We start from the raw sequence: 57671 nt of genomic DNA, 5'->3' as shown, positions 1-57671 counted from the left end.
TTAGTAAACGTGTAAGACCCGAACTGTTGGGCAGATCTTTAATTTGATTGAAGATTTCCGACTTGTTTACATCCCAAAAATTTAATCCAAATTTAGCTTCGTCAAGCATTCTCTGAATGTTTTTCATTTCAGGGAGATTTGCGAAGTGGTTGCCAAAAATGGATCGGTTGAATTGCACGTAAGTAGATTCACAAAGCTCATGATTATCAGCTTCGAAAAAGGACGCATCGGAGAACCAGGCATGAGGAATATCTCCACCTACCAGAACCAAGTCACCTTCCTTAAATGTACTCCTATTGTTCCCAATTACGCGAATGCCGGATCCTTTGGTAATTAATAACAACTCATATTCAGGATGATAATGCCAAGTGCGTTCAAACCATTTATTGCTGTATTTGCCAACAACAAAAGATTCACCATTTCTTTTTTCGACTCTCTCAACTTTGGGGATCATTCGCTTGTTAATTGTATTCGTATTTCAAATGACAAGATAAGTGAAATCATTCTTCTCACCATGGTATTTTTGCTCAATTCGTGGTGTTAGGCAAATATAGCTAAATACAAGTCAACAAAGAGAAAGAAAACCATGTTAATATTCTTTTAATTTGTAGTAAATGAAACTGTTAAACCCAAAATACTAAACATCATGACAAAAAGAGAAGTTGTAAAAATGGTTCTTGACGGGAAAAAGCCACCGTATGTACCCTGGTCTTTTAAATTCACTGTTGAACCGAAAGAGATTCTTCAGGATTATTATAAAGAGGAAGATTTAGATATCCCTTTGGGAAACCACATTCTTAATTTAGGAAGTGATATTGGTTTTTTCGATGAGGTTGCACCTAATATGTTTAAGGACGTTTTTAACGTAGTTTGGGATCGTTCGGTTGATAAAGATATTGGAATGCCGGTTGAGGTTTTGATTAAAGAACCAAGCATGGAAGGTGTTTATTTTCCTAATCCGCATGATCCTCGATTTTATTCCAATATCGAACCTGAAATTGCAAAGAAACCAGATTTGTTTCGTGTATTCCAAATCGGATTTTCATTATACGAAAGAGCCTGGACTATGCGTGGAATGGAAAACCTGTTGATGGATTTCATGCTTTACCCTGATTTTGTTCACGAACTAATGGAGAAAATTGGTGATTACAACATAGCTCAAATTGATAAGGCATTGGAATACGATATTGATGCCGTTTATTTTGGTGATGATTGGGGCCAACAGGAAGGCCTAATCATGGGAATTGATACTTGGAAGGAATTCTTATATCCTCAAATACAGCGAATGTATAAAAGAGTTCGCGATGCAGGAAAATATGTAATGATTCATAGCTGCGGCGATGTAGATGAGTTGTTCCCATTATTGGTAGAAGCAGGATTAAATAGTTTCAATCCTTTTCAACCCGAAGTAATGGATTTGTATGAAATATTACCGATGTACAAAGGTCGATTGGCATTTCACGGAGGTTTATCTATGCAAAAAACGCTTCCTTTTGGAACTGTTGAAGATGTACTAAGAGAATCGAAGGGATTGATTGAACTTGGTAAAGATGGTGGTTATATTTTTTCACCCTCACACTCTGTGGAAAGTGATACCAGCTTAGAAAAAATATTAGCCTTTATTGATGTAGCACAAAATCAACCAACTTTTAAAGAAAATTAATCATGGAAGAATTATATATCAAACTAGCACATGCCGTTGAATTCGGTAAAATCAATAAAGTGTCTCCTTATCCTCCTAATTTAAAAGGGGAAGATGGAGCAGATGAAATAACAATTCAATTGCTTGAAAAAGGAGCTGCGGCTGGCGATATTTTAAGCAAGGCTTTGGTGTTAGGAATGGAAAAGATAGGCATCAAGTTTAGAGATAATAAAGTTTTTGTACCACAAGTGCTGATGTCTGCAAAAGCCATGGAGGGCGCTATGAAACACCTTAAGCCATTTTTTTCATCGGGTGCGGCTAAACGCAAAGGTGTTTTCGTAATTGGAACCGTCGAAGGAGATCTTCACAATATTGGAAAGAATTTGGTTTCCATGATGATAGAAGGAAATGGATACGAAGTAATTGACTTGGGTACTGATGTGAAAGCGGAAAGCTTTATTGAAGCTGCAGATAAATATCCAGGTAGTGTGATTGGTTTGTCTTCATTATTGACTACAACGATGCCAAATATGGAGAAAATAGTTAAGGCAATTAAGGCAAATAACGAAAACAGAAGGGTTTGTATCGGTGGAGCTCCTGTTAATCAAGAGTTTTGCGATAAAATTGGAGCCGACAGTTACAGTCAAGGTCCTCAGGGAGTTGTTGAATACTTAAACAGTATTGCTTCCTAAATAAGGGAACAAGATTTACATGAAGGTGATTGGGATGTTCTCAGTCACCTTTATTTATATCCTGAAAATTTGTTTCCTGAACCCAAATAAAAAATCTTTACTTTTGGCATCTCATGAAAGAGTTAGAGATTGTGACAAAAAGAAAGATTGAATTATTAGCGCCAGGAGGAGATGTTGATTCCATAAAAGCCGCAATACTTGCAGGAGCGAATGCGGTATATTGCGGTTTGGATCAGTTTAACGCTAGAAATCGAGCTGCCAATATCAGTTTTGAGAATCTGCAGGGCATTCTGCATTTAGCTCACAGCTACAATTGCGAAGTTTTTCTTACGCTCAATATCATTATAATAGAACGTGAAATTCCTGCCTTAATTAGCTTACTCAACAAATTGGTGAATACCAGTATCGATGGTGTAATTGTGCAGGATTTGGGAATGCTTTATTTGCTAAGAAAGTATTTTAAATCACTCAATGTTCATGCTTCAACTCAGCTGACCAATCACAACTCGGGTCAGATAAAATTCCTAAGCAAATTATCTTCTACCCGCGTAAATTTATCCCGCGAGCTAAATATCCACGAAATACAGCATTTAACTTCAGTAGCACATGAGAATAATGTCTTGACCGAAGTGTTTGTGCATGGTTCCAATTGCATTTCCTTTTCAGGAATATGCTATATTAGTTCGGTCTTGAGCGGAAACTCCGGCAACAGAGGACGTTGCAGTCAGCCTTGCCGCGATCAGTACATTACAACTGCAGCAGGTAAAAATTACCCTCTTAATTTAAAAGACAACTCAGCCTTTTTCGATCTAAAGGAATTGTACGAAGCTGGTGTTGATTCACTTAAAATTGAAGGAAGAATTAAGAAGTATGCTTACGTGTACACGGTGGTTGATGCCTGGAGAAAGCAATTGGATACTTTTCACAATCAGAATAAGATTGGAGAAGATAACAGCCATTTGTACAAGGTTTTCAATCGCGATTTTTCGGATACTCTGCTGAAAGGCGAGATTAGCAAAAACATGTTCATCGATAATCCTCGTGATCATTCCATAAAGCATCTTTCGGAAATTAATTCCTACGCTTCCGCTGATGAGGTAGAGGCTGGGCAGTTAAAATTATATCAGGAAAAGGAAGAGATTAAAGCTTTGGTTGAGGCTAAGATCAATCAGCTAAGTGCGAAAAAAGTGCCCTTGCAAATTCACCTTTCCGGAGAATGTGGTACTCCATTAAAAGTATCGGTGACAACACCCGAGAGAACATTTGTTGTGCATTCAGAATGTGATTTGCTGGCAAAAGGAACTCAGCCTTTGGATTATGAAATGGTTCTGAAAAGATTCAAGGCTTTCAACGATACCGAATATTTCATTGAGGAAATGAGTCTGGAGGAGATAAAGGCGGATGTTTACATTTCTTTTAAAGAGCTAACATCGCTAAAGAAAAGAATTCTTTACCTTTTAAATGGATCGAAAGAATCGCTTGAGCCAGTTCAAGTTCCTGCTATTACCAATTTGGGGCTAGAGGCCGATAAACCGAGTCTTTCGGTGTTGATTTCTTCTGAGGAAGATATTTATCTTACTGATGAAACTAAGGCCGATATCTATTTTCAATTGCCGAATTGTTTCAAAGACAAATGTTCTGATTTTACAGATTTATTTACCCGATACAAAAAGTTAATTCCTTACTTTCCTTCGGTGATTATTGGGGAAGATTACTCAATAGCTGTAGAATTTCTGAAACAGCTAAAACCAAAATTGATTGTTACAAACAATACAGGAATTGCCTACGAGGCTTATCAGTTGGGAATTGATTGGATCGCTGGTCCGCACTTAAATATTGTGAATTCGTACAGTCTACTGGCTTTAAAAGAGGCTTTGAATTGCTCTGGCGCGTTTATTTCTAATGAGTTGAACCGGAATCAGATAAAAGGGATTAAAAAACCGACGAATTTTAAATTGCATTACAGCATTTATCATCCCATCGTACTCATGACCAGCAGGCAATGTTTATTTCATCAGGTAACTGGTTGTGAGAAAAATAGAGTGGATGATACATGCATTCAGGCCTGTGAGAAATCTTCATCCATTATCAATCTAAAAAAGGAATCCTTTATGATTGAAAAATCAAAAGGAAACTATCATACCATCTACAATCAAAACAATTTCCTGAATACAGAAATTCTGAACGATTTGCCAGCTGTTTTTTCCTCTTTCATGATTGATTTACGAGATGTGAAAACTGAAACCAAGCTAGCCAGTTCGAAATCGGAACTTATTCAACTTTTTGAAAACCGATTGGAAGAGACTGCCAATTCTGAAACGATATTGAAAAAAGTCATTCAATCTACCACCAACAAGCAATACAAAAAGGGAATTTAGTTGTATGCTTAAAAGGAAAGAGTGATCTTTGCACGATCAAAAAAAATAATGTTTTAATTGCCTTAATCAGTAACATCCCGTATTCGAAATAATAATAATGATGGAAGAGAATCAGAAACCACAACATAAAGTCAAGCTAAGATTTCAACCAACGGGTTGTACTATTCTTCACGAAGATCAGGATATTATTGTTGTGGAAAAGGTTAGTGGATTGCTCACAATGGGAAGTGATAGCGAACGCACGAAAACGGCTTATCAGCATTTAACTCATTACGTAAAAAAAGGCAATCCAAAATCAAGAAACCGGGTATTTATCGTTCATCGTCTTGATAAAGATACTTCGGGCGTATTGGTGTTTGCAAAAACAGAAGCGGCAAAAGTATTCTTGCAAACCGAGTGGCAAAGTTTCAGTAAAAAATACATTGCTGTTGTAGAGGGAACATTGGCCGAAAAAGAAGGCATTATAGAATCGTACCTCACCGAGAACAGTATCCACAGGGTATTTTCGGTTCAAAATCCCAATAAGGGCAAGTTTGCTAAAACAGGTTATAAGGTTTTAAGGGAATCGAAACACTATAGCATGCTCGAAATAAATCTATTCACAGGTCGTAAAAACCAGATTCGTGTCCATTTCGCCGAACATGGAAATCCAGTTGCTGGTGATCGAATATATGGAATAAAAGGAAAGGGCGTAAAACGTCTGGCTCTTCATTCAGCATCACTTACTATACAGCATCCTTTTACAAAAAAAGAGATGACATTTGAAACAGGTATTCCTGGTTTCTTTAAACAACTATTGAAATAATACGCAAAAAAGCGAGTAAAACCCTTCGCTAAGTGCGGCGAAGGCTAAAACAGATCGGAATGCTTGCCAGCGATTTTGGCCATTGCTCGCCCGATTCGGAAATTGCTTGCCCGACTTCGCCGAATGCTCGCCCGATTTCGCCGAGCCTTATTCCGAGTTCGCCGAACCCTCGCCCGATTCACCGGATGCCCGCCCGATTTCGCCGAGCCTTATTCCGAGTTCGTCGAACCCTCGCCCGATTCGCCGGATGCCCGCCCGATTTCGCCGAATGTTCGGCGTAAAAAAATGATCTCCCATCGCTATTTTTCGCAGTTGCAGCAATTTCTTACTAGCAGAGCCGAACTTTTTCATTATTCCCTAAGCAAAGCTATAAGATAACAAACAGAGGATACAATGATTCTGTAAATTAATTTGTTTTGCCAACAAAGGAAGCATTTTCAGATTCCTGTTTTTGCTGATTTGGAAGAATGCAGCGCGACGCTAATTGGATGTTGGTTGAAAGAAAATGCAAAGTCTACACACATTAATTACCCTGATAATGCCCGAAGTGTGATTGATTATTTAATGACTCACTTTACTGCAAGTACATAAGTTTTTAAAAGTCAGAAGTAATAGTGGGTGTTGGTTTCATGGGCTTTTTATTGTATTTTTCCCAAAATAGGGTATGATCTAAAATTACAATATGTCCGAATTCATAAATAACAATCAAGCACGAGTTGATTCTTTGTACGACTTCTGCTTTCAGCTGATAAAAGGAGCGAAGGGTACTGACTTAATCAAAAAACACCAGTCTGCCATTGATCAATTGACACCAAACGATATTGTTTTGGTTGTTCACAGATTGGTTGAGGCCAATGTTCCAATGGAAGATCTTAAGCTTGGTATCAATAAAGCCTTAAACGTGTTTCACAAGGCAATTCAAAATCATCCGAAAGCGCAAGTGAGTCCAAAGCATTTTCTGGGCATTATGATGCAGGAAAATGATGAGTTGGATACTCGATTGAAAGAGATTAAGCCTTTAGCCAAAAGCATTAACAGCTTAAAAGATGGAAAAGAATTGGCTGCCGAAATGTCTTTATTAAAATCTAAGATTCAGGCATTAAGTGAGATGGATAAGCATTATCAGCGCAAAGAGAACATTTTCTTTCCTTATTTTGAAAATCAGTTTCCAGAATACAAATGCTTGGGTGTAATGTGGTCTATTCATGATGATATCCGCAGGGTTCAAAAGCAATTGGTTACTGAATTACAATCCAGTTTTATCGACCTAAAACTCATTAATAAATTGTTGGGCGATTTGTTCTTCTTCATGTATGCAATTATTTCCAGAGAGGAGTACTTGTTATTTCCGGTAGCTGTGAATGCTGTTTCCGATGAATTGTGGGATGAGATGAATAAACAGAGCTATGAAATCGGGTTTAGTTTTATTGAGACACCAGAGATTGTTAAAACGAATAAAAAATCAGTAAAGAAGGAGAGTGATATGAAAGGTGAAGAATTGGATATGGATCAATTAGGAGACACGGTACTTAATTTCGAAACTGGTTTAATGACTTTGAAGCAAGCAATGATGTTGTTCAATCATTTGCCCGTAGATATTACGATGATCGATGAAAATGATCGGGTTTGTTTCTTTTCCAATCCTAAAGAACGCTTTTTTCCTCGTTCGAAGGCAATTATTGGTCGAACCGTTCAAAACTGTCATCCACCGGAGAGTGTTCATGTGGTTGTCGATTTAGTAAACGCATTTAAAAGTGGCGAAAAAGACAGCGAATCATTTTGGATTCAAATGAAAGGACGCTTTATACTCATTCAATATTTCGCTTTGCGCGATGAGGATAATGCCTACAAGGGCTGCATCGAGGTTGGTCAGGATATTACCGATATCCGTAAACTCGATGGTGAAAAACGTTTGATGGATTAGTACTATTTGATTATACAAGAAAGCCTGCAAATTCAATCGAATTGCAGGCTTTTATTGTATTTTTAAGTTAGAACTTTACAGTCTACTCATAAATTTAACCGGGTCGATGATGTATCGAAGATGAAACGCACTTCCTATTTTTCCATCTTCGTCTGAGGCTTCAATTTCGAAACTTAGCTTTTTACCATCTACTTTTACTAATTTTGCGGTACAAGTTACAAGAGTACCAACTTTATTAGCCTTGCTGTGTTTGGTGTCAATTTGTATGCCAACACTGTCTGTGCCTTTTTCCATTTCCGGAGCAATACAGGCAAGCGCCGTATTTTCCATGAATGCCACCATTGCTGGAGTGGCAAATACTTCTAATTTACCAGAACCATGGTGTATTGCTGTGTCCAATTTGGTCACAGTCATTGTTTGTGTTACAGTTAATCCTTCTGCTAAAGCCATATAGATGTATGTTTGTATCGTAATTTATTATTAGAACTCTGATGTGAAGTGGAATTCTAGTTTCGGGTAATTGTTTTGTGCCATTTGCAGCATGTAACTTGAATCAGCAAGGAAAACATCTCTGCCATGCTTATCTTTTGCGATGAACTGGAATTTAGCCTTTTTAAATTCTGTTAGCTGTTCTTCATCATTTGACTTAATCCAGCATGCTTTGTGCAGATTAATATGTTCCCATCTACAGGAAGCACTATATTCGTGAAGTAAACGATACTCAATAACTTCAAACTGCAGAGCACCAACAGTTCCAATTACTTTTCTTCCGTTAAACTGGGATGTAAATAGCTGAGCAACCCCTTCATCCATTAATTGGTCAACCCCTTTTGCCAATTGCTTCGATTTCATCGGATCGGCATTCTCAATGTATTTAAACAGCTCAGGAGAGAAGCTTGGAATTCCTTTGAAGTTAATTTTTTCACCTTCAGTTAAAGTATCACCAATTTTAAAGTTTCCTGTATCGTGCAAACCAACAATATCACCAGGATAGGCTTCCTCAATAATTGATTTTTTCTCGGCCATAAATGCTGTAGGACTCGAAAATTTTAGTTTTTTGCCATTTCGCACATGTAAATAGGCTGTATTTCTTCTAAATACACCCGATACAATTTTCACAAAAGCAATTCTATCACGGTGGTTTGGATCCATGTTAGCATGAATCTTAAAAATAAATCCTGAGAATTTTTCTTCTGTTGGTTCAATCACTCGTTCAACAGTCTGGCAAGGACGGGGAGAAGGTGCAATCTGAATAAAAGCATCCAAAAGCTCACGAACACCAAAGTTATTTAAGGCTGATCCGAAGAAAACAGGAGCAATTTTTGCATCTAGATATTCCTGAAGATCCAGCTCAGGATAAACACCTGAAACGAGCTCAATTTCTTCTCTAAGTATTTCGGCATCATCACCTATGTATTCTTCCAATTTAGGATTGGAGAGATCGTCAAATTCAATAGTTTCCTGAATAGTTTGAGTTGCAGGAGTAAACAAGCTCAAGTTTTTCTGATAGATATTGTAAACACCTTTAAAATCAGGGCCCATATTAATTGGCCAGCTTAATGGGTTTACACTAATTTGTAATTCTGTTTCAATTTCATCCAGCAAATCAAATGCGTCTTTACCGCTTCGGTCCATTTTGTTAATGAAAACAATAACCGGAGTCTTTCGCATTCTACAAACCTGCATCAGTTTTCTGGTTTGTGCCTCAACCCCTTTCGCAACATCAATAACGATAATTACACTATCGCATGCTGTAAGTGTACGAAATGTATCTTCCGCAAAATCCTGGTGACCTGGTGTATCAAGGATATTTATTTTATGACCTTTGTATTCAAATCCCATAACGGAAGTTGCAACAGAAATTCCTCTCTGTCTTTCAATTTCCATGAAATCGGAAGTAGCCGTTTTCTTTATTTTATTAGATTTTACAGCACCTGCAACATGAATAGCACCACCAAACAAAAGTAATTTTTCAGTTAGTGTTGTTTTTCCCGCATCCGGATGAGAAATAATCCCAAATGTTCTTCGTCTTTTTATCTCTTCTTTAAACCCCATCGATAGTATTTTCTTTTAAAATAAAGCATGCAAAAGTAATCATTTTTTACTGATTATATGTGGTTAATTATTGATTAAATCGTTTGGGCTTTGACCTGATTTAAGGGATTGACATCTGATTTACTGCCTTCGTACATGCTACTCGCAGCGCTAACGATTGCTTGATATAATTTGATTTGGCCTGCATTTTTTCACGTTTCTTTTTGTAGATTTACACTTCAAAATTGCGAATAAGGAAAAATTATGAAGCGAATAGGATTACTTTCGGATACTCATGGATGGCTTGACCCGGTTGTGGTAAAGCATCTTAAGGAATGCGATGAAATATGGCATGCCGGAGATATTGGAGGAATTGAAATTGCTGATAAATTATCTGAAATTGCTCCGCTTAGAGCAGTTCATGGAAATATAGACGACCATGATGTTCGTATTGTTTACCCTAAGCACCAGCGTTTTCATTGTGAGGATGTTGATGTTTGGATCACACACATAGGAGGTTATCCCAAACATTACGATCGAAATGTCAAACCTGAAATTTTTGAGGATGCTCCACAATTATTTATTTCAGGGCATTCTCATATTCTTAAGGTTATTTTCGATAAAGAATTAAATCTGTTGCATATAAATCCAGGCGCTTCGGGGATTTCTGGTTTCCACAAAGTGCAGACAATGGTTAAATTTACAATTGAAGCAAAGGAAATAAAAGATCTTCAAGTGGTGGAATTTGGAAGTAAGGGCAAGTAGCGGTTAACTATCTGTCAAACTTTACAATATCTGAAAAAGTCTATTTTATCGAGGGGAAATTTATTGGATTAGGATGATAGTTATGCGCTTTTTTTAAGCCATCTGAAAGGTTATAAAGATTTTTAGCCCTAGCTTTTTAATATACTAAGTTTTTGTTATATTTAGATATTTAAATTTAATTATACTTAACAGATTGTTTTTTTTGCTGAAAGCCTTCTAAGCAACTGTAAGTCAGAAGTTCGGCATTTAATTAATACCTGATGTAAAATGCATAAAAAGATCGCTAAATCCGATACTATTTAATTCCTTCTACGTTTTCTTTCAGATTATAACTAGGTGCCAAATAATATATATATAAATCAAAAAATTTATCAAACTATGCTATTTGATTTTAAATTGATAAAATCTGTTTACGAACAAATGCCTGAAAGGGTGAAAACTGCTCGGAAGAATTTAGGCAAACCACTCACCTTGAGCGAGAAAATTTTATACTCACATTTATCTGCTGAGGAAAAAGGGAATAAGTTTACACGAGGAGAGGATTATGTGAATTTTGCTCCCGATAGGGTAGCCATGCAGGATGCAACAGCGCAAATGGCACTTTTGCAATTTATGAATGCAGGGAAAACTAAAGTTGCTGTTCCGTCAACGGTTCATTGTGATCATCTAATTCAAGCATCTATAGGTGCCGATAAGGATTTGGCTGATGCAAAACAACAAAATAACGAAGTATACGATTTCTTGGAATCAGTATCTCAGAAATATGGAATTGGCTTTTGGAAGCCAGGTGCTGGTATTATTCATCAGGTTGTACTGGAAAATTATGCCTTTCCCGGTGGAATGATGATTGGAACTGATTCGCATACTGTAAATGCAGGTGGATTAGGAATGGTTGCAATTGGAGTTGGCGGTGCCGATGCTGTTGATGTGATGGCAGGAATGCCTTGGGAATTGAAAATGCCTAAACTGATAGGAGTAAAGTTAACCGGGAAATTAAGTGGTTGGGTTTCTCCTAAAGATGTAATATTAAACGTTGCAGGAATACTTACCGTAAAAGGGGGTACCGGAGCTATTGTTGAATATTTTGGGGAAGGTGCCGATTCAATTTCATGTACAGGTAAAGGAACTATTTGTAATATGGGAGCTGAAATAGGGGCAACAACTTCTATTTTTGCTTACGATCGAAATATGAGTAATTATTTGCGTCTTACAGGTCGCGAAGATGTTGCTGACCTTGCAGATGTTGTAATGGGAGATTTACGTGCTGATGAAGAAGTGTACAAAAATCCGGAGATGTATTACGATCAGGTAATTGAAATTAACTTATCGGAAATGCAGCCTTATATCAACGGCCCTTTTACTCCCGATTTAGCTCATAAATTAGAGGACTTTGGAAAAGCTGTTAAAGAAAACAATTATCCTCAAAAATTAGAGGTTGGTTTGATTGGCTCTTGTACTAATTCTTCTTACGAAGATCTTTCGAGAGCAGCTTCTTTGGCCAAACAGGCAAAGGATAAGAATTTGAAGGTTAAAGCAGAATTTGTGGTTACGCCAGGTTCCGAATTGGTGAGATATACAACCGAACGAGATGGTATTTTAAAGGAGTTTGAAGACATTGGAGGAGTCATCATGGCTAACGCTTGCGGACCTTGTATCGGACAGTGGAAACGTCATGCGGAGGATCCAACTCGGAGGAATTCTATTATTACTTCCTTTAATAGAAATTTTGCCAAACGTAACGATGGAAACCCTAACACACATGGTTTTGTGGCATCACCAGAGATAGTAACAGCTTTGGCTATAGCCGGTGATCTTTGTTTTAATCCGATGACCGATACTTTGATTAATGAAGATGGTGTTGAAGTGAGATTAGATGAACCAACAGGTTTAGAATTTCCTCCAAATGGATTTGATATGAAGGATTCCGGTTACTTGGATCCTGGAACAGATGGAGGTTCACTTATTATAAATGTGAATGAGAGTTCGGAACGTTTGCAATTGCTTGCTCCATTTCAGGCCTGGGATGGTAAAAATATGAATGGCTTGAAATTATTGATTAAGGCAAAAGGAAAATGTACAACCGATCATATTTCTATGGCAGGTCCATGGTTAAGATATAGGGGACATTTGGATAATATATCTAATAATATGCTGATTGGTGCAGTTAATTATTTCAATGAGGAAACCAATTCAGTATTTAATCCGGTAAACGGCAAATACGAAGAAGTTCCGGTTACCGCACGAGATTTAAAAGCCAGCGGATTGGGCTCAATTGTGGTTGGAGATGAAAATTACGGGGAAGGATCATCAAGAGAACATGCAGCCATGGAACCAAGACATTTAGGTGTTAAGGTAGTAATTGTTCGTTCTTTCGCAAGAATTCACGAAACGAACCTTAAAAAGCAAGGTGTTTTGGGATTGACATTTGCAAACAAAGCTGATTACGATAAAATTCAGGAGAAGGATAAATTTGATGTGATCGGATTAGCAAATTTTACCCCTGGAAAAGCATTGGAATTAATTATTACGCACGAGGATGGTTCAAAAGATACTATCGTGGCGAATCATACTTATAACGATGTTCAAATTGAGTGGTTTAAAGCAGGCAGTGCTTTGAATTTAATCAGAATACAAAATGCAAAATAGACATTACACATTTCCTAACGTGAAATCAATCTCCCCGGTTGGTTTCCAAACCTAAAGTTTAGACCAGATGAAAAAGACACTAAAGCAAACTTTGTTCAAAAAAATTAAGGAACATAGACCTAGGACAAAAAGATTATTGGAAGAATACGGGGATGTCGTTGTTGATCAGGTTACCATATCCCAAATAATTGGAGGAATGAGGGGACTCAAATCTTTGGTTACGGACATTTCTTATCTTGATCCGGAAGAGGGAATTCGTTACAGAGGATTTACATTGGAAGAAGTAATTGAAGGCTTACCGAAACCTAAGGGAGCAGACATGCCTTACGTGGAGGGATTGTTTTATTTACTACTTACCGGAGATTTTCCGAATCAGGAAGAGGTAATGCAAGTTGTGGATGAATTTAGCAAGCGTCGAATTGTGCCTCGATATGTTTATGAGGTAATTGATTCATTTCCTTGCTGTAGTCATCCAATGACCATTTTCTCAACGGCTATTCTTACTCTGAGTAGAGAATCTGTTTTTAACAGACAGTATCATGCCGGATTAAATAAAAAGGAGTATTGGGATGCGACCTATGAGGATTCATTAAATTTGCTTGCTAAACTTCCGGAAATCGCGTCTTATATTTATAATAAATTGTATCGTCAGGGACCAAGAATTCAATCCAATCCGAATTTGGATATGGGAGCAAATTTTGCCCACATGATGGGCGTTGCTAAGCCTTACGATGATGTTTCCCGTTTGCATTTTATCATTCATAGTGATCATGAAAGTGGTAATGTGAGTGCGCATACAGGTCACTTGGTCGCGAGTTCGTTATCTGATATTTACCTTTCTATTTCGGCAATGATTAATGGTTTGGCGGGACCATTGCACGGTCTTGCTAATCAGGAAGTTCTGAGATGGTTGCATGAGGTAATGGATAAAATGGACAATCGTATTCCTACTAAAGAGGAGATGACACAGTTTGTTTGGGATACATTAAATTCAGGGCAGGTAATTCCTGGTTTTGGTCATGCTGTATTGCGCAAGACCGATCCAAGATATATGCTTCAGCGTGAATTTAGCTTGAAACATTTGCCTGAGGATCCAATTTTTAAGTATGCAGACATGCTTTATCAAGTGGTACCCGATATTCTTATGGAACATGGAAAAGCAAAGAATCCTTGGCCAAATGTTGATGCGCAATCAGGTGTGATTCAATGGCACTATGGGGTTACGGAATATGATTTTTATACGGTTCTTTTTGGTATTGGACGTTCAATAGGTATCTGTGCCAATGTAATTTGGGACAGAGCTTTGGGATATCCTTTGGAAAGGCCAAAGTCTATTACTACTGATATGCTGGAGAAAATAGCCGGCATTAAGAAAATGGTGGAAACTGAAGAGAAAACCACTTTATAATAAGACTGAGCTGATTTCTGAAGGGGAATCAGTTTTTTTTTGTGCAAAAAAAAACTGTAAAAAAGCTGGTGAAGGCTTTTTTACAGTTTGCGCAAAAACTAACAATATGGAAAACATTCCAATGAATTCTAACTATTTTGTAAAAGAAGATAGAAACACTTCAAATCCTACTACACAATTCTAACCCTAACCTAAACCCATAGGATTTGAAGTGTTCTATAAGCAGAAGCAAATGCTGCTATTCTCGTCTCATTTAACAATTTGGTTTACTCTCCTCATTGTTATATCCCTTTCACCTTACAAAAATGCATGTTTTTATATTGGCAAGAGTCATTGAATTTACCCAAAGTGCAGGAATAAAATACTCAAATGTAATGGGTAATTTGCGCCATCTAATAGCCGAGTGTGTAGTAAGCATCTGGGCTTTAGTTGAAAGGAATAAAAAAAGCCAATCGGTATGATTGGCTTTTTTCTGGTTTATTTTTCTGAGGTGATAAGTAATCCTCGAATTTCTAATTCTAATTTTTCAAGATCATTACCAACCTGACTTTTCATGTTTTTAAATTTACCGGTTATATTATTCGATAAATCTTTATAATAATCAACTCCCGTTAGTAGGTTTTGTTTGTATTTTTCCAAGGATCTTAATTGTTTCGCTACAGGGTTGTGAAGCTCATCAATCTGTTCCTTTAAATAGTCAATGTACATATTCATTTCTTTTATGAACATGTGAGGCCTATCAGTTCTAACAATCAGATTGGTTCGATTGTAGATGTGGTCAACCATTTCTTTTAATTTGACTCTTTTCGAAAAATAGGCCAAGTTTGGTCCAGGACAAATTGAAACTCCATCACCATCGGATTTTGTATCGATCTGATTAACTAAAAACGAAGAGGCCGACAATCCTTTACACAAACAGGTTTTTTCAAGAAGTAAACTAATTTCTTTTTCATATTCCTGTTTTTGTAGATTTTTCTTTTTCAAATCAGTCAGTTTCAATTTCTGATATTGAATGGAAGCAGTACAGATCGGCTTTTCAGTAAATTCAGTATTACATATCATGTATTTTTTGGAACATGGGCTCCCTGGCTTGTTCTCTGCAAAATTCTTAAGAACATTTATGTCTCTTGTATTTCCGAGAAGATTATTGTAACGAACACCTAGTGGTGAAGCATGACTTAGTACTAAATCCTTTTCTTTAGCTTCCTCAAGTAGGTGTAAAGTACCTTCATCAACATTACAAACTTCAGGAACCAAAAGAAATGGAGTTCCCCAACCAATAGAATCCAGATTATAGTGGGTCATAAGGAATTCTTGTTCTTTAGCTGTTCCTACTCCGCCTTGTGCCGTAACTTTAATATTTAGATCGGTTTTAGGACAGACTCTTTCTTTTCCTTTTAAAGCTTGAAATAAAATCTCGTTGAGAGTTTTTGTTAATTCGTCTCTGTTTGTCTTGAATTCTTCTAGAATTGGCCCCATTAAAAAGCCTTCGGTTGCAAAGGCATGGCCTCCACAATTAAGACCGGATTCAATACGAAACTCAGAAATCCAGATTCCTTTTTTAGCAAGGTATTTACCTTGTATCAAAGCCGATCGATAATCGCTAACTTTCAGTACAATTTTCTTCTTTATGTATCCTGTTTCGTCAGGATAAAAGTCTTCAAATTGGTCTAAATAGCCATATAAGCGTGGGTTCATTCCCGCAGATAAAACCATGGAACTATCCAGGTTACTCATGGCAAATCCGCGAAGAGCTGCATGTGCATCGTTATATTCCGCAGGTAATTGCTCACCTTCATAAAAGTTATCTTTGTCTAACTTGGTCATGATGTTTACATCAATCGCCCCAAGAGGAAGATGATTCGATAACCATTCTTTCGCTTCTTTAACGTAAGAATTGCCTTCAAATTTCTCTTTAAATTCTTTTTTTACTTCCGAAAAATCGGGAAGCATATCAAGATATTCCTCAAGATCTTCTTTCTTTTCTTGTACGGATGTTTTAAGATTCTCAAATTTCTCTTTTACGATCTCATCTATCAAATTAAGGTAAGAGGTGATTCTTTCTGCACGAAAATCTTTAGTCTTCTCCGAAATTGGTAAAAATGGCAAGCTGAGTTTATTGCAATACAATTCTCTCATTTTCTCAAGTAGGGTATCATCAACAATTGAAACAACAGATGAGATTCCTAAATGAGCCACTTTTACAGGAGTATCCACCGTAAATCCAGTTCCCATAACAGGGATATGGAAACTATGTCCTAAAATTTTACTCATGTAATTGAATATTGATTTTTATGATTTTGGATAAGTTTTATCGCCAAAACAAAGGTGTTTAGCTGTAAAAATACCATGCGCAAGTTAGCTTTTTTGTCAATGACATCAAAGCTATTTTACGTATTTCTATTTGCTATTCAGGGAAAACCCCAGAAACGTGAATAAGGAAAAAACCGCAGTTAAAATAGCTGATATTGTTCTTTGGAGGGAGTAAAATCAACGTTCTCAATTTTCAGTAGTTTGGCCTTATTGGTAAGTCCTCCGGCATAACCTGTAAGTTTCCCATTTTTCCCAATAACTCTGTGACAAGGAATAATAATAGGAATTGGGTTTTTAGAATTAGCCATGCCAATAGCTCTGCAGGCAGAAGGTTTATTTATGCGTATGGCAATATCCAAATAAGAACATGTTTCTCCATATGGAATTTCTAAAAGTTGTTTCCAAATTTGTTGTTGAAAAGCAGTACCATCGGGTGAGAGTTTCACATCAAATGTAGTGCGTTCCTTATTAAAATAGGCAACTAATTGATCGGAAACAGGCTTTAATTTACTTGGATCTTTAATCCAATCAGCTTTGATTTTTTCTAATTGATTCTCATCTTCAAACAAAATCTGTTTTAGTCCGATATTATTTGCAACAAGTAATAACTTGCCAATAGGTGAAGGGAGAATATCATAGTAAAGCATAGCAGGAATTTTAGATAAACGAAGCCGTCCAAGTCTTTGTTAATGTAATGATTTTATTACAAATTCCAGAGATTCACCGGAATATGAATTCCGGTAAACTAAATTGGTTTATTGAGCCAGCAGACCCTTTATTACTACCGAAGAGCAGAAACATCCAAACAAGGGTGGCATATAGGAAATGGTTCCAACATTCGATCTTTTATTTCGGCTATCGGAAAGAACCATGGCATCTTTTGATACATCTTCTGGCGAAAATACAACTTGCACACCCTCACGAACACCCAATTGATGTAATTTTTTTCGAAGCATTCTTGCCAACTTGCAGTTGTAGGATTTTGAAATATCAGTAATTTGAATTTTAGAGGGATCAACTTTTCCTCCAGCTCCCATAGCACTTACTATATTAAGCTTGTTTTTTAAACTATGAAAAATAAGAAAAATTTTAGGTGCTAAAGTGTCGATTGCATCCACAACATAGTCGTATTTTTTCTCTTCCAGTACCTCAATCATTCTCTCATTGTGAAGGTATTCGTTAATGATGTTGAGTTTCAAATTTGGATTGATATCTAAAAGGCGATCACCCATTACTTTCGCTTTGTCTTTTCCCAGATTGCTGATGCTTGCTGGCAACTGACGATTTATGTTTGTGATTTCAATATTATCGCCATCAACAATGGTCATTTCTCCAACTCCTGCGCGACATATTTGTTCTGCAGCATAAGCTCCAACACCACCTAGTCCTACAACCAGCACATGTGAATTTCTCAGCTTATCCATTTTCTCATTCCCAAGAAGCAGTTCTGTCCTGCTTAGCCATTCTGTACTCATATTCTATTAAAACAAGTTGTGAAATTTGAAAATAGTTCTTCTTTTAGATCCTCTAAATTAAGGCCTTTTACTAGGCTTGCCTTTTTATATAACTCTTCAATTTTTATATCACTATCATCAGTTTCCAAAAATAGTTTATTCATTGGAAGGCTTCGGAAAACAGTTTGTAACTTCTCATCCGTAAGTAATGCCTTTCCAAATGAGAGATAGCATCCTAATGCAATTAAATCTTCTGCAATTTGAATATTTTTTCTGAAGTCGTGAACAATCCAAGGAAGTTTGATGGATTTTTTTTTGCGGATGCTAATTAATTCTGAAAAGCATTTTACGCAATGAATGATTACCGGCTTATTATATTTCTCAGCTATCTGCAATTGTTTTTGAAAAACATCTTCCTGAATAGAAAGCGGAGTTTCTATCATTCGATCAAGTCCAGTTTCGCCTATGGCTATAACATTGGAATCAGAAGCTGAAATTTCCAATTCATGAATGGCCGAAGGTACATCAGTCAAATTGCTATCCCATGGATGGATCCCCACAGAATAGAACACAGCTTCCCGATTTGTTATTTGTTCTCCCGGATTAATTGAAAGGACAATACAAACATTCGAGTAATCATTCAAGTGATGAGTATGTATGTTGATATAAGGTAGCACAGGCAAATTCAGTATTTTGTGGCAAAAGTACAAATATTGCTGATTGACACAAATTTTCATTTCAAAGAATATATATCGATTTTATAATGATTTAATTGCTTGTGTTTTGAGGTGTAATAAGAGCGTTTTGTGTAATTTAGAATGAAAAACACATGGTAAGCCTTGCAAAAGCAGAGATTCTTCCTTAGCTTGCAAGTAATAAGAGAATGTTCTTTGCATAAAAGATAATAGCATACCGCATTAATTATCGATTGTTAAACTCAACATTTTTAAGATACCGAGAAAGCTTAAAGCTTGTTAAAGCAGGCCCCAACCTTCGGGTTGTTTCGGCACAGGGGAAACTTGATCAGGCTGGCACTCAAATCCTGTCATTTAGGAGTTTAAAATCCAATTAATTAGTGCGGTTTTTTTGTGTCTTTTTTTTTACCATTTATTTTGGTAAATATAAGTGGTAACTGGTTCGTTTTCAGGGTTTTTGGATGCTACTTATTCGGGTGTCTCCAATTTTTGAATTTTTTTTCTGTTTTATGTGATATTTGGTTCCTGTTTCCGGAATATCTAATTTCTGAATGTCCGAAGCTAAATCAGTCGAATTACTATTCCATGGATGGATCCCAATAGAATAAACACAGTTACCCCATTTGTTATTTGTTCTCCCGGATTAATTGAAAGGACAAAACATACATTCGAGTAATCATTCTAGTGATGAGTATGTATGATGATATTAGGTAGCACAGACAAATTCAGTTTTTTTGGAAGAAATGCAAATATTGCTGATTGACACAAATTTTCCTTTCAAAGAATAAATATTGACTGTATAACGATTTAATTTCTTGTGATTTGGGATAGGATAGGAGTGTATTTGTTTAATTTAGAATGAAAAATACATCGTAAGCCTTGCAAAAATAGAGATTCTTCCTTAGCTTGCAAGTAATAAGTAGAACGTTCTTTGCATAAAATATAATAGCATACCGCATTAATTATCGATTGTTAAACTCAACATTCATAGTATACCGAGAAAGCTACAAGCTTGTTAAAGCAGGCCCCAACCTTCGGGTTGTTTCGGCACAGGGGAAACTTGATCAGGCTGGCACTCAAATCCTGTCATTTAGGAGTTTAAAATCCAATTAATTAGTGCGGTTTTTTTATGCCTTTTTTTTAGCATCTACTTAGATAGATGCAAGTGTTAACTGCTTCGTTTTAAGGTCTTTCGGATGATGCTCGTTCAGGTGTATCTAATTTTTGAATTTTCTTTCTGTTTTATGTGATATTTGGTGCCAGTTTCCGAAATATCTAATTCAATCACATTCCAGCAAATTAACTTTACCAATATTCTTTCCGCTTTGTTGCGACTAATTCGTGCAATTCTACAAAATTGATTCATACTAATTTCTTCTTTGTCATTCAGATAATTCATTAGTACAGTCTCTGTTTCGGTGTATTCCAAATAAGTGCCGGTTGGTTTTGACTTTCTTTTCCAAACTTCAAGAAGTATTTTATTAGCCAAGAGGTTTTCATCATCTTTGCGAAGGTAAGCCAACCATTTGCCTTTTTTGTTTTCTGCATAATGAGGCATTTTCCTAGAACGATGAATTGTTATTTCCAAGACATTTTTTCCGTTAAGCTGCCATACCTTACTCTCGAAAGGAATTTTGGGACGACAGTAAATTTCAGCTGCCGCTTTTATCATATGGAATTCTTCTTCGACTTTTGCTCCGGTAATTTTTCCGTTGTCCTTCACGCCAATAAGCAATTTGCCACCATCTGTATTGGCAAAAGCAGATAGTGACTTGGCAATTTTTCGGGAATCAGTAATACAGAATTTAAAATCCTGTTGCTGATGCTCTCCTTCACGAATTAGTTTTTCTATATAGTGAACCATAGCTAAAATCCTTAAATAGGGTTCGAACCTGAGTTAATTCTATTCAAAAATGATTTTCATTTCGCAACGTTGGCAATGAAATTCTAGTTTGTAACGATTTTTATTATCGACCAAATATAAAGGTTGATTTGCTTTTTTATCTGTACTAAACTCTTTGTTACACATACCAAATTCATGACGTAAACAATGCTTGGTAGTCATTAGTGTTTTCCCTTTATAATCGGATTGCAGCTCAAAACCTTTTTCAATTTTTTCAACACCACACTTGTGATAAAAATCTTCGGCCTTACAGTTGACCACATTGCCCATGTAATTTAGGTTTTTTGTGTGGTATTTAGGATGCGAGATTAAAGCCTGTGTTTTGGGTTGCTGAAAGGCGGCAACTCTATTTTCGGTTAGAGAATCAAGAACCTTTCGGCGCAACTCATTAAGTACTTTAGCCTGAACAAAGGGAGCCTCGGTAAAATTGGTTTCAATGGTATGGATCGAGTAGATAGAATCTCCTGATTTCGACAACTGGGTTTTAAAATTTGTAATTGCCATTTCGGTATTGCGAGCCAATTCAAATTCTTCCTTAAGCTGAACAGAAGCACTTATCCCATCTTCATCAGTAGCAATTAAGGTGAGGATGTTTTCCTTAAATTCTAAAAGTAGTTCTGTTGAAATTCTACGGGTTGAGTTATCTTTTTTAAGTGTTTTTGCAAATTCATGATCGTTATTGCGATACAAAACAGCGCCTGCAACCAACATATTCATTTCATTTGGGAAAATCAGTTTGCCTTTTACACCGTTTACCTGAATACCTTTTAGCAGCTTGTTGCGATTAAAAAAGCAAAGACCATCGCCGTTGTGAATTTCAAATTTGGTGTCAATTATAAAATGATCATTTCGAACAGCTACAATCTTGCCAATTTCTTTTCCTAATGATTTTGGCGTATGGAAATTTGCGATTTCAGGAATTCGGCCTGAAAAAAAGTAGTTGGTAAACCCTCGGTTAAAAGTTTTCTCTAAATCCGGTTCAAAGTTTGGTTTTACTGTTCCTGATGATGCTTTTCTGAATTCTTTTTTCTTCTCAAACACATCATCTAATTCCTTCCTGTAATAACTGGTTACATTTTTCAGGTAGGAGCTGTCTTTTAAGCGCCCTTCAATTTTTAGCGAACAGATTCCACTTTCGACCAATTCTTTCATATGGCCTGAAAGATTCAAGTCTTTTAAAGAAAGCAAGTGTTTGTCTTTCGCAATTACTTTTCCTTCTCCGTCAACCAAATCGTATTTCATGCGGCAGGCCTGACTACATTCTCCGCGGTTCGCAGACCGACCACCAATTGCATGGGAAAAATAACACTGGCCACTTAATGAAACACATAATGCGCCATGAATAAAATATTCAAGTTCTACCGAGGTGTTTTTTCTAATCTCCTTAATTTGATCAAGGGAAAGTTCTCTTGCGAGAATAATTCTTTTGAATCCGACTTGTTCCAGAAATTTGATACGCTCCAGATCGTAATTATGAGTTTGTGTGCTGGCATGAAGTTCAATAGGAGGAAGGTTCATTTCTAAAATACCCATATCCTGAACAATTAATGCATCGGCACCAAGTTTGTATAGTTGATGAATCAGCTCTTCAGCTTCTTTTAATTCATTATCATATAAAATGGTATTCATTGTAATGAATACTTTCGCCCAGTATTTATGAGCGTATTTAATTAACTCGCCAATATCTTCGAGCGTATTACTTGCAGCAGAGCGGGCACCAAATTTAGGTGCACCAATATAGATAGCATCAGCTCCGTAATTTATTGCAGCCATTCCGGTTTCCAGATTTTTGGCTGGAGCTAATAGTTCAACTTGTTTCATGTGTCTAAAATTGTTCAAAGATGTCACATGGAACTCGCCAAATAGTTATTCTCGTGTGTGAGAACTTTTTCTTATGGCTCGTTTCATCTGTTTATAATTTTGATTTAGTTATTAGATGGTCCCGAAAGCTTTCGGGATTACCGTGATTAAATAATCATGGACGTTTCATTCTTTTCAAATTTTTAGCGAAGATACGAAGCAATGTTGAGATCAATAGAAATTCAGCTTGATTGTTTTCTTGCTCAGCGAAAAACCGCAACTATAAATTTATTTATACTTATCTCTAATATTTCTTTTTTTAGAAATCGAAATCTTATTTATATCTTGACTAAATAAAAATAACAAAAAAGAAGATGAATAAAAATACATTATTGACTCCTTTTGCGATTGGCAAAATTGAATTGGAAAATAGAATGGTGATGGCTCCAATGACCAGAAACAGAGCTGGAGAAGGAAATGTTCCTACAAAGCTAATGGCAGAGTACTATCGACAAAGGGCAGGAGCAGGATTAATTATTACAGAGGGCAGTCAAATTTCACCTCAGGGAATGGGTTATCCGGCAACGCCAGGAATTTATAGTGAAGAACAAGTGGAAGGTTGGAAACAAGTTATAGAGGCAGTTCATGCTAAAGGAGGAAAGATTTTCATTCAGCTTTGGCATGTTGGTCGAATTTCGCATCCCGATTTTCACAATGGAGGATTGCCTGTTGCGCCTTCGGCAATTCGTCCGGCAGGGCAAGCATTTACTTATGAGGGTTTGAAAGATTTTGTTACGCCCAGAGCTCTGGAAACAGAAGAAATAAAATCCATTGTTGAGGATTATAAAATTGCAGCAAAAAATGCAAAGAAAGCTGGTTTTGATGGCGTTGAAATTCATGCTGCAAATGGTTATTTGATTGATCAGTTTTTAGAAGATAAAACAAATCATAGAACAGATAAATATGGTGGATCTGTAGAGAATCGTGCCCGCTTACTGTTTGAAGTTTTAGAGGCTACGCTTCAGGTTTGGGATGCTTCGGAGGTTGGTATTCGTCTTTCGCCTAGTGGCTTATTTAATGATATGGGAGATTCGGAGCCAACATCAATCTTTAATTATGTGATTGAGAAGCTGAATGCTTACAATCTTTCCTTTTTGCATTTGATTGAACCTCTAATGCCGCTTGATGATCACCCGCAATTGATGAAAGATGTGGCTGATTATTACGGGAAGCAATACAAGGGTGTTCGAATGGTGAATGGAGGATTTACCAAAGATACTGGTCATGATGCAATTACTTCGAAAAAGGCAGAGCTGGTTTCATTCGGAGTACCCTATTTGGCCAATCCCGATTTAGAAAAACGATTTGAACAAGGAGCTGAATTGAATGCAGCCAATAAGGAAACTTTTTATGGAGGGAATGAAGTTGGGTATACAGATTATCCTACTCTTTCAGAACAGCTAAAAGAACTGTGATTTGTAAATACTGCAAAAAAGACAGCATAAGAAAATGGCTCTCAACTATTACGATGAGAGCCATTTTCCTTTATTCTGTGATATCAATGGTGTAAGTGGCACTAAATGTTTGTTCAGGATCGAGTGATTGAATCATCTCCTTTTCGGAAAATTCCCGGCTTGAATCATAGCTGTCGGCGATTCCAATCCAAGGTTCGATGCAAACATAGGGTGCATTTGGTTTTGCCCAAAGCCCAAGATATGGGAAATCATCAAGGCTAACTTTTAGTGAGAAATTTGAATTCTTACTTTTTAATTGTACAAATGAGGATTTTAGATTCTTAAAAATCAGAGCATCCTTTGCGAATAAATCCGGTGTTAGTTCAATTCGATCATTTTCATCTAAAATCAATTTCCCTTCCTGACCAATAAGTCCATTGTCAACAATCATCCAGGTGTGAGCAGTTTCTTTTTGCTCAAATTCAAGATAGTAATCCGTGTATTTTTCGCCTTTTTTCAAAGGACATGCGAAAGCCGGATGTGCACCCAGACAAAAGAATAGTTTGTTTGGGTCGGTATTGATTACATCGATTTTCACATGTAACTTTTTGCCATCCAGAATATAATGAATGTAGTATTCAAATTCGAATGGGTAGACTTTACGTGTGTTTTCGTTCGATTTTAATACAAAACAAAGCTCATTTTCCGATTTGCTGTGCAATTGAATATCTTCATTGTTGCGAATAAATCCATGTTTGGGCATTGGATACTCTTTGCCTTCATGAATAAATCCATCATCTTTTAAGCAACCAATAACGGGGAATAGGTTGGGAGCGTGGCTTCCCCAAATTTCCGGATCAGCTTGCCATAGATATTCCTGATTTGTAGTTAGAGATTTGATGCTGCAAAGTTCAGCTCCCTTTTCAAGAACTTCAATTCGAAAGAATTCGTTTTGTATGCTATATTTCATCGGTGTAAGATTTATTTTTTCGCTGTTTGTAAACCGCATTAAATTTAAGGATTAATGGGCTATTTAGTCGTAAAACAGATTGGCTTTTTAGTAATTTAATGGAAAACCCAAACACCGGCGCGACAAGCTTCCATCGTCTGCTGAAAGCTGTAAATGCCGTATTCTTAATAAAAAAAAGGATTTCGAAAACCGAAATCCTTTATTCTATGCAATTATATCATTTCAATGTCTTCTTTTTTCAGCCAACCTTCGTTTCCATCACTAAGCTGAATGTTTCTCCATTCCTGCAGTTCACCAATTACCTTAACCTTTGTGCCTTCGTGCAGGAGGAACAATTCGGTGCCGCTTTTATCAGGCGAACCTTTTATGGTTACACTTGGGCTAACAATAATGGCATGCACCCGAATATTGATTTCATCCGTTTTCTGCGAAGCAAAAGAATATGTTAGTATTGAAATGCCAAAAGCAAAAAATGCCAGAAAGAAACCTAGTTTTTTAAGTCCGGACTTATTGCTGTACAGATAAAAGCAGGCAAAAGTAAGCGTCAGTAAGAAAAACAGAATAGAGAAGTAGGACCACATATCGGCCGAAAAACTATTTCTAAATCCAGAGAACCATCTTTCAATAAAAATTTCAGGCAAAACTTCAAACTTATCTAAAACGTGTTTACGAGCTAAGTCTAAATTGTATTGAATATCCTTATCGTCAGGAGAGTAAAGTAGTGCTCGTTCGAAATTTAAAATTGCTGACGAGATTTCGCCTGTTTTATAGTAAGCATTCCCCAGATTAAAATAAATTTCGGGAGCTTCTAAATGCGTATCCAACACAAATTCGTAGGCTTGAATTGCTTTCTCGTATTCGCCTTTTTTATACATTTCGTTGGCCTCAGAAATTGGGTTGACTTGAGCCCAAACCTGAGTGCTTAGAAATATGGCGAGTATAAATTGTAATGCTTTTTTCATCTGTTTATAATTTTCATGCCGTTGTCAGATGGCACTTAGCTTGATTAAATTACCATGCTCATGTATGAGTTACTAATTATTTAATCATGGAGGTTTCATGTTTATTTGATAGTACACAACCGACTAATCTATTTGATATTTTTCTCCAATTTGGTGATTGTATCCATACTTTTCTGATACAATTCATCCATTTCCGATGATCCGGCCGATGGAGAATACCTTGCAAATTCGCAGGTGTCCAGAATGCTTATAAATTCATCTTTAAGTTCTAATTCAATATCTTTACTAAGCAGAATTTCACTAATATTTTCTTTGTTCAGATTCTCCAATGGTAAATTCAGCTTATCCGATGTATATCCCCAAATTGCTTTTAGAATTTCATCGTAAAACTGATCCTTTTGTTTCGCTTTTAAACTTGCCGAGGCTGCTTTTAACCTTTTCATCGCTACACGATTGGCACGTTTATTTTTTAATTTTGCAGTATCGGCGTTTTCTTTTATTCGTTTTCTGTTGAATACAAAGGCCAAAACAAACAGGAAGAAAGGAATGATATACGCCAAATAGAAATTTGTGGTTCCAAAGAAAACCTCACCTTTTAATTGAGGGGTGAAATCATTGGTTTTAATATAGCGGATATCTTTTCCCAGAAATTTCACTTTCTCTTTAGAGAAGGAGCTAATGATAGTTCCCGAATTATCTCCTTCGCCTTTAGCTACTTTAATGGTGAATTTTTTAGTAGAACGTGTTCTGAATATTTCAGCTTTCGGATCGAAGAAGCTGAAATCAACCGACGGAATTTCATATTCACCGCCATGACGTGGAATAATCAGATATTCAAAAGTGGTTGAGCCACTCATACCCGCTTCGGTACTCTTTAAGTTCTGAGAAGTTTTAGGATCATAAACTTCAAAATCGGGAGGGAAATTAAATTCCAATGGTTTAATCAGTTTCAGATTTCCGTTCCCAGCTACTTTTACCCGCATGGTAATTGCATCATTTGCGGTAACTGAGTCTTTATCGATAGTCGTGGTCAAATCAAAGTTCCCAACCGCACCAGCAAACTTGAAGGTTTTTTTGATGGGAAGTCTTTCACTTTAATGGTTATAGGCTTGCTTTTTCGGGGAACTCTAACGTCTTGATAATTATCAAAGAAATCATCAAAGAAGCCACTTCTTTTGTTTGCTCCTCGCTGACGAATCAGCACCTCTAATTCAAAAGGGTCGATTGTAATTTCGCCGGTGTGCTGAGGGAAAAGAATTAATTTACGAATGATTCCTGTATTGTAAATGGTCCCGTTAATATTTTCTCTTCCAAAGATATTTGTCCCGGAGTGGGTACTTCCTGACTTAAAAATCCATTAAAGGATGGGAATTTGGAATCCCCAAATCCAGCAATGGTAAGTCGTGTGTATACTTTAATACTAGCAACAATGTGTTCACCCATGTAAACACTTTTTCGGTCTAAATCTACTTTAACAAATAAATTATTTTCTGTGATTTTATCGTCGGAGGCCGTATTGTTCGATTGGCTTGATTGAGTGTCCTGCCGTGTTTTATTTACCTCGACCACTTCAATAGTGAGCGAATTTGATGTTTTTGTCTCACCATCTATAGTAATAGTTGCAGGAGTGATGTCAAATTTTCCTTCCTCTTCGGCCAAAAGAACATAAGTGTATGAGTAGGAGGAGTTAGAGCTAACTTTTCCATTAATTATTTGTGTACTCATGCTGCTTGATGTTGAAGGGCCCATAAGCACCCTAAATCCATTAAGAGCTGGAATTTTAATGTTTTTGCCCTTGCTGTTTACGGAATAAGTTAAACGAAATTGTTCACCAAGTTCCACCACATTTGGGGCCGAAGCAGTAAATTTAATTTCATCGGCAAATACCGATGTTGCAATTAAAATAACTGTTAATAAAGAGAGAAATATTTTCTTCATCTGTATATATATGTGTGTGTCAGATGTTATAAACGCGATTAATTTGTTCGGTAATTCTTCCGCAAATTTACTGATTAATCAATTAGGAATAATCAATTTGGGAAGATCTATTACCAATCCTTTTTGATTTTGGTTCTTTTTGTTTTTTGAGCAGCAGCTTTTGCTTTTTGCACCTTTTCCTGAACCTTCTTTTCATCATTTTCAAGAGCTTCCAACAAGCGGTTGGCATCCTGTTTAGAGATCTTATTCTGTTGCTCTTCAGGATCACCTTTCTTTTTATCCTGATCTTCAGGTTTGTTTTTCTGATCTTCCTGATCCTTTTTATCTTGATCTTTGTTTTGATCTTTCTGATCCTTCTTGTCCTGATCTTTTTTATCTTGGTCTTTCTTATCCTGATCCTTATTTTTGTCTTTATTTTGATCCTGTTTCTTTTTCTCCTCTTCCTCTTTCTGTTTCATTCGTTTGGCATATTCCAAGTTGTACTTGGTTTCTTTGGAATTAGGGGAGTGCCGAAGCGATTCCTTATAAGCTTCAATACTTTCGTCGATTTTCCGGTTCATCAGAAGAGTATTACCAATGTTGTGGTAGATTTCCCCCAATTTTTTAGGATCCTGCTCCGTTACTGTTAAAGCCTGATATTGTTTCAAGGCTTCATCGTATTTCTTTTGCTTGTATAGGGCATCACCCAAGTTAAAACCAGCCTCATAAGAATTGATTTTTTTATTGAGTGCCTTTCGATATTCTACTTCAGAGTTTTCATATTCATTTCCTTCAAACAGGCCATTTCCCTTGCGGATAAATTTCCTTTCCTTTTGTGCTAATGCGTCAAAACTTAAGAGGCAAAGCAAACTAATGAATACTGCTATATATTTGTTCATAATAATCAGAATTGAGTTCTATTTCGATGGTTTAAACAAATTGATATCCTTCAAATGGCGGTTTTTACGTTCCAGAACTAAAAATTCAAGGAAAAGTAACAGCAATCCGATAGCAATAAACAATTGGAATTTTTCGTCGTAGGCAGCATATACTCTCTGCTCTAGTTCTGTTTTGTTCATTTTATTAATTTCAGTAAAAAGAGCATTTAAACCGGTAGTCGTATTGTTGGCTATCACCGGTTTTCCGCCTCCGGCTGTTGCAATTTGTTCAACCATTTGCTGATCCAATCTTGAAATTACAATATTACCTTTCTCATCTCTTTTGAAATCGCGAGAGCCGGGACTCACAGGAATCGGAGCACCTTCCGGCAATCCCATGGCAATGGTGTGTACTATAATCCCTTGGTCTAATGCAGCTTTTGCAGCAGCGATTGCGTCATCCTCATGGTTTTCACCATCAGTTATTACAATAATTGCCTTGCTTGCTTCACTATCAGGAGTAAAACTCTTCACAGACAAATTTATTGCCGCTCCAATTGCAGTTCCTTGTATGGGAACAATATCTGTACTAATGGAGGACAAGAACATTTTTGCTGAAGCATAATCTGTTGTAATCGGTAATTGGGTATATGCCTCGCCGGCAAAAATGACCAAGCCGATTTTGTCATTATTCAATTTGTCAACCATTTTGGAAACAGCTCGTTTTGCCCGTTCCAATCTGTTGGGTTGAATGTCCTGTGCCATCATCGAATTGGATACATCTAATGCGATGATAATTTCGACTCCTTTTCTTTTAATGGTTTGGAGTTTTGAACCAAATTGGGGTCCGGCAAGACCAAAAATGATAAAACTTAATGCCAGCAAAAGAATCCCAAACTTTAAAAACGGTCGGGTAAATGAAGCGTAAGGCATTAGTTGCGAGATGATATTCATCTCACCAAACTCAGCAAGAGCTTTCTTTTTTCTTGAATAACTAATCCAATATAAAATTCCAAGAATTGGAAGAATTAGAAATAAATATAGAAGATCCGGATGATCAAGACGAAATTGATTCATTGTTCAATGATTTTCTGTGTTCAGTTAATAACAATTACGGAATGTTTCGCAATATCGAATTACGCAAAGCAATTTCAAGAAGTAAAAACAGAGCGGCGAACAGAGCGAAAATTAAATACTCCTCACTTTTTGTACTGTATTGTTTCACCTCAATTTTACTTTTCTCCAACTTGTCAATCTGTTCGTAAATTGCTTTTAGTTTATTATTGTCGGTTGCCCTGAAGTATTGACCACCAGTCATATCGGCAATTTGCCTCAATACTTCTTCGTCAATTTTAACAGGCATGTTCCTCATACTAATGCCAAAGGCAGTTTGAATGGGATAGGGAGCCATTCCCATAGTTCCAATACCAACTGTATACACTCTTATACCAAAGGTCTTTGCTAGTTCAGCAGCGGTAATGGGAGCAATCTCTCCTTGATTATTTACACCATCAGTTAAGAGAATAACTACTTTCGATTTCGATTTGCTGTCCTTTAAACGATTCACCGCATTGGCTAATCCAAGGCCAATTGCAGTACCATCTTCAATCATTCCACTCTGAATGTCTTTGAACAGGTTAATTAAAACTGCATGATCGGTTGTTAAAGGACATTGAGTAAAACTCTCGCCACTAAAAATCACCAATCCTATTTTATCATCCTCCCGTCCGGTAATAAAATTAACAGCAACCTCTTTAGCTGCTTCCAATCTGTTTGGTTCAAAATCGCGGGCAAGCATACTACTCGAAATGTCCAGAGACATCACAATGTCTATTCCTTCTGTAGTAACATTCTCCCAGCTATTACTGGATTGCGGGCGGGCAATAGCAAACACTAAAAATACAATTGCTAAAACGCGAAATACAAATAAAGCATGTCGCAAATAGTATTTGTAGGTTTTCGCGCTTGAATGAAAGCCTTTTAATGTTGATACCTGAATACTTGCATGAGCATTTTTGTCCTTTAAAATGTACCACGCAATAAGTGGTATCAAAAGGATCAGCAAGTAAAAATATTCAGGATTTGCAAATTGTATAGAACTCATACTTTGTATTTTCAAAGTTTACTTTTCTTCCTTTTTTGTCTCTTCCAATGCAATCGATTCTTTTTCCTTTTTTTCGGAAACTTCCTCTACAATGGTTGTCTCAATAATTTTGTAAGCATACTTTAAGCTTAATTCATTTTCGTCCTGAAGTGGTGCGTGCTTTGCAAATTTGGCCAAATCGGCACGTTCAAGAACGTCCCTTAGTTTAGCGTGCCATTCTGAATTTACTTCAACCGAATTTACTGCTTTTAATATTTCATCAGTGGTTGATTCCAGTGTTGAAAGATGGAAACGTTCATCTAAATAATTTCGAATGGTATCCGTCAGGTCAGAATGAAACTCTTTCACCTTTCCGGTCTCCCAAAGCTTTTGTTGCCTGATCTCATCCAACTTTCGCAAGGCAATAACATGAGCCGGTTCGCTTGGTTTTGCTTTTACGAACAGTGGCTGGTTTTTCTTCCGCTTGCGCAGATATAAAAGCAATAATACAATCAATGCCGCAACTATCAATCCACCAAACACCCAGGGAGCAATTTCCGCAAATGCAATGGGTGTATTTATTGGCATTATGATGTCGAAATTAGCTTTGCTAGTGTCAATGTCAAATGTCTTTACGCCTAGTAACATTGTATCGGTTCGAATAATATTCATCAGATTTTCATCATGAATCTTGAATTCAAAAGGATTCATTTTATGTACTCCATCATCAAAAGAAGTAATCAAAAAGTTTTTATTCACTTTAATGATTCCATTCTCCAGCGGGAGGGTATCCTGAGGAGATTGTTTAATAATCTCAACTCCAGAACCAATACTGTCCGTAAATACAGGGAACTCTATCCTAAGACCTTTGGGTTGTTCTACTGAAAGCAAAAGATTTATTTGATCACCAATTACAATTACATTGGTATCGAGTTGTGCGCTGTAGTTAATTCCTTTTTCTTCCTCTTGAGCGTATGAAGAGAAGGAGGAAAAAGCAGCTCCCAACACAATAGCAAAAGCAACAAGCACTTTTGCAAAAAGTTTATTTGGGATATCAATTTTATTTGTCATAGTCGTCCGCTTCTTAAAATTTAGTGTCCTCTTCGTTTAAATAAGGCAATTAAAGATCTCACGTAATCCTGATCCGTACGGATATTGGCCACATCGACCCCTGATTTTTTGAATGTTTCGATAAGCAAATTGTCTTTATCTCTCCACCATTTGGCGTAATTATCTCTTACCTTTTTATTCGAAGTATCTACCCAACTGTATTCTTCAGTTTCAGCATCTTTAATTTTAATCAAGCCAATGGAAGGAATTTCCTGTTCTCGTTTATCGAAAATTTTAAGAGCCACTATATCATGCTTTTTGTTCGCAATCGTTAAGGCATTTTCAAAATCATCATCAATAAAATCGGAAATCACGAAAGTGGTGCATCGTTTTTTAATCACCTGAGTCATATATCGCAAAGCATTGGCAATATCAGTATTTCGATGTTCAGGTTTAAAATCGATTAATTCACGAATAATTCGCAGAATATGCGATTTCCCTTTTTTGGGGGGAATAAACTTTTCAATTTTATCGGAAAAGAACAACATCCCAATTTTATCGTTGTTTTGAATGGCTGAAAAGGCCAGTACTGCGGCAATTTCTGTAATCTGATTTTTCTTTAGTTTAGAGACGGTCCCAAATTCACGGGACCCACTCACATCAATCATCAGCATTACGGTCAGTTCACGTTCTTCTTCGAAAAGTTTAACGTAAGGCTGATTGTAACGGGCTGTTACATTCCAGTCAATATTTCTAATATCATCACCATATTGATATTCCCGAACTTCGCTAAAAGTCATACCGCGTCCCTTGAACGCAGAATGATACTCCCCGGCAAAAATGTTTCGGGACAGACCTCTGGTTTTGATCTCGATTTGTCTAACGCGCTTTAATAATTCACTAGTATCCATTTTGTAGAAATGAGATTTTAGATTTGAGATATGAGAAGGAGATCAAAAGTAAGACTACCCTCATTCACACATTTACTCATTCACGATTTAAGGAACTTCAATGGTATTCAAGATTTCACTAATAATGTTCTCGCTAGTGATGTTATTCGCCTCAGCTTCGTATGTCAATCCAATTCTGTGACGCAATACGTCATGACAAACTGCACGGATATCTTCAGGAATTACATAACCTCTGCGCTTAATAAAAGCATAGGCTTTAGCTGCTGATGCCAAACTAATACTGGCACGGGGCGATCCACCAAAGGCGATCATATCTTTGAATTGTTCCAATCCGTAATCGGCAGGAAAACGGGTTGCAAAAATGATGTCTACAATATATTTTTCAATCTTTTCATCCATGTAAACATCTTTCACAACGTCGCGTGCTTTATTGATGTCTTCCGGGTTTAAGATTTTACTTGCTTTTGGAAATGCCTTCAAAAGATTCTGACGCATAATAAGTTGCTCTTCGTCTTTTTTAGGGTAATTAATTACCACTTTAAGCATAAAACGGTCAACCTGTGCTTCTGGCAAAGGATAGGTTCCTTCTTGTTCAATTGGATTTTGAGTTGCCATTACCAGGAATGGCTCTTCCAATTTATAAGTGGTGTCACCAATCGTGATTTGACGCTCCTGCATTGCTTCCAATAAAGCTGCCTGAACTTTTGCCGGAGCACGGTTAATCTCATCTGCGAGAATAAAGTTGGCGAAAAGAGGTCCTTTTTTTACTACAAATTCTTCTTTTTTCTGACTGTAAATCATGGTACCTAACAAATCGGCAGGTAACAAGTCGGGAGTAAACTGAATACGACTAAATTTAGCCTCTATGGTAGTTGCAAGTGTGCTAATTGCAAGTGTTTTTGCCAGTCCGGGAACACCTTCTAATAATATATGACCATTTGAAAGCAATCCGATCAATAAGCTTTCAACAAGGTGCTTTTGACCAACAATAACTTTGTTCATTTCCATAGAAAGCATATCCACAAAAGAACTTTCTTTTTGGATACGTTCATTTAGTTCTTTGATATCAACTGTTTGGATCATTAGAAATATATTTAATTACTTGAAATATTTACATAAAAAGAATCTGGTTTTTCTAAAAACCTTTACAAAGATAAACCTTTGAGGGTTTTATGAAAATGCATCGCAGTTAAAAATTGTTAATCATTTATTGATGAGTCATAAGGTCAATAGATCGTTAGATAGTAGCTTGATTTACATCCTGTTTATTTTAAAATATTCACATTTTGATGTTCAGTAAATGAATTACTCTTAAAATTAGGCGTTTGCAAAAGCGTAACGAACTATTTAAGGCGGAATTATTAATTTAATTGAGTTTTTGTTTTTGAATCTGAACTTTAAAAGAAATAAGTACAAGTTAGTTTGATTTATTTACTTTTGTGAAGAAGATCAAATTCACACAGTTTTTGAAAAATAATATTTGAATTGAAGAAACGATATTTTATTCGCCTAAGTTATAAAGGAACCAACTATCACGGTTGGCAAATTCAGCCTAATGCCAATACTGTTCAGGAAGAGCTCAATAAGGCTTTGTCAACAATATTAAATCAGCCAATAAATGTGGTTGGTTGTGGAAGAACGGATACGGGAGTTCATGCCAGCGATTTTATGGCTCATTTCGAGATGGAAGAAGGCTTTCCGTTTGGTTGTGAGAAATTGACTTTTAAGTTGAATCGCTTTTTACCTCACGATATAGCAATTAACGAAGTGTTTCCTGTAAAATTGGATGCACATACACGTTTTGATGCCATTTCCAGAACTTACCAATATAAAATTACAAAGCATAAAAATCCATTTCGAACAGACTCACACTGGAAAAATCAGAATGAGTTGGATGTTGTGAAAATGAATGAGGCGGCCAAAATTCTTTTTGAGTATATTGATTTTACGAGCTTTAGTAAATTGCATACCGATGTAAAAACGAACAATTGCAAAATAGCAAAAGCTGAATGGCTTGAGGCTGAAGATGAATTGGTATTCACGATTCAAGCGGATCGTTTTCTTCGTAACATGGTTCGCGCCATTGTTGGTACTTTAATAGAGGTGGGGCAGGGAAAAATGGATCTGGATGGTTTCCGTCAGGTAATAGAAAGTAAGAATCGATCAAAAGCCGGAACTTCGGTACCGGGTCATGGCTTGTTCCTCGCCAAAATTGAATACCCAACCGATTTAAGAATGGAAGATGTGTAATGACTTGTATTTATTTACGGATGGTAGTGTCAATCCACAATCAAAAGTAGGATATGGAGCCTTTCTATGCTTATCGTCTCTATCCATTTCTTTGGAGGAAGCTAAATCTCGGGTGAAACTAAATCGTTTCGAAAACACCTCTTCTACCAAATTGGAATTGCAGATTTTACTATTGGCTCTGAATGAAATCGATTCAGACAATTGCCATGTGATTGTCTATACCGATTCTCAGAACATTATTGGTTTGCCTGGTAGGAGAGAGCGTTTTGAAAAAAATGACTACCGCTCTAAGAATGGCAAACTCATCGCCAATCATGAACTATATCAGGAATTTTACCGGCTTACCGATCGTTTAAAATGTGAGTTTGTAAAGGTGGAAGGACACAAAGCCTCGGGTCAAAAAGATCATGTCGATCAATATTTTACACTTGTCGACCGAGCTACAAGAGCTGCGCTACGGAAGGGGAGGTGATAATTACGAATTAATAATTTTCATTCTCAAGTTGAATTATCTGTCCTTTTGTATTTTGTTGCTTTTTGATTTGTTGCAATTCCATATTGTATTACTCATCAGATCGTTTTTTTCCTAATGCTGATTGAAGAGAATTCGTCATCAGATCCTCTTTATCTATAATGGAGCTCAATAAAATTTTTAATGTTGCGACGTTACTATTGAATTCTTAATTCATAATTACTCATTCTTAATTTTTTTCTGACTTATCGTTCGTCCGTTTTTTTAATCATTTTTAGAGTGAAGCTGGCCAGAATTAATATGATTAGAGCCATAACTGCCCACAGCCATTTTTCATTGGCAAAAAGAGGTTCTGATTTTGGACCCACTACTTTACTTACCGTTTTTTCATCGCCCAGACTAAGAGTTGTTATTGCATTGGGGATTTTGTCTGAAAATCGGGAGATGTCATAATTTGGTTTTTGGGCATTGTTGCTTCCATAACAAAGGAAATACTTTGCTGGTTTCGAAAATCGAACCAATAACTCATAAACAGATCCTCTTATTTCAATATCCCTAATTGTCAACGCTTGGTTGTCGTTGTTGCTGATGATAACTTTTAAGTGTTGTGCACTTGTGTTGTTGAATGCAAACTCGTTTTTTTCAATGGAACTTAGAGTACCCGTAGCAAGAGTTTGGTAGTTGTATTTCCAACCACCTTCTGTTTTTGTACTATCCGTAAGATATTGAATGTGAATGGGGCGGTAATAATCGAACGATTCATTAAGGTTGATTTTAAGATCATTTACCAAAACAGGTGATTCCAGATCAATAGTAAGCTCAGTCTGCTGTAGTTTCTTGTTTCCAAAAGTGCTGATTTTCCCTGTTTTGTAGGTTCTTGATTTTCCTTTCACAAGTTCTTTCATAGATATTTTAGCACTTTCTAACTTCGGTTTTTCTTCGCTGCTGATTACTATTCTGTAAAAAGAATAGTTTGCAGTTGGAAAATCGAGTTTTGTAAACTGATAGTTTGTTTGCTTATTAATAATTGAAAGTATTCGGTAATCCTCGATAAGAGTATACCAATCTTGTTGATTTTGACTTCCTTCCAAAGTAATTTTCCAGTCGAAGTTTTTCTGTTCAAAATTTAATTGAATCTCATTAATTGAATTGGATGTGGGAACTTTGAATGTGAAGTAATAGCCATTCTTGTTTCGCGACTGATTCAACAATTTGAAATCAACATCTGTGTATTTCCTTACATCTTCAGTCGAATGCAGAATATACGGTGCCTCAAGAGTATCATTTTGCTTAGAAATACCTATTATTCTTAGGTCTTCCAGATTGGGAGAAATCTTCGCAATTATTTCATTGGACAATTCCAGTTTGTGCCATTGACCTGTTATCCCAATAATTTCCCTTTTATAGTTGAAATCATTTTTCTGTGCATACGAATTGGTGAATGTGAAAAGGAACAGAAGGAAACAGATCTTAATTTTCATAACGTATTTTTTATTCTTAGGTAAGTCAAAACTAGTCCGGATATTGTGTGTTTTACGCTCTACTATCTTCTTCATCAGTAATGTTAGCCTTGTATTTGTTGTAGAGGAATGAAATAATCAGAAGAAGTATTCCCAAAGAAACAAACACAATGGTTTTTGCAATCGTGCTTAAATCCGATATGTCGTAAAAGAATAGTTTTGTTAATGTAAGAGCAAACAAACCCATGGCACCAATTCGCAAATGCTTTTTGTTTTTCCAAATGCCGTAAGCAATTAGCAGCAGGGAATAGGAGCCCCAAAGTATGCTTAATCCAAGCTTGTACGATTGAGTTGATCCGCTTAGGTCCATCCAATTAAGCAGTTCGCTGCTGAAAATCCATAAAACAGAAGTGAAAAGCAGGTATTCAAAAGCTATTTTATAGGGTCTTGTGTTAAATTCTTTTTTAACATGAAGATAGGTCGTGGCAAGCGATAAGGCTGCAAAAACCAATGCAATGTATCTTATCATTATATTGAAAGATCCGCGATGATAGTATTCAGCTAAATTTTGATTGATGTAGCTTTCGCGCATTTCACTTAGTGAGTACAAACCTTGCGTTAAAAATATAATAAGTGTTAGCGTTGATAATCCAATACTTACGTAGCCCCATTTTTTGTTTTTTAATTTCTTGATATTCACAAAAGAGAGAATGGCGAAAAATAGTAAGGAATAATTGATGATCCATATCGTTTTAAATTCTTTCAGATCGTAATTTTTATAGTTGTGAGCATATTCCTCTCCGGTTGCTTGTATGCTTAAAGCAGAATCCTTTAGTAGCTGACTCCAATAGTTGCCAATTTCCAATCGGAAAGAGTAGTACAAGGTAAACACCAGAATTGCAGGAATTGCATAGGATAATACTTTCGTGATTTTCATCCAGGAGCCTATCAGGCTTGGATATTTAGGATTGTTGTTTAGTTTGTTGATGAGCCCAAATGAAACAATGAAAAGTAATGAACTTAGAAAATTAACATTCCAAAACAGAGCGATTTTTGTTTCCGGAACTGCCACAATGTAGGTGTTATACATTGTTGTCCAATCTTGCAAAATACTAAAGAAGGCAAGTACCATTAAGGCGTAAGACATGGCTTCGTATATGGAAACTTTTTTAGTTCTTCCAATCCAAAAGAGAAGAGCTGCTTCACTGGCCCACAATAGAGTTACCCAATTTCCATCTAACTGAACAGGAAAGGCAATGGTGATAAATATGAGAACTAAACCTGATATTAGATAGAAAACATTCTTATCGGCCAATTTTTGTTTGTAGATGATTACACTTACGATACTGTGAATTATCGCATTAATAAGGGTAAATAATCCTAATAAATGTTCGCCTGTATCGTGAAGAGATAAAATAGAATATCCCAAGCCAAAAAAGATAAAGGAGTTGGATACGAGTAGCAGCGAATTGCTTTTGTTGAATTTTTCCTTTCGAACTAATTTATAGGCTAGAAATAGCAGATAAAAGATCGCAAAAAATATAGTTAGAAAACCAGCTCCCAAAACAAAATGTTCCTCTGTGTTGTAATCATTAATAAACCATGAGAAGAAAATTAGCCAGGTAAGAAGGAAGGAGGTGTAGTGCAGTTCTTTCCAGTATTTTTTGAATGCAATAAATAAAATACCCAGATTAATTATTGTCATGTATGTGAAAAGCACGGCTACTTTCCCAGAACCTTCGCTGAGTAAAAAGGGAACTGCATATGCACCCACCAAGCCGATGTGAGCAATTACCTGTTTGTTGTAATTGATTGCTGCAACAACAGTGAACGCAGTAAAAATCAGCATTAAAATAAAAGCAACCGCTTGCGGGAAAAGCCCATAAAAACTATAGGCCATGTAGGTGATGAAATATAGAATTGCTATGGCGCCACTTACCAGAACGGCGCTGAAGCTTTCATATTTCTCTTTTAGTTTTATTCCAAAACCCAACAGACCAATGCCAGTTAAATAAGCAAGTATGATTCTGGTTAATGGGCTTATCAGGTTGTTGTCGATAGAGTACTTCGCACCTATCGCCACACCAATAACGGTAATCGCAATTCCGATTTTATTAATCAGATTTTCACCAATAAATTTCTCAAGGTCAGATTTTACTTTTGGCCGTTTAATTTCTTTAGGAGTTGGCGCACTTGTTTTTGTAATTTCAACTTTATCTTCTTCCTGTTTGATTGGAGACGCTATGCTTTTCAGATCATCAAGAAGAGATTCATTCAAAATTTCCGTCTCTTTTTTATCAGCAAGAGGGTCGGTATCGCTGCTTTTCAAACGAATTATTTCATGTCGTAATTCACTAATCTCATTCGATAGCGCTTCTTGTTTTTCCCGAAGAATCTCCTGCTTCCCAAAGAGCTGATTAATTTTGTCCTTATTGTCTGACATGTTGTTCGTTTATGAAGTATTGCAAATTGCATTCCCTAATGTAAGGAATTCTGCTCTTTAGTTTGTGAATTTATGAAAAGCATTCTAGTAAACAAAGCTCATAGCTAGCTTAATCTTGTGTCGTTTTATAGCGATTTTAATAATTAGTGAGCTGTGGCGAGCGAAAAAAACTCGGTATTAAGATCAAAATGAGCCTCCTGAAATGTTTATTTTCAGCTATATTTTTGTTAATAAAGATGCACCCTAAACTGGCTGTACTTTTTTTCTGAATACTCTACTATTTAAATTGACGGTGTTTTTATTGGGATTAGCTGTATTTATTGGCGGGCGAACGCTCAGGCTTTTGGGCGAATGCTCCCGTTTTTGGGCGAACAATGCCCCATTTTGGAATAACTCTCCGTAAATCGGGCGGACAATGCCCCATTTCGGAATGACGCTCCGCAAATCGGGCGGGCAATGCCCCACTTCGGAATGACGTTCCACAAATCGGGCGGGCAATGCCCCACTTCGGAATGACTCTCCGCAAATCGGGCGGGCAGTCCCGAAAAAATTGCAAGGCATTTCGGATTGCTTGTGTTTTTGTGTTCACAAAGCTGTTGTTTCTGTCTTTGCTAGTGATTGTTTTCTGATTGGAGGGAGGGCAGAGTAGGCTCTTTATATTTTGAGTCCCAGTTTGGTAAGGATCATCACGCTTGATCCATTGAAGAAACCCGCATACTAAGAATTTGGTGGCGTGAAAAGCACAGTGGCGGTCAATAGACTGTCATCTGTCTACTCGACTCGTAGGCGTTTTTGATAATTTTTCAATAATACTTACCATTTTTCATTCAATTTAGCTTGGCTATGTTTGGTGAAGGATTTCGGATGTAAGTATTTTACCAACCATCAATAACACATTGAAGTGAATAAGGTTCATCTTCAGATAATGGGATTTCTTCTAAATTATTACCTATATAATTGCCACTTGCAAAGCCAGTAACGTTATTAAATCGATACGACCAACAGTATCGAAGTTTAGGGTGATCTTCTGAATACGTAACTAAGTTATCTATTAAAACAGCGTTGGTAAAATCTGTAAAAGATAAGAAATAGCCTAAAAATTCGTTTCTACGTACATCTGCATCCGAGCTGTCATACATATACATTCCACAGCTATTCATTACATTCTCATGTACATAGGTAGCACGAGAATGTCCTTTATCGCCACCTCTAGAATATTGTATATAGCCTAAACGTCCGTTTGCTGATCCATCAACCATCGTAATCGTATTTCGAGCAATAATATTATGTGTTTTATGCCAACTAACAATAGGTCCATCTGTATATTTGCTTCCTTCTCCTTGTTCCATGGTATTGTCAAGAATATATACATTTTTACCAGAAGCATTTACAATGTCGCCACCCGCATTATGATGGAAATAATTATTCTGAATTAAAATATCTTTATCTATACGTCCAGCGCCCTCAATATCAACTCCAAACTGTGGTGCAATTCCATTAATATGATGTATCTCGTTATCTTTTATTTGAATACGCTCACCACCAACAATAGAAATTCCTTGTCGCCGGTTGTTGTAAATAGTGTTTTTGGCAAACGTAACATCCTTAGATTCCAGTACTAAAGAGCCATCACCAGTTAAATCTCGAATCTTCATGTTTTCTATTAGTACATTGTTGTTATTGAAAACACAAATGCCATGTCCTTCATCATGAGCTGTTTTTCCATCACTTTCTCGAGGAGTAAAAATATGAGTATCTCGTTCACCAACTATTGTACCACCTCTTACAATTATGTTATCGCCATTTAAACGTAAAACACAATAGTTCCATTTGTTATTGGTTTCAATACCCATAATGGCACCATCTTCAAATATGAATTCAGTGTTGCCGTATATTTCAATTCCACCTTGGTAGATATCGTTTCCATCCTTACCTACTAAATATTTACCTGTTGGAAGTATCACTTGAGTATATCCTTCATCATGGGCCCAATCTATTGCTGCTTGTAAATTTGCTGTTGTTTTATCGGCATTGGTATAATTACTGGGAATATCCCAGTCGGTTAAATTAATGGTATAGGTAGAGTCGTTAGCAATTTCCGGTAAGTTAACATCAAAGGCCATAATTGGTAATCCATTCCCATCTAGATTTTCTTTATCAACACCTTTATTGGAGGGATCGGAAGACTCTTTTGTACAGGTGATAAATAGTAGTATAAATAGTAGAAAATAGTTGGCTGTATTTTTCATTTTTATTGAAATGATAGGGGTTTGATGTATACTTAGTTATTGCTATTTGATTGGTTTTTGACTATACGTGAACATTAGCAGAGTTTAAATGTTGGATTTTCTACTCGTATAACGCAAAAGTGTTCTCGAAGTTGTTGAAAGTAGGTGGATTAACAAAAGATAAGTAGAGGAAAGTGTTTTATTTGAAAAAGAAAATGAGAGGCGATGGATCGTGTTGTGTTTTATAGTCTTGATAGGAATGGCAGGGAAAGGTGCTTGTCTTTTTTTAATGCCTAAAGAGGAGGGGGAGAACAGCATACTCTGTAAATACGGAGATTCTTCAATTTGTCAGGGTGACAGCCGTATTTAATTAATTGAGTGGGTGGAAATTTGGAATTATTGATTCCAAATCTCCCAATTTCTTTCTGCCTGCAGGTGAAGCATTTTTAATCCGTTGTGTGTTTTAGCACCTTGTTCTGCTCCTTTTTTCATGAAAAGAGTTTCTGCCGGGTTGTAAACTACATCGTACAGAAAATGATCTTCGGTGAGAAGCTCGTAGGGAATATCCGGACAGGTGTCATTTTTTGGGAAGGTGCCCAAAGGAGTACAGTTTACTAGTAAGTGGTAATTGCCCATTAGTTCCCTCGAAAGCATGTCGTAGTTGATGCATTTATGGGAAGCAGTTCGGGATACAAATTGATATTCAATTCCCATTTCTTCAAGTCCTGTGGCTACAGCTTTTGAAACGCCACCAGTACCTAAAATCAAGGCTTTTGGTTTCTCAGCATCTAGAAAAATACGCAGTGATTCAGTAAAACCATGAATGTCTGTATTGTATCCTACTAATTTAACCTTCTCGTTTTCACGGATAATCTGAACAGAATTAACAGCTCCAATTCGTTTTGCCAAAGGATCAATCTCATCCAAAAATTGAATGATATCTTGTTTGTATGGGATGGTAACGCATAATCCTTTTAAATCGGAATGCTGCTTCATAATAGCAGGAAAATCTTTAATGTTAGGAAGCTCAAAATTTAAAAATGAAGCATCTATATTTTCTTCAGTAAACTTATCCGTAAAGTATTTTTTTGAAAAAGAGTGACCCAGAGGGAAACCAAGAATTCCGAATGTATCCATTTTATTCTGTTTTTGATTCCGGAGAGAATTTTTCCATCATCCAAATTAATAGAAATCCTGCTATGGCCAAAAGAATTGCAAACATCAATTCTGAATCGTGGCCAATTATCTTCTCAAAAGTATTTGGTAGTATATTTTCCTGCAACAATGGTTTTTCCACACCATGTCTGTCAATAAATGTTGAAACTGTATTTTTCCATGGCCATACTTTATTCAAAGATCCTATCATGAATCCGGCAAGTAAGCCAATAGTCATGTTGTGGTATTTTCTCAAAAGCCAGCTAAGCAGGTTCGAAAAACTCAAAAGACCTACAACAGCACCAGCACCAACAACTGCAATTACATCCAATTTAAAGGTACTTAGAGCATTCATGATGAATTCGTATTTTCCTAAAAGGAGCAAAATGAAAGCTCCTGATATTCCAGGTAAAATCATCGCACAAATGGCTAAAGCTCCCGAAAGAAAAAGAAACCAATAGGAACTAGGTGTTTCTGCAGGTGTAGCAACTGTTACCATATAGGCGATGCCAATACCAATAATCATTGCTATAATAGTCCGTAATTTCCATTCCGTTATTTTTCGAGCAATAACAATAGCCGAAGCAACAATTAATCCGAAGAAGAAAGACCATACTAAAATAGGCTGTTCGGCCAGTAAATAGATAATGAGCCTAGCTAAAGACAGAAAACTTAAGAAGATTCCGGAGATCAATGCCAATAGGAAATTTCCGTTAATTGCTTGCCAAAATTCTTTGAATTTAAATTGAAAAAGAAGTTTAGCTGCACTTCCATTTATGGATTTAAGACTATTTATTAACTCTTCGTAAATTCCAGTAATAAAGGCAATTGTTCCACCTGAAACACCTGGTACAACATCGGCAGCACCCATTCCCATTCCCTTAAAGGCAATAAGAAGGTAATCTTTCATTTTTCTGGGCATAGTATATTTTATTGAGATCGTTTTACCAGATTCAAATGCAACTATTGATTCGACTTGATAAGCTTGGTGAAGTTTTTGTTTTCTTTTAATTCAGGAAATTGAATGAAAATATCATTTATGTTTTCAGAATCGATATCAATTGCTTGTCTGATGTATTGCTCCGATTTATTGATATCACCAGTAATTGCATAGTAAGCCGCTAAATTGCTAAGTAGTTGAGGACAATTTGGCGTTTGGCTAAGACTCTCCAGAAGCACGTCAATAGCTATTTCTTCATTTTCATTCTGATGATAATACTCAGCAAGAGTAATGGGATAAGTGGTGTCGTATGGATCCAATTCAATTGCTTCTCTAAAGGCCTGAACCGCTTTTTGAGGAGAATTGGCTCTTGCATATGCCGATCCTAAGGCAAACCAATAATCAGAATTTGTATCATCCAGATTTTTAGCTTTTTCAAGATAAACCAAACTCTCATCTATTTTATCCTGATACATGAGTACCAAGCCCATTCCAAACCAAGGATCGGATAAATTTTCATTTGCTTTAATAGCAGTTTCGTAGTTAATTAATGCTTGTTCGTGCTCTTCCATTTTTTCAAAGCATTCTCCAATGTATGAATAGGTGGAAGCATGATCATCATCAAATTCGAGATATTCGGTGTAGCATTTTATTGCATCTTCAAATAATCCCTGATTAGCCAGAGCATTGGCTTTATTGAAATAAGCTTTACTGTGTTGATCGTTTACAGCAAGAGTATATTCATAAGCTTCAACGGCTTTTGGGAAATTTCCCACACGGTTGAATACTATCCCAATGTTATACCAAGCGTTGTCTGAGAAAGGATTAAGCTCCAGAAATGCCTCATAAGCCGCGATACTCTGGTAGTCTTCTCCAATTTTCTCATAGCAGTATCCCAATTCAAAAAGAACTTCAGAATCTTCCTCATCCAATTCCAGAGCTTCTTCTAAATATTCAATGGCAAATTCGAACTGATTTAGTTGTTCGAAAGCAAGTGCAATTCGGAAAAGTAAATCTTCACGATTCTCATAACTTACTTGTAAGGCTTTATCGAATTCTTTCTTTGCAAGTTCATACTTTTCCAAATTGTTATAAATATTGCCTTTAAGTAGAAGTAACTCCTTGTTAGAAGATTCAATTCCTTGTATTTTTTTTAGGATAGCAAGTGCCTCAAGCTGTTGCCCGCGATCAACTAAAATCTGAGCTTTTTTAATTTGAAGAGAAATGGCACCTGGGTGCTGTCTATTAGCAATATTCGAAACTTTTACAGCTTCCGAAAGATTGCTCTTCTCAATGTAATGATCAATGATGCTTTCAAATTCATGAACATCGAAATAGTAGAGCGTTTCAGCTTTAACCATTTCTTCGAACCGGCTTACCAAAGTAAGCGCATCATCATCAAGATAGTTTTCTGTATTTTCTATCATGTATCAAATTAAAATGATTATTGCACTGCAAAAATAGGATTAATTTTAAAATATTCAAGATGTAAGATATTAACAAAAGTTATCCAGACTTCTATTTTTATAGTGTACTGCCTAAAACAAACGGCCTCCTAGTAAGAGGCCGTTGTTAATTATAAATTGCGATGTTCAATTCTTAGTAAGTCAAATACTGTTTTCACAGGATTAAATGTGACTGTTGGTACTTCAACAAAAAGAGTATTCCAATCCGACATTGCACCATTCCACAAACCAGGTAGTTCCATTGCTTTCAGGTCATTACCGTCATGCGATTTTTGAGAGATAAAACCAGTCTGTTTATCGATAAATTTAGGCAAATCAAATTTATTTCCTTTTACGTCTCTAATGCCACAAATCAAGTCAACAGGATTAAAATGAGTGGAACGTTCTAAAATGTTTTTTTGTCTAACGTCTTGTTTGTCAATTTGCGATCCTTCAATAATTTGAAGAGAAACAGAACCATCTAAATTTCTTGACCAGAATGGTCCGCCTCCAGGTTCTCCATCATTCTTAACCATACCACAGACACGAATTGGACGGTTTAATTTGGTGAATAGGTATTGCTTTAGTTTTTCAGGATCTTCAATTTTAAGATTTGCTGGTGCTTTTATACAAAGTTTTTCTTCTAAAAAAGCAAGCATCTCATCAAGAGTGTCTTGTGAAATGTTATTATCCTGTTCCAGAACTTTCAAATATTCAAAAATAAATGACTGGTACTCTAACAGTACACCCGCTAAAACTTTTTTGAATTTGTAGGTTGGTCCCTTTAAACGATCAGGAACAATATTGTCAATGTTTTTAATGAAAACAATATCAGCATCCAGCTCATTTAAGTTTTCAATTAAAGCGCCATGTCCTCCTGGTCGAAAAAGAATTGTTCCATCCTCGTTTCGGAAAGGCTCGTTGTTTATATCAACGGCAATTGTGTCGGTTGACGATTTTTGAACCGAATAGCCAACTTGTAGTTTGCCGTCATATTTTTCTTCAAATGTCTCTTTCGTCTTTTCTAAACGATCTTCAAATAACTCTTTGTGATCAGCCGATACCGTTAAGTGAATTTGGGCATCCCCTTTAAAGTTTTTAGCATAGTTGAGGGTCTCTACCAAATGTTCTTCAAAAGCAGTTCTTGAGAAATGCTTGTATCTATGGAATTTCAGTAATCCCTTAGGCAGATTAGCATAGTTAAGACCTTTTCTTGTTAGCAGCATGGCCAGAATTTGCTTGAATTGATTTTTATCAATCATTTTTTCCAAATCCATGTTATTTTCTGAAACAACATTTCGAAGATCCCCATAGAAAGCAAAATCTTCAATTCTGTCAAAGAAGTTAAACATGGTTTCCGGTCCTTTGTTACAAAGTAATTTCAGGTATTCGTCTTCAGTGTCCTGATAAGTGTTTAAAAAATCGTAAAGTGGTTTAAACATTCTGGTGGCTGCGCCCGAAGCAGGAACAAATTTCAGCAATGAGAGGTCCTTTACATGTGCTGTAAAAACTTCCTGATAAATAGCCTGTTCGTCAGATCCTATTTGTAAAATTCCGTCATCAATTGTGGCTGGCTTCTTAAGTTTCATTTTAGGAAAACCAGTCTTGAAGTTGCTTAGTTGCTCTTCAATGGTTTTAATATCAATAGCTTTGGCCTCAAATTGAGATTGGTCTTGTTTTGAAAACATGTTTAAAGTTTTAATAAAGTGTCGCAAGCAATATAAAGAATACTTTCAATAAATGAAATGCTCTTTCTATTAAATGAAAAAAATAATTATGCAATGCTTTGCAAAATCAGATGTAAAAATACAATTATTGTACGAGATTTCATACTTGGGTGTATTCTCGCCAGGTGTAAAATGAAGGTGCCTGTATTTTAGTTCTTTATTTTGTATAATTGAATGTAGTGAACTTCACTCGATGAATTCCAATTAGTGCAGATCAATATTATAAAAATGGATTTCTTTTGTACTTTTGCATCACATTTAGGCAAGATTATGACGGATAAGAATTTTAAGTGGGGTACTAATAAGAGGTATAATGATTTTCCTAGTTCATTTAAGAGAAGGTTTTCGGAACGAGTTCAGAAAATATCTATCGATGCTGGTTTTACTTGTCCAAATCGGGATGGAAGCAAAGGGGTAGGAGGTTGCACTTATTGTAATAACAATAGTTTTAATCCAGCTTACTGTAGTCCTAAGAAAACAATTACAGAGCAAATTTTGCTAGGCATAGATTTTTTTAACACCAAATACAAAGCACAGTATTATCTGGCATATTTTCAGGCTTATTCAAATACCTATGCACCGATTGACCATTTAAAACGAATTTATGAAGAGGCTTTGTCTCATGAAAAAGTAGTTGGTTTGGTAATTGGTACCCGACCCGATTGCGTTTCTGATTCTCTTTTAAGTTATTTGGAGGAATTGGCAAAAGATTATTATATCAGTATTGAATACGGTGTGGAATCGGTTAATAATAATGCTTTGGCGTCTATAAATCGAGGTCATACCTATCAGGAAGCTGAGAAAACGATAATGAGAACTTCGAATCGTGGAATTCATATCGGAGCTCATTTGGTGAATGGTCTTCCGTTCGACACACCACAAATGATGATAGATCATGCAGTGAAGTTGTCAAACTTACCAATTGATACGCTCAAGATGCATCAGTTGCAAATTCTTAACAGCACAGCAATGGCCAAAGAATATGATGTAGAGCCAGAAAAGTTTCATCTGTTCGAAATGGAAGAGTATTTGGACTTTGTAGTGGATGTTATTGAACGAATCAACCCGGAAACAACCTTGGAACGCTTCATTAATCAGGCACCTAAAGGCTGGTTGATCGCTCCTAAATGGGGCATCAAAAATTTTGAGTTTGTTAATAAGCTTGACAAGAAATTGGTAGAGAGAGATACTTGGCAAGGGAAACTATATATGGCTGTTGAATAATTAGCCTGTAATTTGCTTTAGAATGTTCCTGGCTTTCTTAAACCCTAATTTTTCTGATTGCTTAATGTCCGAAATAGCTGCTTCTTTATTTCCATTTTTTAAATTGGCAATTCCTCTGGCAAAGTAAGCACGTTTTAATTTTGTGTCGATTTTTATCGCCTTATCATAGTAATTGATTGCCTTAGAGTATTGTTCCATGCAATCTAATGCAACAGCTTTGTTGTAATAGACACCAGAAGAGTTCATGCCGTATTTTATTGATAAATCGTAGTCTTTGACTGCTCCTTTGTAATTTCTCATGTAATACTTGCAAATTCCGCGGAAATGCAAAGCCTTTGTGTTTCTTGGGTTTATTGAGAGTAAGTGTGAGTAGTCTTTAATCGCCAACTCGTAATTTTTCTGATTTTCAAATAGGATTGCTCTGTTTAGATAGGCTTCCTCTTCAAATTTCTGTTTGGTAATCACGAAATTAAGGTCGTTGATTGCTTCCCTGTTCTTGTTTAAAAAAGAGTAACAAATGGCTCTGTTGTAATAGGCCGGAAGGTAGTTCTTATCATCTTTAATGATTGATGAGAATTCCTTAATTGCTAGGGTGTATTTTTGATTCGCCATTAATTCTATGGCATTCTCATTTGTTCTGTCCTCTTTTGATTTATTACACGAAATCACAAAAAACACAAGAAGAATGAATAACGCAATTGAAGTAGTCTTTAAGTAGAGTTTAGTCATGTAAAGTCGTTAGAGTTAATTGCTCTAATATACGCAAATAAACAAAAGAGGTTTTCAATCGCGTTAAGAATGTTATCAAAGGCTGTTTTTAGTAGTCTAACTACTTGAATAGCTTGGTTAGCATGTCTTTTTTACCCATTTTTATCAATTCTGTTTTTATAGCTTCGCGATATTCCTTTTTATACCAGAATAAGAATTTTCGTTGCGACAGCTTCTCTTTTACACTCTTTGCTGTAAATACTTTCTTTAAAGTGTATGGATGGTAACCAGAGTAGTAAATTACAGTAGCTACAGTCATTGGTGTAGGAGTAAAATCCTGAACCTGTTCCAGTTTAAAATCAAGTTCTTTGGTTTTTACTGCAAGATCTGCCATGTCGGTACCATGACTTCCCGGATGACTTGAAATGAAATAAGGAATTAATTGTTGGTTTAAACCTTCCTTTTTATTGATATCGTCAAAAAGAGCTTTTAGTTTGTAAAATAAATTGAAAGATGGTTTTCGCATCACATTTAAAACTTCATCAGAAGTGTGCTCTGGTGCAACTTTTAATCTTCCTGATACGTGATTCTTGATCAATTCAGTTGCATATTCCCGGTTTGATTTATTGATTTTGGCATCTTTTGTTTGGTGAAGAATTAAATCATAACGAATTCCACTGCCAACAAATGATTTTTTAACTCCGGGAACCTGATCTACCTTTTTGTAGATATCAAGCATTGCCTGATGATTTGTGTTCAAATTTGGGCAAACATCCGGGTGTATGCATGAAGGTCTTCTGCAGGTTTTGCATATGGATTCAAAAATCCCCTTCATTTGATACATATTGGCCGAAGGACCTCCTAAATCGGAAAGGTAGCCTTTGAAATCAGGCATTTTAGTGATGTTTTCAACCTCTTTCAATATCGATTTCTCGGATCGGTTGGCAATAAATTTTCCTTGATGTGCAGAAATGGTGCAGAATGAACAGCCACCAAAACAACCTCTGTGCATGTTAACAGAGAATTTAATCATATCAAAAGCAGGAATCTTCTTGTCTTTGTACCTGGGATGTGGCAATCGGGTATATGGTAAATCATAAACCTCATCCATTTCCTTTTCATTCATAACCGGGTAAGGCGGATTTACAATTATGCTCTGATCTTTATAGTCTTGAGTTAATTTTTTTGCCATCATGGCATTCGATTCCATTTCAATGTAACGGAAATTACTCGCAAATTTTTTCTTGTCGTTCAGGCAATCTTCATGTGAATACAATTCCTGATCCTGCCATTGTTTTTTTGTTGGATAAGATTCGTCTTTTGAAACCAAAAATGAGGTTTGAGGAATATTAGTTAAAGAATAGAAGGGAACTCCTTTTCTTGTTAATCGAACGATTTCCTTCAAGGGTTTTTCACCCATTCCGTAAACCAATAAATCAGCATCGCTTTCACATAGTATGCTGGGCTTTAATTCATCATCCCAGTAATCGTAATGTGTTACTCTTCTTAATGAAGCTTCAATACCTCCAATAACGATGGGGGTATCAGGATAGAGTTTTTTAAGAATCTGAGAATACACAATTGTCGGACGGTCAGGTCTTTGCCCATGTCTTCCTTCAGGAGTGTAGGCATCATCATGTCGCAATCTTTTGTTTGCAGTATAATGATTCACCATAGAATCCATATTGCCGGCAGTTACCGCAAAGAAAAGTTTGGGTACTCCTAGTTTTTTAAAATCGCGCAAGTCGTCACGCCAGTTCGGTTGTGGCACAATGGCGACCTTAAGTCCTTCTTTTTCAAGAACTCTTCCAATAACAGAAGCTCCAAACGATGGATGATCAATATAGGCATCGCCACTAAATAGAATTACATCTAATTCTTCCCAGCCTCTTTCTTTTACTTCCTTAGCAGATGTAGGAAGCCATTTATCTATGTGTAATCTGTTGTTCTCTGTCATAAGTATCGAAATTACTGCAAAGATAGTATTATTTATAAAGATTTTAAAGAAGGATTTTATCGTCCTGGAAAATAAAATTAATTCCAAACAATAATTACCTTCTATTGTTGTCCTATTTCGTCTGTGAAACGCATGTTTAGCGGGAAATTGCTTTGTGATATTGATCGCTTAGAGTATCTTTGCTTTGCTAAATTAGAATGATGAATTATTTTTCATATCATACCCACACTCAATATTGTGATGGTAAAAGTACTGCTGAAGAACTGGTGTTAAGAGCTATTGAGCTCGGTCTTACCGCAATTGGCTTTTCGTCGCATGCTCCATTGCCTAAAAAGGAATCTTGGAGTATGTCAATGGATATGCTGGAAGATTATATTGCCGAAGTACAAGAGTTAAAACAAAAATACAAATCGCAAATAGAGGTTTATGTGTCTCTCGAAATTGATTATATTCCAGGTGTTACAAGATCATTTGACGAGTTCAAAAGGGAATCTAATTTAGATTACACGATTGGTTCCGTTCATTTGGTGAAAGCAAAGTATGAATCTGAGTTTTGGTTTCTCGATGGGCCGGATACAAATTATATTCATGGTATTGAGGTTTTGTTTGATGGGGATGTGAAAAAGGCTGTAAGTGCTTACTACAATCAGGTAATTGATCTTATTAAAACTCAAAAGCCTGATGTAATTGCACATGTTGATAAAGTTAAAATGAACAATAAGGGCCGTTATTTTTCGGAAGACGAGAAATGGTATGTTGCTTTATTAGACAAAACAATTGAGGTGATTAAGACTTCGGGCACCATCGTTGAAGTCAATACCAGAGGGATTTACAAGAAGAAATCGGGTTCTTTTTTTCCTGATTCTTATTTTCTGAAAGAATGTGAAAAGAGGGCAATACCTGTAACTGTCAGCTGTGATGCTCATCATGCAGACGAATTAGTTTCAGGTTTCGATTCAGCCATCGGGTTGCTTAAAGGTATTGGGTTTGAGTCAGTTCGTGTTTTTGCAGATGGAAACTGGCGTGATCAGTCTTTGTAATTAACAGTAAATGTTGTTTTTTTAATCGAATAATGGACTTGAGTATTGATAAATAATACTATTTTTATCCGGTTGAAAAGGTCTGCAATTTTTAGTTTGATTAGCATGCCAATGTTGTTACCTTGTTACTGGAAAGAAATATTTTAAATAATAAAACTATAGATATACTATTTCATTTTGCGCTTTGTCTAAGATGCCAATTGATTTAGCTTGTCACTCCCGATACTTATTGGGACAACCTTAATAGACCTTATTACATATGAAGTTGGTTGATGCAAAAGATTTATTGAAAGCCAGTGAGAACATGAACTGGCTTGGTGGTGAGAGTTTCGCGAAATTGTTAATGTATGTTCTTCGATTGAATAAATTGAATGATTTGTATTCGGCAAACTGTGGCAAAGAAGGTCTTGAATTTATAGATGCATTGCTAGAGGATTTAGGAATTAAATTCGAATTTGATGAGGAAGAATTAAAGCGTATACCTAAGGAAGGTCCGTTCATGACAATATCAAATCACCCGTTTGGGGGAATTGATGGCTTAATCTTAATTAAGCTGGTTTGTATGGTTCGTCCAGAGTTTAGAGTGATGGCTAATTTCTTGTTGAAAAAGATAGAGCCAATAAAAGATTACTTTTTAGGCGTAAATCCTTTCGAGGAAAGAAAGGGTGTTGCTTCGAGTACCGGTGGTATTAAAGAAGGACTTCGTCATTTAAGTGATGGTTTTCCATTAGGGATATTTCCTGCCGGAGAGGTGTCTTCTTATCAGTCTCACACAAATAACATTACTGATAAACAATGGCAACCTTCTATTCTTAAATTTATTAAGAAGGCTGAAGTTCCTGTTGTTCCAATTTATTTTCAGGGAAGCAATAGTTTGATTTTCCATTTGTTGGGGATGATTCATCCCGCGCTGCGAACTGTGAAATTACCTTCGGAACTATTAAATAAGAAAAATAAAATCGTTCGGATTCGTATCGGCAACCCAATACCAGTAAAGGATCAGGAAGGATTCACAGATATCAATCAATATGGTCGTTTTTTGCGAGCAAAGACCTATATGCTGGGAACACCCATTGAAGTGAAAAAGTTTTATCAATTCAAACGCAAGGAAAAGATTGCGAAGGTGGAAGACATTATACCTCCTGTAAACCCAGAGATTATTCAACGAGAGGTAGAAGGACTAGCTCAGGAATATTTGCTTTTTAAAACCAATAATTTTGTTGTGTACTGTGCTCCTTCAGCTCAAATGCCTAATGTGCTGACAGAAATAGGCCGATTGCGGGAAATTACTTTTCGGGAAGTTGGTGAAGGAACAAATCTTGGAATTGATATTGACGAGTATGATTTGTATTATCATCAGCTTTTTATTTGGGATGAGGAACTGAAAAAAATAGTAGGTGCCTATCGGGTAGGCAAGGGAAATGAAATTCTTTCGGAGTATGGTTTAAAAGGTTTTTATCTACAAAGCCTGTTTCGTATAAGCAAAAAATTTCAGCCTATTCTTCATGAATCATTGGAATTGGGGCGTTCTTTTATTGTGAAAGAGTATCAAAAAAAGCCAATGCCTCTGTTTTTACTTTGGAAAGGGATTCTGTATTTTTTGCTGAAAAATCCACAGTCGCGTTATTTGATTGGGCCGGTTAGTATTAGTAATAAGTATTCTAACTTGTCGAAAGACCTGATCATTAAATTTATTATGCGTAATTATTTTAATTACGATTTAGGCCAGTATATAAAATCGAGGAAGAAATTTAAGGTAAAAATAAAAGGTCTGGATGTAGATATTTTATTAGAAATGGCCAAGAATGACATTAATAAATTGGATAGACTGATTGGTGATTTTGAAATTACAAATGACAAGTTGCCAGTTCTGCTTAAAAAGTACATTTCATTGAATGCTAAGATTGTAGGCTTTAACATAGATCCCAATTTTAATGATTGTCTGGATGGTTTAATCGTAGTCGATTTATTTAATGTACCTATTAAAGTAATTGAGTCTTTGTCGAAGGAATTTAATGATGATTCGATTATGAAAAGATTTTCATCCGAAGATGTCCGTTTTTAGCATATATTTTACGACCTTTGCAGGCAATTTTGTTAACTGAAAAAGATTACTAGTTGGATTTTCAATATTTATTTAAAGGAATAATTGTGGGTTTGATGGTTTCCATACCATTAGGTCCAATAGGCGTGTTAATTATTCAAAAAACCATTCAGAAAGGTCGTTTGGCTGGTTTCGTTTCGGGTATGGGAGCTGCTGTTGCCGATATGTTTTACGCTACGGTTGCCGCTTTTGGATTGGGAATGGTGCTTAGCTTTATTGAAACTCAGGAGTTCTATTTGCAATTAGTAGGTAGCGTTTTTTTGGTTTATGTTGGCTTACGTATTTTTTTTACAAATCCGATAAAGCAAATAAGAGGAGCCAAAAAAACTGGAAAGAAGGGAATGTTAGGCGATTTTGTTTCCATTTTTTTCCTTACTGCATCGAATCCCATTGCCGTTTTTGTATTTGTAGCCGTTTTTGCAGGTACGTCTATTTTTGGAACTAATCCCACCCTTCGAATTGAATTGTTTCTGATTTTAGGTGTTTTATTGGGAGGTGGATTGTGGTGGTATACTTTATCTACTATTATTAATATATTCCGCAAGAAATTCAGATTGAAGCAGTTATTTTGGATCAACAAAATTTCAGGAATTGTAATTGCTGTATTAGGGTTTTTAGCCTTTTTGGCCTGTTTTGAGCCAATTAAATCCTTTTTGCATTCATAAGCAGGATACTATTCTTCTAAGTTTTCGACCATAATCTAATATAAAAATAAAGACGCAATATTTTGCGTCTTTATTATTTCGTTGCTAGTTTTTAGACAGTTACCTTTTAACGGTTTGGACTTTTTAGACTCTTCAAGACCTTTCTAGACTTTTCAGGACTCTTCTTTTTATCGAATAGTTACCATGGTAGCTCCCCATCCATATTCTTTAAACGAGGCGTCTTGTTCGTAGTGTTTTTTGTATTTTCTTTTAAGCTCGCTATGAACATGTTGTTTTAAAGTGCCATTTCCAATACCGTGAATAAATACAATTTTTTTACCCTTATCGTTTTGGTGCTGACGCAATACCTCATGAAATTTATTCATCTGTAATTCAAGAATATCAGCATTTGATAAGCCGGTTACTGAATCAATTAAAGCATTGACGTGCAAGTCTACTTCCACAATGTTGTTATCAGAATTATTTTTCTTCAGTGCTGGTTTCGCTTTTTCTGATTTTCCTTTTTCCCGAATTACTTGTTTGAAATCCTTATCACTAAGTTCCTCTAGCTTCTGTTCCATAATCTCACCTGTAAGTTTATGAAGTATTACTTCCTGATGAAAATAGGCAGTATCCTTATAGCTCGATGATTTATGAAACTTAACAGCTTGTATTTTAAGAGTGCGGTTCAAAGGAGATTTAGGTGTGCATTTTCCTTGCTGATAAAAAATGATTTGAAATTGACAGCAGGTTAGTTCGCCTAGTTCTTTTATTTCGTACTCAGCTAAAAGTATTTTCGATTTAGGATCAAGAGTTCCTGCGGTTACTCCTTCAAGTCCGTTTCCTTTTTCATCAAAGAAATTGTACAAAATAATTTGATTGGTATCGTTAATTAAATACAATTCCAATGGACTTTCCGATGGGGTAGATGATTCTTTTGGGGCAAAAGCCGCGTAAACTTCTTCTTTTTCAACAAATAATGATTGTTTTGTGGATGTAAAGGAAGCACTCGTAGAATTACTTTGTTTCAATTGAGGTGAATTTCCAGTACTTGCGGATTCAATTACAACCAAATTTCTTTTTAAGCTTGGAATCTCAAATTCATCCTCGTCGTTTAAGACCATAACTGTCTTGGCATCAATAATTCGGGTAACGATACCGCCACCAGTCTCATTTAAAAAACGAACTTTATCTCCTGAATTTATTTGCATCTTATTATCTAATTTGGGTTGGCTATTTTTGTATTTTGTTGGTTTTCAAAAATTGAAAATAGTCAACGGGTTTTCTATTCCCGACAAAGTTAGCTATTTTTGCCGATCAAAATGTAAAGCCCCTATTTTATTGGGAATAAAGCTCGATTAATTAAGAAACAGATGGATTGTAATATCAATACTAATAGTTTGGATGCCAAGCAAATTCAAATTGCCGATTTCACCTACGATCTTCCAGATCATAGGATAGCCAAACACCCTTTAGAGAACAGGGATTTGTCAAAATTACTGATTTATAAAAAGGGGGAGATTTCTGAATCTGTGTTTGAAAATTTGCCTTCGGAAATTGCTGATGGTACTACTATGGTATTTAATAATACCAAAGTGATTCAGGCTCGATTGATATTTCATAAGGAAACAGGAGCCAGAATTGAGATATTCTGTTTGGAGCCCTTAAAGCCAGCCGATTATAATTTGGCTTTTCAAGCTTGTGGGTCTTCAACCTGGAAATGTATTGTAGGAAATGCACGAAAGTGGAAGTTTGGAGTATTGAAGATGCCTTTTTACCTTGACGAGGAAGAGTATTGTTTGACAGCAGAGCAGCAAGAGGTATTGGATGGAGCTCAGGAAATTCTTTTTACTTGGAATCATCCAAGTCTAAGTTTTAGTGATGTGCTGGAACAAACCGGTAAAATTCCAATTCCTCCTTATTTAAATCGTGATACGGAAGCGACGGATTTGGTTCGATATCAGACTGTTTATTCAAAATATGAAGGTTCTGTAGCTGCGCCAACAGCAGGTTTACACTTCACCGAGGATGTTTTTTCGCGATTGAAGGCAAAAAATATCAATAGAGAAGAATTGACCCTGCATGTAGGAGCTGGAACATTTAAACCTGTGAAATCGGAGCTGATTGGTGATCATGAAATGCACACTGAGCACATTCAGGTTACCCGTGAGAGTCTTGAAAGTATTAGTAAGACTACGGGGCAAATTGTTGCTGTCGGGACTACTTCTGTGCGAAGTTTAGAGAGTTTGTATTGGATGGGAGTAAAAATATTGACTCAGCAAGAAAATCCACATTTACTCAAACAGTGGGAAGCCTATCAGTTGCCTATTAATTACAGTGTAAAGGAATCATATCAAGCAATATGCAGCCATATGGAGAAGAATGATTTAACTCTATTTAATGCAGCAACTCAGATTATTATTGCCCCAGGATATGATTTTAAAGTCATCTCGGGTTTGGTAACGAATTTTCATCAACCACAAAGTACACTTCTGCTTTTAATTTCGGCACTCGTTGGTGATAATTGGAAAAAGATTTACCGATATGCACTGGAGAATAATTTTCGTTTTCTGAGTTATGGAGATAGCTCTTTGCTGATGAAGGAATAAATAAGGTCAAATGGTCTTGAAGGGTCTGGAAGGGTCTGGAAAAGTCTTGAAAGGTCCAATAGTCCAATAGTCGAAAGTCGAAAAGTCCAAAGGTCGAAAGTCCTGTATATAAATTGAAAATTGCATATTTTCGGAGCCTGAAGGGCTCAAAGATCTTAGCCCAGGGTAAAGGAGCGAAGCGAATGCCACCCTGGGATTAAATGATGAAATACGGGATCGGCGCAAGATGGAATGTATTTATAGAAAGCGATTCTCATTTGTGCCGGAAAATACAAAGGTTTAAGAGTCGAAAGGTCCAATAGTCCAATAGTCGAAAGTCGAAGGTCCAAAAAGTCCAACGGTACAGAAGTCAAAAGTCCAATGTCTAATGTGATTGTAGTTTTGATAAGAGCCTGAAGGGCTCAAAGATCTTAGCCCAGGGTAAAGGAGCGAAGCGAATGCCAATTGAAGGGTCTAGAATAGTCTAGAAAAGTCGAAAGGTCGAAAGGTCGAATGGTCCAATCAGAGCATAGTTTACTAATCCTTCTTTTTTGAAGATCAAAAATACTGACAGTCTAAAATAGAAAGAGGGATTTAAATTA

Annotated in this window: 45 protein-coding genes (1 of these 45 only partly in view); 16 read left to right on the top strand and 29 right to left on the bottom strand. The window is 36.4% G+C overall.

Annotation, left to right across the window (positions count from 1 at the left end; all coding sequences use genetic code 11):
- Positions 1–454, bottom strand: the 5' portion of a protein-coding gene (locus ALGA_RS01530) for an AraC family transcriptional regulator (RefSeq protein WP_096427621.1). It extends 413 nt beyond the left edge of the window; the window shows 454 of its 867 coding nt (coding positions 1–454); it begins with the start codon at positions 452–454; its stop codon lies off the left edge, out of view.
- 192 nt (positions 455–646) lie between these two features.
- On the opposite strand from ALGA_RS01530, the gene ALGA_RS01525 reads away from it, so the two are divergent.
- The 5 genes from ALGA_RS01525 to ALGA_RS01505 all read left to right on the top strand — a co-directional run bounded on the left by ALGA_RS01525 (position 647) and on the right by ALGA_RS01505 (position 7441).
- Entirely contained in the window at positions 647–1663 is a 1017-nt protein-coding gene (locus ALGA_RS01525; protein WP_162845362.1) for a uroporphyrinogen decarboxylase family protein, read from the top strand.
- Between the two features lie 2 nt (positions 1664–1665).
- A complete protein-coding gene (locus tag ALGA_RS01520) occupies positions 1666–2334 on the top strand; it encodes a cobalamin B12-binding domain-containing protein (protein ID WP_096427619.1) in 669 nt (222 codons plus the stop codon).
- 113 nt (positions 2335–2447) lie between these two features.
- Complete coding sequence (locus ALGA_RS01515; protein WP_096427618.1) at positions 2448–4712, top strand: U32 family peptidase; 2265 nt, start codon at positions 2448–2450, stop codon at positions 4710–4712.
- A gap of 97 nt (positions 4713–4809) precedes the next feature.
- Positions 4810–5517 carry an RluA family pseudouridine synthase gene (locus ALGA_RS01510; RefSeq protein ID WP_197705670.1) on the top strand — a complete coding sequence of 236 codons (708 nt, stop codon included), beginning with the start codon at positions 4810–4812 and terminating at the stop codon, positions 5515–5517.
- A gap of 682 nt (positions 5518–6199) precedes the next feature.
- Positions 6200–7441: a DUF438 domain-containing protein gene (locus tag ALGA_RS01505; RefSeq protein WP_096427616.1), complete on the top strand. Its 1242-nt coding sequence runs from the start codon at positions 6200–6202 to the stop codon at positions 7439–7441.
- A 75-nt stretch (positions 7442–7516) separates the two neighbouring features.
- On the opposite strand, the gene ALGA_RS01500 is transcribed toward ALGA_RS01505, so the two are convergent.
- Both ALGA_RS01500 and ALGA_RS01495 read right to left on the bottom strand, forming a co-directional pair.
- Positions 7517–7891, bottom strand: coding sequence for a thioesterase family protein (locus ALGA_RS01500; RefSeq protein ID WP_096427615.1), 375 nt, complete (start codon positions 7889–7891; stop codon positions 7517–7519).
- 30 nt (positions 7892–7921) lie between these two features.
- Entirely contained in the window at positions 7922–9496 is a 1575-nt protein-coding gene (locus ALGA_RS01495) for a peptide chain release factor 3 (RefSeq protein WP_096427614.1), read from the bottom strand.
- Positions 9497–9739: 243 nt separating this feature from the next.
- Here ALGA_RS01495 and ALGA_RS01490 point away from each other — a divergent pair, with 243 nt between their 5' ends.
- From ALGA_RS01490 to ALGA_RS01480, 3 genes are all read left to right on the top strand, one after another.
- Complete coding sequence (locus ALGA_RS01490; RefSeq protein WP_096427613.1) at positions 9740–10240, top strand: metallophosphoesterase family protein; 501 nt, start codon at positions 9740–9742, stop codon at positions 10238–10240.
- A 378-nt stretch (positions 10241–10618) separates the two neighbouring features.
- Positions 10619–12886, top strand: a complete 2268-nt coding sequence (locus tag ALGA_RS01485) for an aconitate hydratase (protein ID WP_096427612.1) — start codon at positions 10619–10621, stop codon at positions 12884–12886.
- Between the two features lie 67 nt (positions 12887–12953).
- Positions 12954–14294: a citrate (Si)-synthase gene (locus ALGA_RS01480; protein ID WP_096427611.1), complete on the top strand. Its 1341-nt coding sequence runs from the start codon at positions 12954–12956 to the stop codon at positions 14292–14294.
- Between the two features lie 477 nt (positions 14295–14771).
- Here ALGA_RS01480 and ALGA_RS01475 read toward each other — a convergent pair whose 3' ends face one another.
- The 6 genes from ALGA_RS01475 to ALGA_RS01450 all read right to left on the bottom strand — a co-directional run bounded on the left by ALGA_RS01475 (position 14772) and on the right by ALGA_RS01450 (position 22480).
- Entirely contained in the window at positions 14772–16568 is a 1797-nt protein-coding gene (locus ALGA_RS01475; RefSeq protein ID WP_096427610.1) for a hypothetical protein, read from the bottom strand.
- 179 nt (positions 16569–16747) lie between these two features.
- Complete coding sequence (locus ALGA_RS01470) at positions 16748–17254, bottom strand: methylated-DNA--[protein]-cysteine S-methyltransferase (RefSeq protein WP_096427609.1); 507 nt, start codon at positions 17252–17254, stop codon at positions 16748–16750.
- Between the two features lie 108 nt (positions 17255–17362).
- Positions 17363–18082, bottom strand: a complete 720-nt coding sequence (locus ALGA_RS01465; protein WP_096427608.1) for a tRNA threonylcarbamoyladenosine dehydratase — start codon at positions 18080–18082, stop codon at positions 17363–17365.
- Positions 18079–18798 carry a TatD family hydrolase gene (locus ALGA_RS01460; RefSeq protein WP_096427607.1) on the bottom strand — a complete coding sequence of 240 codons (720 nt, stop codon included), beginning with the start codon at positions 18796–18798 and terminating at the stop codon, positions 18079–18081. The genes ALGA_RS01465 and ALGA_RS01460 overlap by 4 nt, the downstream gene beginning before the upstream one ends.
- A 1165-nt stretch (positions 18799–19963) precedes the next feature.
- Entirely contained in the window at positions 19964–20620 is a 657-nt protein-coding gene (locus ALGA_RS01455; protein WP_096427606.1) for an AlbA family DNA-binding domain-containing protein, read from the bottom strand.
- Positions 20621–20659: 39 nt separating this feature from the next.
- Positions 20660–22480, bottom strand: coding sequence for a peptidase U32 family protein (locus tag ALGA_RS01450; protein ID WP_096427605.1), 1821 nt, complete (start codon positions 22478–22480; stop codon positions 20660–20662).
- Between the two features lie 353 nt (positions 22481–22833).
- On the opposite strand from ALGA_RS01450, the gene ALGA_RS01445 reads away from it, so the two are divergent.
- The gene (locus tag ALGA_RS01445) at positions 22834–23934 is read left to right on the top strand and encodes an alkene reductase (protein ID WP_096427604.1); all 1101 of its coding nucleotides are present in this window, start codon (positions 22834–22836) and stop codon (positions 23932–23934) included.
- 70 nt (positions 23935–24004) lie between these two features.
- Here the strand turns inward: ALGA_RS01445 and ALGA_RS01440 are convergent, their stop codons facing one another.
- The 10 genes from ALGA_RS01440 to ALGA_RS01400 all read right to left on the bottom strand — a co-directional run bounded on the left by ALGA_RS01440 (position 24005) and on the right by ALGA_RS01400 (position 33767).
- Complete coding sequence (locus ALGA_RS01440; RefSeq protein ID WP_096433324.1) at positions 24005–24883, bottom strand: aldose 1-epimerase family protein; 879 nt, start codon at positions 24881–24883, stop codon at positions 24005–24007.
- A gap of 212 nt (positions 24884–25095) precedes the next feature.
- Entirely contained in the window at positions 25096–25845 is a 750-nt protein-coding gene (locus ALGA_RS01435) for a tetratricopeptide repeat protein (RefSeq protein WP_096427603.1), read from the bottom strand.
- Between the two features lie 128 nt (positions 25846–25973).
- Positions 25974–26879, bottom strand: coding sequence for a BatD family protein (locus ALGA_RS23140; protein WP_197705669.1), 906 nt, complete (start codon positions 26877–26879; stop codon positions 25974–25976).
- Between the two features lie 223 nt (positions 26880–27102).
- A complete protein-coding gene (locus tag ALGA_RS23130; protein ID WP_197705668.1) occupies positions 27103–27783 on the bottom strand; it encodes a BatD family protein in 681 nt (226 codons plus the stop codon).
- Between the two features lie 110 nt (positions 27784–27893).
- Complete coding sequence (locus tag ALGA_RS01425; RefSeq protein ID WP_096427602.1) at positions 27894–28661, bottom strand: tetratricopeptide repeat protein; 768 nt, start codon at positions 28659–28661, stop codon at positions 27894–27896.
- Between the two features lie 18 nt (positions 28662–28679).
- On the bottom strand, positions 28680–29717 hold the full coding sequence (locus tag ALGA_RS01420) for a vWA domain-containing protein (protein ID WP_096427601.1): 1038 nt from the start codon (positions 29715–29717) through the stop codon (positions 28680–28682).
- A gap of 34 nt (positions 29718–29751) precedes the next feature.
- Positions 29752–30744, bottom strand: a complete 993-nt coding sequence (locus tag ALGA_RS01415) for a vWA domain-containing protein (RefSeq protein WP_197705667.1) — start codon at positions 30742–30744, stop codon at positions 29752–29754.
- Positions 30745–30762: 18 nt separating this feature from the next.
- Positions 30763–31794, bottom strand: a complete 1032-nt coding sequence (locus ALGA_RS01410) for a hypothetical protein (protein WP_096427600.1) — start codon at positions 31792–31794, stop codon at positions 30763–30765.
- Positions 31795–31814: 20 nt separating this feature from the next.
- The gene (locus ALGA_RS01405) at positions 31815–32684 is read right to left on the bottom strand and encodes a DUF58 domain-containing protein (protein WP_096427599.1); all 870 of its coding nucleotides are present in this window, start codon (positions 32682–32684) and stop codon (positions 31815–31817) included.
- Positions 32685–32771: 87 nt separating this feature from the next.
- Complete coding sequence (locus tag ALGA_RS01400; RefSeq protein ID WP_096427598.1) at positions 32772–33767, bottom strand: AAA family ATPase; 996 nt, start codon at positions 33765–33767, stop codon at positions 32772–32774.
- Between the two features lie 402 nt (positions 33768–34169).
- Here ALGA_RS01400 and truA point away from each other — a divergent pair, with 402 nt between their 5' ends.
- Positions 34170–34934: a tRNA pseudouridine(38-40) synthase TruA gene (gene truA, locus ALGA_RS01395; protein ID WP_197705666.1), complete on the top strand. Its 765-nt coding sequence runs from the start codon at positions 34170–34172 to the stop codon at positions 34932–34934.
- A complete protein-coding gene (locus ALGA_RS01390; RefSeq protein ID WP_096427596.1) occupies positions 34927–35406 on the top strand; it encodes an RNase H family protein in 480 nt (159 codons plus the stop codon). Before truA ends, ALGA_RS01390 begins: the two co-directional genes overlap by 8 nt.
- A gap of 245 nt (positions 35407–35651) precedes the next feature.
- Here ALGA_RS01390 and ALGA_RS01385 read toward each other — a convergent pair whose 3' ends face one another.
- From ALGA_RS01385 to ALGA_RS01355, 7 genes are all read right to left on the bottom strand, one after another.
- Entirely contained in the window at positions 35652–36887 is a 1236-nt protein-coding gene (locus ALGA_RS01385) for a DUF3999 family protein (RefSeq protein ID WP_096427595.1), read from the bottom strand.
- A gap of 52 nt (positions 36888–36939) precedes the next feature.
- Positions 36940–39309, bottom strand: a complete 2370-nt coding sequence (locus ALGA_RS01380; RefSeq protein WP_096427594.1) for a DUF2339 domain-containing protein — start codon at positions 39307–39309, stop codon at positions 36940–36942.
- Between the two features lie 875 nt (positions 39310–40184).
- Positions 40185–41558, bottom strand: coding sequence for a right-handed parallel beta-helix repeat-containing protein (locus ALGA_RS01375; RefSeq protein WP_096427593.1), 1374 nt, complete (start codon positions 41556–41558; stop codon positions 40185–40187).
- 375 nt (positions 41559–41933) lie between these two features.
- Positions 41934–42674, bottom strand: coding sequence for a shikimate dehydrogenase family protein (locus ALGA_RS01370; protein WP_096427592.1), 741 nt, complete (start codon positions 42672–42674; stop codon positions 41934–41936).
- A gap of 1 nt (position 42675) precedes the next feature.
- Complete coding sequence (locus tag ALGA_RS01365; protein ID WP_096427591.1) at positions 42676–43614, bottom strand: DUF368 domain-containing protein; 939 nt, start codon at positions 43612–43614, stop codon at positions 42676–42678.
- Between the two features lie 41 nt (positions 43615–43655).
- Positions 43656–45059 (bottom strand): tetratricopeptide repeat protein, encoded by a 1404-nt coding sequence (locus ALGA_RS01360; RefSeq protein ID WP_096427590.1) that lies wholly within the window; start codon positions 45057–45059, stop codon positions 43656–43658.
- 149 nt (positions 45060–45208) lie between these two features.
- Positions 45209–46765, bottom strand: a complete 1557-nt coding sequence (locus ALGA_RS01355; RefSeq protein ID WP_096427589.1) for a DUF4301 family protein — start codon at positions 46763–46765, stop codon at positions 45209–45211.
- Positions 46766–47032: 267 nt separating this feature from the next.
- Between ALGA_RS01355 and ALGA_RS01350 the strand changes: the two genes are divergently transcribed.
- Positions 47033–48028, top strand: coding sequence for a TIGR01212 family radical SAM protein (locus ALGA_RS01350; RefSeq protein ID WP_231706026.1), 996 nt, complete (start codon positions 47033–47035; stop codon positions 48026–48028).
- Here ALGA_RS01350 and ALGA_RS01345 read toward each other — a convergent pair whose 3' ends face one another.
- Entirely contained in the window at positions 48029–48757 is a 729-nt protein-coding gene (locus ALGA_RS01345; RefSeq protein WP_096427588.1) for a tetratricopeptide repeat protein, read from the bottom strand.
- 100 nt (positions 48758–48857) lie between these two features.
- On the bottom strand, positions 48858–50693 hold the full coding sequence (locus tag ALGA_RS01340) for a YgiQ family radical SAM protein (RefSeq protein WP_096427587.1): 1836 nt from the start codon (positions 50691–50693) through the stop codon (positions 48858–48860).
- A 200-nt stretch (positions 50694–50893) separates the two neighbouring features.
- Here ALGA_RS01340 and hisJ point away from each other — a divergent pair, with 200 nt between their 5' ends.
- From hisJ to ALGA_RS01325, 3 genes are all read left to right on the top strand, one after another.
- On the top strand, positions 50894–51733 hold the full coding sequence (hisJ, locus tag ALGA_RS01335) for a histidinol-phosphatase HisJ (RefSeq protein WP_162845361.1): 840 nt from the start codon (positions 50894–50896) through the stop codon (positions 51731–51733).
- A gap of 259 nt (positions 51734–51992) precedes the next feature.
- On the top strand, positions 51993–53798 hold the full coding sequence (locus tag ALGA_RS01330) for a lysophospholipid acyltransferase family protein (RefSeq protein ID WP_096427585.1): 1806 nt from the start codon (positions 51993–51995) through the stop codon (positions 53796–53798).
- Between the two features lie 53 nt (positions 53799–53851).
- Positions 53852–54502, top strand: a complete 651-nt coding sequence (locus ALGA_RS01325) for a LysE family translocator (RefSeq protein ID WP_197705665.1) — start codon at positions 53852–53854, stop codon at positions 54500–54502.
- A 167-nt stretch (positions 54503–54669) separates the two neighbouring features.
- On the opposite strand, the gene ALGA_RS01320 is transcribed toward ALGA_RS01325, so the two are convergent.
- Entirely contained in the window at positions 54670–55692 is a 1023-nt protein-coding gene (locus ALGA_RS01320) for a Smr/MutS family protein (RefSeq protein WP_096427584.1), read from the bottom strand.
- 162 nt (positions 55693–55854) lie between these two features.
- Here ALGA_RS01320 and ALGA_RS01315 point away from each other — a divergent pair, with 162 nt between their 5' ends.
- The gene (locus ALGA_RS01315) at positions 55855–57090 is read left to right on the top strand and encodes an S-adenosylmethionine:tRNA ribosyltransferase-isomerase (protein ID WP_197705664.1); all 1236 of its coding nucleotides are present in this window, start codon (positions 55855–55857) and stop codon (positions 57088–57090) included.
- Positions 57091–57671: the final 581 nt, after the last annotated feature.

It is taken from the genome of Labilibaculum antarcticum (assembly GCF_002356295.1).
In the GTDB taxonomy this organism is placed as follows: domain Bacteria; phylum Bacteroidota; class Bacteroidia; order Bacteroidales; family Marinifilaceae; genus Labilibaculum; species Labilibaculum antarcticum.
Note: the sequence above shows the minus strand (reverse complement) of the source record. Positions and strands in the feature narration are given on the sequence as shown.

Bases quoted from the DNA above. Each gene is read 5' to 3' on its own strand.
- ALGA_RS01480 (WP_096427611.1), top strand. From the start codon at position 12,954: ATGAAAAAGACACTAAAGCAAACTTTGTTCAAAAAAATTAAGGAACAT.
- ALGA_RS01425 (WP_096427602.1), bottom strand. From the start codon at position 28,661: ATGAACAAATATATAGCAGTATTCATTAGTTTGCTTTGCCTCTTAAGT.
- ALGA_RS01470 (WP_096427609.1), bottom strand. From the start codon at position 17,254: ATGCTTTACTATGATATTCTCCCTTCACCTATTGGCAAGTTATTACTT.
- ALGA_RS01460 (WP_096427607.1), bottom strand. From the start codon at position 18,798: ATGAAAATTTGTGTCAATCAGCAATATTTGTACTTTTGCCACAAAATA.
- ALGA_RS01400 (WP_096427598.1), bottom strand. From the start codon at position 33,767: ATGATCCAAACAGTTGATATCAAAGAACTAAATGAACGTATCCAAAAA.
- ALGA_RS01475 (WP_096427610.1), bottom strand. From the start codon at position 16,568: ATGAGTAAAATTTTAGGACATAGTTTCCATATCCCTGTTATGGGAACT.
- ALGA_RS01420 (WP_096427601.1), bottom strand. From the start codon at position 29,717: ATGAATCAATTTCGTCTTGATCATCCGGATCTTCTATATTTATTTCTA.
- ALGA_RS01380 (WP_096427594.1), bottom strand. From the start codon at position 39,309: ATGTCAGACAATAAGGACAAAATTAATCAGCTCTTTGGGAAGCAGGAG.
- ALGA_RS01495 (WP_096427614.1), bottom strand. From the start codon at position 9,496: ATGGGGTTTAAAGAAGAGATAAAAAGACGAAGAACATTTGGGATTATT.
- ALGA_RS01490 (WP_096427613.1), top strand. From the start codon at position 9,740: ATGAAGCGAATAGGATTACTTTCGGATACTCATGGATGGCTTGACCCG.
- ALGA_RS01330 (WP_096427585.1), top strand. From the start codon at position 51,993: ATGAAGTTGGTTGATGCAAAAGATTTATTGAAAGCCAGTGAGAACATG.
- ALGA_RS01440 (WP_096433324.1), bottom strand. From the start codon at position 24,883: ATGAAATATAGCATACAAAACGAATTCTTTCGAATTGAAGTTCTTGAA.
- ALGA_RS01370 (WP_096427592.1), bottom strand. From the start codon at position 42,674: ATGGATACATTCGGAATTCTTGGTTTCCCTCTGGGTCACTCTTTTTCA.
- ALGA_RS01525 (WP_162845362.1), top strand. From the start codon at position 647: ATGACAAAAAGAGAAGTTGTAAAAATGGTTCTTGACGGGAAAAAGCCA.
- ALGA_RS01360 (WP_096427590.1), bottom strand. From the start codon at position 45,059: ATGATAGAAAATACAGAAAACTATCTTGATGATGATGCGCTTACTTTG.
- ALGA_RS01510 (WP_197705670.1), top strand. From the start codon at position 4,810: ATGATGGAAGAGAATCAGAAACCACAACATAAAGTCAAGCTAAGATTT.
- ALGA_RS01455 (WP_096427606.1), bottom strand. From the start codon at position 20,620: ATGGTTCACTATATAGAAAAACTAATTCGTGAAGGAGAGCATCAGCAA.
- ALGA_RS01410 (WP_096427600.1), bottom strand. From the start codon at position 31,794: ATGACAAATAAAATTGATATCCCAAATAAACTTTTTGCAAAAGTGCTT.
- ALGA_RS01390 (WP_096427596.1), top strand. From the start codon at position 34,927: ATGTGTAATGACTTGTATTTATTTACGGATGGTAGTGTCAATCCACAA.
- ALGA_RS01385 (WP_096427595.1), bottom strand. From the start codon at position 36,887: ATGAAAATTAAGATCTGTTTCCTTCTGTTCCTTTTCACATTCACCAAT.
- ALGA_RS01355 (WP_096427589.1), bottom strand. From the start codon at position 46,765: ATGTTTTCAAAACAAGACCAATCTCAATTTGAGGCCAAAGCTATTGAT.
- ALGA_RS01375 (WP_096427593.1), bottom strand. From the start codon at position 41,558: ATGAAAAATACAGCCAACTATTTTCTACTATTTATACTACTATTTATC.
- ALGA_RS01450 (WP_096427605.1), bottom strand. From the start codon at position 22,480: ATGAAACAAGTTGAACTATTAGCTCCAGCCAAAAATCTGGAAACCGGA.
- hisJ (WP_162845361.1), top strand. From the start codon at position 50,894: ATGAATTATTTTTCATATCATACCCACACTCAATATTGTGATGGTAAA.
- ALGA_RS01515 (WP_096427618.1), top strand. From the start codon at position 2,448: ATGAAAGAGTTAGAGATTGTGACAAAAAGAAAGATTGAATTATTAGCG.
- ALGA_RS01500 (WP_096427615.1), bottom strand. From the start codon at position 7,891: ATGGCTTTAGCAGAAGGATTAACTGTAACACAAACAATGACTGTGACC.
- ALGA_RS01350 (WP_231706026.1), top strand. From the start codon at position 47,033: ATGGATTTCTTTTGTACTTTTGCATCACATTTAGGCAAGATTATGACG.
- ALGA_RS01320 (WP_096427584.1), bottom strand. From the start codon at position 55,692: ATGCAAATAAATTCAGGAGATAAAGTTCGTTTTTTAAATGAGACTGGT.
- ALGA_RS01315 (WP_197705664.1), top strand. From the start codon at position 55,855: ATGGATTGTAATATCAATACTAATAGTTTGGATGCCAAGCAAATTCAA.
- ALGA_RS01405 (WP_096427599.1), bottom strand. From the start codon at position 32,684: ATGGATACTAGTGAATTATTAAAGCGCGTTAGACAAATCGAGATCAAA.
- ALGA_RS01345 (WP_096427588.1), bottom strand. From the start codon at position 48,757: ATGACTAAACTCTACTTAAAGACTACTTCAATTGCGTTATTCATTCTT.
- ALGA_RS01465 (WP_096427608.1), bottom strand. From the start codon at position 18,082: ATGAGTACAGAATGGCTAAGCAGGACAGAACTGCTTCTTGGGAATGAG.
- ALGA_RS01505 (WP_096427616.1), top strand. From the start codon at position 6,200: ATGTCCGAATTCATAAATAACAATCAAGCACGAGTTGATTCTTTGTAC.
- ALGA_RS01520 (WP_096427619.1), top strand. From the start codon at position 1,666: ATGGAAGAATTATATATCAAACTAGCACATGCCGTTGAATTCGGTAAA.
- ALGA_RS01415 (WP_197705667.1), bottom strand. From the start codon at position 30,744: ATGAGTTCTATACAATTTGCAAATCCTGAATATTTTTACTTGCTGATC.
- ALGA_RS01365 (WP_096427591.1), bottom strand. From the start codon at position 43,614: ATGCCCAGAAAAATGAAAGATTACCTTCTTATTGCCTTTAAGGGAATG.
- ALGA_RS01435 (WP_096427603.1), bottom strand. From the start codon at position 25,845: ATGAAAAAAGCATTACAATTTATACTCGCCATATTTCTAAGCACTCAG.
- ALGA_RS01485 (WP_096427612.1), top strand. From the start codon at position 10,619: ATGCTATTTGATTTTAAATTGATAAAATCTGTTTACGAACAAATGCCT.
- ALGA_RS23130 (WP_197705668.1), bottom strand. From the start codon at position 27,783: ATGAAGAAAATATTTCTCTCTTTATTAACAGTTATTTTAATTGCAACA.
- ALGA_RS01340 (WP_096427587.1), bottom strand. From the start codon at position 50,693: ATGACAGAGAACAACAGATTACACATAGATAAATGGCTTCCTACATCT.
- ALGA_RS01445 (WP_096427604.1), top strand. From the start codon at position 22,834: ATGAATAAAAATACATTATTGACTCCTTTTGCGATTGGCAAAATTGAA.